This window comes from Rhodanobacter umsongensis (assembly GCF_042654965.1).
Taxonomy (GTDB): Bacteria; Pseudomonadota; Gammaproteobacteria; order Xanthomonadales; family Rhodanobacteraceae; genus Rhodanobacter; species Rhodanobacter umsongensis.
Genome location: NZ_JBHSMK010000002.1, coordinates 727,311 through 784,981, shown reverse-complemented (window position 1 = coordinate 784,981; position 57,671 = coordinate 727,311). Strand labels below are relative to the sequence as shown.

At 67.6% G+C, this 57,671-nt stretch carries 45 protein-coding genes (2 of these 45 cut by a window edge); 17 read left to right on the top strand and 28 right to left on the bottom strand.

Annotated elements, in window-relative coordinates; genetic code table 11:
• The 6 genes from rapA to ACFPME_RS03775 all read right to left on the bottom strand — a co-directional run.
• Positions 1-1,654: the 5' portion of an RNA polymerase-associated protein RapA gene (rapA, locus tag ACFPME_RS03800; RefSeq protein ID WP_377302178.1), read on the bottom strand. The gene continues 1,187 nt to the left of window position 1, outside the view; the window shows 1,654 of its 2,841 coding nt (coding positions 1-1,654); it begins with the start codon at positions 1,652-1,654; its stop codon lies beyond the left edge, outside the window.
• 123 nt (positions 1,655-1,777) lie between these two features.
• Positions 1,778-2,458, bottom strand: coding sequence for a Fe2+-dependent dioxygenase (locus tag ACFPME_RS03795; RefSeq protein ID WP_377302176.1), 681 nt, complete (start codon positions 2,456-2,458; stop codon positions 1,778-1,780).
• A 109-nt stretch (positions 2,459-2,567) separates the two neighbouring features.
• Positions 2,568-4,907, bottom strand: a complete 2,340-nt coding sequence (locus tag ACFPME_RS03790; protein ID WP_377302174.1) for a catecholate siderophore receptor Fiu — start codon at positions 4,905-4,907, stop codon at positions 2,568-2,570.
• Positions 4,908-5,242: 335 nt separating this feature from the next.
• Positions 5,243-7,375 carry a M13 family metallopeptidase gene (locus tag ACFPME_RS03785; protein WP_377302172.1) on the bottom strand — a complete coding sequence of 711 codons (2,133 nt, stop codon included), beginning with the start codon at positions 7,373-7,375 and terminating at the stop codon, positions 5,243-5,245.
• A 132-nt stretch (positions 7,376-7,507) separates the two neighbouring features.
• Complete coding sequence (locus ACFPME_RS03780) at positions 7,508-9,322, bottom strand: M14 family metallopeptidase (RefSeq protein WP_377302170.1); 1,815 nt, start codon at positions 9,320-9,322, stop codon at positions 7,508-7,510.
• Complete coding sequence (locus ACFPME_RS03775; protein ID WP_377302168.1) at positions 9,319-9,996, bottom strand: DUF502 domain-containing protein; 678 nt, start codon at positions 9,994-9,996, stop codon at positions 9,319-9,321. The genes ACFPME_RS03780 and ACFPME_RS03775 overlap by 4 nt, the downstream gene beginning before the upstream one ends.
• Before the next feature lie 327 nt (positions 9,997-10,323).
• Between ACFPME_RS03775 and ACFPME_RS03770 the strand changes: the two genes are divergently transcribed.
• From ACFPME_RS03770 to ACFPME_RS03760, 3 genes are all read left to right on the top strand, one after another.
• A complete protein-coding gene (locus tag ACFPME_RS03770; RefSeq protein WP_377302166.1) occupies positions 10,324-11,241 on the top strand; it encodes an NAD(P)/FAD-dependent oxidoreductase in 918 nt (305 codons plus the stop codon).
• Between the two features lie 268 nt (positions 11,242-11,509).
• Positions 11,510-12,037, top strand: coding sequence for an RNA polymerase sigma factor (locus ACFPME_RS03765; protein WP_377302164.1), 528 nt, complete (start codon positions 11,510-11,512; stop codon positions 12,035-12,037).
• Positions 12,034-12,705, top strand: coding sequence for a hypothetical protein (locus ACFPME_RS03760; RefSeq protein ID WP_377302162.1), 672 nt, complete (start codon positions 12,034-12,036; stop codon positions 12,703-12,705). The genes ACFPME_RS03765 and ACFPME_RS03760 overlap by 4 nt, the downstream gene beginning before the upstream one ends.
• 60 nt (positions 12,706-12,765) lie before the next feature.
• Here ACFPME_RS03760 and ACFPME_RS03755 read toward each other — a convergent pair whose 3' ends face one another.
• Both ACFPME_RS03755 and trxA read right to left on the bottom strand, forming a co-directional pair.
• The gene (locus ACFPME_RS03755) at positions 12,766-13,239 is read right to left on the bottom strand and encodes a DUF4442 domain-containing protein (protein ID WP_377302160.1); all 474 of its coding nucleotides are present in this window, start codon (positions 13,237-13,239) and stop codon (positions 12,766-12,768) included.
• A gap of 105 nt (positions 13,240-13,344) precedes the next feature.
• Positions 13,345-14,214 (bottom strand): thioredoxin, encoded by an 870-nt coding sequence (trxA, locus tag ACFPME_RS03750; RefSeq protein ID WP_377302158.1) that lies wholly within the window; start codon positions 14,212-14,214, stop codon positions 13,345-13,347.
• A gap of 147 nt (positions 14,215-14,361) precedes the next feature.
• On the opposite strand from trxA, the gene ACFPME_RS03745 reads away from it, so the two are divergent.
• From ACFPME_RS03745 to nadD, 8 genes are all read left to right on the top strand, one after another.
• On the top strand, positions 14,362-14,979 hold the full coding sequence (locus tag ACFPME_RS03745) for a paraquat-inducible protein A (RefSeq protein WP_377302156.1): 618 nt from the start codon (positions 14,362-14,364) through the stop codon (positions 14,977-14,979).
• Positions 14,976-15,623: a paraquat-inducible protein A gene (locus ACFPME_RS03740; RefSeq protein ID WP_377302154.1), complete on the top strand. Its 648-nt coding sequence runs from the start codon at positions 14,976-14,978 to the stop codon at positions 15,621-15,623. Before ACFPME_RS03745 ends, ACFPME_RS03740 begins: the two co-directional genes overlap by 4 nt.
• Positions 15,616-17,313 carry a PqiB family protein gene (locus ACFPME_RS03735; RefSeq protein WP_377302152.1) on the top strand — a complete coding sequence of 566 codons (1,698 nt, stop codon included), beginning with the start codon at positions 15,616-15,618 and terminating at the stop codon, positions 17,311-17,313. The genes ACFPME_RS03740 and ACFPME_RS03735 overlap by 8 nt, the downstream gene beginning before the upstream one ends.
• Entirely contained in the window at positions 17,310-17,933 is a 624-nt protein-coding gene (locus ACFPME_RS03730; RefSeq protein ID WP_377302150.1) for a PqiC family protein, read from the top strand. The genes ACFPME_RS03735 and ACFPME_RS03730 overlap by 4 nt, the downstream gene beginning before the upstream one ends.
• Positions 17,934-18,033: 100 nt before the next feature.
• A complete protein-coding gene (gene leuS, locus ACFPME_RS03725; RefSeq protein WP_377302148.1) occupies positions 18,034-20,790 on the top strand; it encodes a leucine--tRNA ligase in 2,757 nt (918 codons plus the stop codon).
• A gap of 5 nt (positions 20,791-20,795) precedes the next feature.
• Positions 20,796-21,344, top strand: coding sequence for an LPS-assembly lipoprotein LptE (locus ACFPME_RS03720; RefSeq protein ID WP_377302146.1), 549 nt, complete (start codon positions 20,796-20,798; stop codon positions 21,342-21,344).
• A complete protein-coding gene (gene holA / locus ACFPME_RS03715; protein WP_377302144.1) occupies positions 21,344-22,354 on the top strand; it encodes a DNA polymerase III subunit delta in 1,011 nt (336 codons plus the stop codon). Before ACFPME_RS03720 ends, holA begins: the two co-directional genes overlap by 1 nt.
• 189 nt (positions 22,355-22,543) lie before the next feature.
• Positions 22,544-23,176, top strand: coding sequence for a nicotinate-nucleotide adenylyltransferase (gene nadD / locus ACFPME_RS03710; RefSeq protein ID WP_377302142.1), 633 nt, complete (start codon positions 22,544-22,546; stop codon positions 23,174-23,176).
• Positions 23,177-23,223: 47 nt separating this feature from the next.
• Here nadD and msrB read toward each other — a convergent pair whose 3' ends face one another.
• Positions 23,224-23,697, bottom strand: a complete 474-nt coding sequence (gene msrB, locus ACFPME_RS03705) for a peptide-methionine (R)-S-oxide reductase MsrB (protein ID WP_377302140.1) — start codon at positions 23,695-23,697, stop codon at positions 23,224-23,226.
• A 620-nt stretch (positions 23,698-24,317) separates the two neighbouring features.
• Between msrB and ACFPME_RS03700 the strand changes: the two genes are divergently transcribed.
• The 3 genes from ACFPME_RS03700 to ACFPME_RS03690 all read left to right on the top strand — a co-directional run bounded on the left by ACFPME_RS03700 (position 24,318) and on the right by ACFPME_RS03690 (position 36,976).
• A complete protein-coding gene (locus ACFPME_RS03700) occupies positions 24,318-25,907 on the top strand; it encodes a ShlB/FhaC/HecB family hemolysin secretion/activation protein (RefSeq protein ID WP_377302847.1) in 1,590 nt (529 codons plus the stop codon).
• Positions 25,908-25,919: 12 nt separating this feature from the next.
• Complete coding sequence (locus tag ACFPME_RS03695; RefSeq protein WP_377302138.1) at positions 25,920-35,855, top strand: filamentous hemagglutinin N-terminal domain-containing protein; 9,936 nt, start codon at positions 25,920-25,922, stop codon at positions 35,853-35,855.
• Between the two features lie 65 nt (positions 35,856-35,920).
• A complete protein-coding gene (locus ACFPME_RS03690; protein WP_377302135.1) occupies positions 35,921-36,976 on the top strand; it encodes a hypothetical protein in 1,056 nt (351 codons plus the stop codon).
• Between the two features lie 33 nt (positions 36,977-37,009).
• Here the strand turns inward: ACFPME_RS03690 and tssA are convergent, their stop codons facing one another.
• The 4 genes from tssA to ACFPME_RS03670 form a co-directional block, all read right to left on the bottom strand.
• Positions 37,010-38,038 (bottom strand): type VI secretion system protein TssA, encoded by a 1,029-nt coding sequence (gene tssA, locus ACFPME_RS03685; RefSeq protein WP_377302133.1) that lies wholly within the window; start codon positions 38,036-38,038, stop codon positions 37,010-37,012.
• Positions 38,039-38,231: 193 nt separating this feature from the next.
• Positions 38,232-38,561, bottom strand: a complete 330-nt coding sequence (locus ACFPME_RS03680; RefSeq protein ID WP_377302131.1) for a hypothetical protein — start codon at positions 38,559-38,561, stop codon at positions 38,232-38,234.
• Positions 38,562-38,645: 84 nt separating this feature from the next.
• Positions 38,646-38,933 carry a hypothetical protein gene (locus tag ACFPME_RS03675; protein WP_377302129.1) on the bottom strand — a complete coding sequence of 96 codons (288 nt, stop codon included), beginning with the start codon at positions 38,931-38,933 and terminating at the stop codon, positions 38,646-38,648.
• Between the two features lie 43 nt (positions 38,934-38,976).
• On the bottom strand, positions 38,977-39,531 hold the full coding sequence (locus tag ACFPME_RS03670) for an NADPH-dependent FMN reductase (protein ID WP_377302127.1): 555 nt from the start codon (positions 39,529-39,531) through the stop codon (positions 38,977-38,979).
• Between the two features lie 170 nt (positions 39,532-39,701).
• Between ACFPME_RS03670 and dapD the strand changes: the two genes are divergently transcribed.
• The 3 genes from dapD to dapE all read left to right on the top strand — a co-directional run bounded on the left by dapD (position 39,702) and on the right by dapE (position 42,142).
• Positions 39,702-40,529, top strand: a complete 828-nt coding sequence (gene dapD / locus ACFPME_RS03665; protein ID WP_377302125.1) for a 2,3,4,5-tetrahydropyridine-2,6-dicarboxylate N-succinyltransferase — start codon at positions 39,702-39,704, stop codon at positions 40,527-40,529.
• Positions 40,526-40,882 (top strand): Spx/MgsR family RNA polymerase-binding regulatory protein, encoded by a 357-nt coding sequence (locus tag ACFPME_RS03660; protein WP_377302123.1) that lies wholly within the window; start codon positions 40,526-40,528, stop codon positions 40,880-40,882. Before dapD ends, ACFPME_RS03660 begins: the two co-directional genes overlap by 4 nt.
• A 120-nt stretch (positions 40,883-41,002) precedes the next feature.
• Positions 41,003-42,142 (top strand): succinyl-diaminopimelate desuccinylase, encoded by a 1,140-nt coding sequence (gene dapE, locus ACFPME_RS03655; protein WP_377302121.1) that lies wholly within the window; start codon positions 41,003-41,005, stop codon positions 42,140-42,142.
• Between the two features lie 103 nt (positions 42,143-42,245).
• Here the strand turns inward: dapE and tatA are convergent, their stop codons facing one another.
• The 15 genes from tatA to ACFPME_RS03580 all read right to left on the bottom strand — a co-directional run.
• Positions 42,246-42,449 (bottom strand): twin-arginine translocase TatA/TatE family subunit, encoded by a 204-nt coding sequence (tatA, locus tag ACFPME_RS03650; RefSeq protein WP_377302119.1) that lies wholly within the window; start codon positions 42,447-42,449, stop codon positions 42,246-42,248.
• A gap of 15 nt (positions 42,450-42,464) precedes the next feature.
• Entirely contained in the window at positions 42,465-43,121 is a 657-nt protein-coding gene (locus ACFPME_RS03645; RefSeq protein WP_377302117.1) for a nitrous oxide reductase accessory protein NosL, read from the bottom strand.
• 10 nt (positions 43,122-43,131) lie between these two features.
• Positions 43,132-43,965, bottom strand: a complete 834-nt coding sequence (locus ACFPME_RS03640; RefSeq protein ID WP_377302115.1) for an ABC transporter permease — start codon at positions 43,963-43,965, stop codon at positions 43,132-43,134.
• Positions 43,962-44,891: an ABC transporter ATP-binding protein gene (locus tag ACFPME_RS03635; RefSeq protein ID WP_377302113.1), complete on the bottom strand. Its 930-nt coding sequence runs from the start codon at positions 44,889-44,891 to the stop codon at positions 43,962-43,964. The genes ACFPME_RS03640 and ACFPME_RS03635 overlap by 4 nt, the downstream gene beginning before the upstream one ends.
• On the bottom strand, positions 44,875-46,155 hold the full coding sequence (locus tag ACFPME_RS03630) for a nitrous oxide reductase family maturation protein NosD (RefSeq protein ID WP_377302111.1): 1,281 nt from the start codon (positions 46,153-46,155) through the stop codon (positions 44,875-44,877). The genes ACFPME_RS03635 and ACFPME_RS03630 overlap by 17 nt, the downstream gene beginning before the upstream one ends.
• Positions 46,156-46,216: 61 nt before the next feature.
• Complete coding sequence (nosZ, locus tag ACFPME_RS03625) at positions 46,217-48,148, bottom strand: TAT-dependent nitrous-oxide reductase (protein ID WP_377302109.1); 1,932 nt, start codon at positions 48,146-48,148, stop codon at positions 46,217-46,219.
• A 31-nt stretch (positions 48,149-48,179) separates the two neighbouring features.
• Positions 48,180-50,375, bottom strand: a complete 2,196-nt coding sequence (locus tag ACFPME_RS03620) for a 4Fe-4S binding protein (RefSeq protein ID WP_377302107.1) — start codon at positions 50,373-50,375, stop codon at positions 48,180-48,182.
• Positions 50,375-51,442, bottom strand: coding sequence for an FAD:protein FMN transferase (locus tag ACFPME_RS03615; protein ID WP_377302105.1), 1,068 nt, complete (start codon positions 51,440-51,442; stop codon positions 50,375-50,377). Before ACFPME_RS03615 ends, ACFPME_RS03620 begins: the two co-directional genes overlap by 1 nt.
• Before the next feature lie 54 nt (positions 51,443-51,496).
• Entirely contained in the window at positions 51,497-52,576 is a 1,080-nt protein-coding gene (locus tag ACFPME_RS03610; protein WP_377302103.1) for an NAD(P)/FAD-dependent oxidoreductase, read from the bottom strand.
• Positions 52,577-52,922: 346 nt separating this feature from the next.
• Entirely contained in the window at positions 52,923-54,467 is a 1,545-nt protein-coding gene (locus tag ACFPME_RS03605) for a PDZ domain-containing protein (RefSeq protein WP_377302101.1), read from the bottom strand.
• Between the two features lie 163 nt (positions 54,468-54,630).
• Entirely contained in the window at positions 54,631-55,179 is a 549-nt protein-coding gene (locus tag ACFPME_RS03600) for a lipocalin family protein (RefSeq protein WP_377302098.1), read from the bottom strand.
• A gap of 39 nt (positions 55,180-55,218) precedes the next feature.
• Positions 55,219-56,283: an SAM-dependent methyltransferase gene (locus tag ACFPME_RS03595; RefSeq protein ID WP_377302845.1), complete on the bottom strand. Its 1,065-nt coding sequence runs from the start codon at positions 56,281-56,283 to the stop codon at positions 55,219-55,221.
• A gap of 14 nt (positions 56,284-56,297) precedes the next feature.
• Positions 56,298-57,077, bottom strand: coding sequence for a DUF1295 domain-containing protein (locus ACFPME_RS03590; RefSeq protein WP_377302096.1), 780 nt, complete (start codon positions 57,075-57,077; stop codon positions 56,298-56,300).
• The gene (locus ACFPME_RS03585; RefSeq protein ID WP_377302094.1) at positions 57,074-57,628 is read right to left on the bottom strand and encodes a DUF2878 domain-containing protein; all 555 of its coding nucleotides are present in this window, start codon (positions 57,626-57,628) and stop codon (positions 57,074-57,076) included. The genes ACFPME_RS03590 and ACFPME_RS03585 overlap by 4 nt, the downstream gene beginning before the upstream one ends.
• Positions 57,625-57,671 carry the 3' end of a class I SAM-dependent methyltransferase gene (locus tag ACFPME_RS03580; RefSeq protein ID WP_377302092.1) on the bottom strand. 1,309 nt of this gene lie beyond the right edge of the window, so only the last 47 of its 1,356 coding nucleotides appear in the window; its start codon lies off the right edge, out of view — the gene reads right to left on this strand; the stop codon is at positions 57,625-57,627. Before ACFPME_RS03580 ends, ACFPME_RS03585 begins: the two co-directional genes overlap by 4 nt.

Sequence of the window (57,671 nt, the reverse complement as noted above, 5' to 3'; positions counted from 1 at the left end):
TCAGCCGATGAGCGAACTGGAAGTTGCGGCCTTCCGAGCCGATCTCGGAGCACAACAGCAAGCGCGCACCGTCGGGCTGGGCGAAGTACGCCGCATTGCGATCGCGCTGCACGATGCCGAGCCCTTCATGGAAGCGTGCCACCCCCACGCCGCTGCGCGTGCGCAGCACCTCTTCCAGCGCCAGCACCTTGGCCTGGCTGCGGCAGATCAGCAGGAATTTGTCCTGCGGATACTGTTCCAGCAAGGTGATGAGCGTGTCGATACGCGGGTCGGCGCTGTAATCCACTTCGATCAACGCCGGCGGATGCTGGATGTCGGCGTGGAATTCGGCCAGCAGCGCCTGGCGCGCGCTTTCCGCGATGGCGTCCGCATCCTGCACATGCCACACGGGCAGACGTTTCGGGAAGCCGCCGACGCCGGCGCGGTTGTTGCGGAACATTGCCCGTCCGGTGCCGTGGCGGTCGATCAGCGCGGCGAGCAGCTCGCGCGCATGCGCCGGCTGGGTCGAATCGGCCAGCTGCGCGGTGAGCGCCTCGTCGCCGTGGAAAGCCTCGGCGAGCATCGCGCGCTGCGTGTCGTCGAGTGCTTCACCGTCGAGCAGTCGGTCGGCGATTTTCGACAGTGCCTGAAAGGTGTCCGACTCCGCGAGATAGCTGTCCAGGTCGTGGTAGCGCTGCGGGTCGAGCAGGCGCAGGCGGGCAAAGTGGCCGCTGCGGCCGAGCTGCTCCGGCGTGGCGGTGAGCAGGATCACTCCCGGAATCACGGCAGCCAGCTGCTCGACCATCGTGTAGCGCGGGCTGGCCGCTTCCGGCGACCATGCCAGATGGTGCGCCTCGTCGACCACGAGCAGGTCCCAGGGCGCATTGAGCAATTGCTGCGCGTACTTCGGCGAGCTCTCGAGAAAGCCGAAATCGGCGATCACCAGTTGCTCGTCCTCGAACGGATTGCCCGCCTCGCCGGATTGTTCGAGCGCCTCGCAACGCTCCTCGTCGTAGATCGCGAAGCTGAGGTTGAAGCGACGCAGCAGCTCGACGAACCACTGGTAGACCAGCGTGTCGGGCAATAGCAGCAGCACGCGCGAAGCGCGCCCGGTGGCGAGCTGGCGGGCGATGATCATGCCCGCCTCGATGGTCTTGCCCAGCCCCACTTCGTCGGCGAGCAGGACGCGCGGCGGCCGTCGCGCGGAAGCGATGCCGGCCACGCGCAGTTGGTGCGGCACCAGCCCGATGCGTGCCGCGCCGAGCCCCCACATCGGCGAACGGCGTGCCTCGGCACGCCGCTTGAGGCCTTCCAGGCGCAGCTCGAAGTGCGCTACCGCATCGGTGCGGCCACCGATCAGGCGATCGTCGGCCTGGCTCACACTTTGCTCGTCGTCGAGCTGGCCTTCTTCCAGCTCGCGCCCTTCGCCGCGGTAGATCAGCAGCTCGTCGCGGATCTCCACGCGTTCCACCAGAAACGCGATGCCCTTGCCGGCGACGCGTTGGCCGGCGCGGAATTCGGCACGGATCAGCGGGGCCGAGTCGATCGCATACGGGCGCAGCACGCCGGCCTTGGCGAACAGCACCTGCACGCCGCGCCCCTCGATGCGCAACACGGTGCCGAGGCCAAGCTCGGGTTCGGCGGAAGAGATCCAGCGTTGACCAGGTACGAACATTGTTCAGCCATGTTGCTTCAAGGGCCGACGATTATCCGCCCCGCAGCACGCGGTGGGAACAGCTGGCCCGGGAGCGGCATCGCCGCACGTCGATCGACGGCCGGCGCGGCCTGAGCCACGCGCTCAGGTTTCGGCCCACTGGCGCAGCAGGTTGTGATAGACGCCGGCAAGTCGCAGCAGCGCATCGGCGTCGGCGCCGGTTCGGGTCAGTGTCTGGATCGATGTGTCCAGCTCGAACAGCAGCTGGCGCCGGCTGTCGTCACGAATCAGGCTCTGCACCCAGAAGAACGAACCCACGCGTATTCCCCGCGTGACCGCTGCGACGCGGTGCAGGCTGCTGGACGGATAGATGATCATGTCGCCTGCTGGCAGCTTCACCTCATGCTCGCCGAAGGTGTCGCTGACGATGAGTTCGCCACCCTCGTATTCGTCAGGTTCGCTGAGAAACAGCGTGCAGGAGACATCGCTGCGCAACTGGCCGATGCCGGCCGGCAAGGCCATCACTGCACCGTCGACATGCATCCCGTAGTGGCCGCCGCCAGCATAACGATTGAAGCGTGGCGGCAAGGTACGCAGCGGCAAAGCCGCCGCGTGGTAGACCGGATGTTTCGCCAATGCCGACAACACCCATTGACCCAGTTGCTGCCGCAACGGCGAGGCATCCGGCAGCTGCTGGTTGCGTTTAACCCTGGCCCCCTGCGCGCCGACGGTTTCGCGGCCGTCGGTCCAGTCGGCTGCGTCGAGCGCGGCACGCATCTGAATGACCTGTTCGCGGCTGAGAATGTCGGGAATGTGCAGCAGCATGGTCGGTTTCTCCGCGAGCGGATGAAAGGTCGGGCCGGGTCTTTCGACTCGGCGCCGACGCGAGTGCGATCAGGACGAACCGTATCGAGGCTCGTTGCCGATCCGGCGCTCAGAAGCGGAAGTTGGCAGTGAGCATCGCCGAACGCGGCGCCCCCGGGCTGTAGCGGTAGCCGCTCTTGTTGATGGCGGCGACGTGGTTCCTGTCGAACAGGTTGTATACGTTCAACTGCAAGTCGACGTTCTCGTGCACCGGATAGCTGGCCATCGCGTCGAACACCCAGTAGGCCCCGGTGAAAGCCGGCGTGCCGACCGCGCCATCGGTACCTCGCTTCATCTGGCCGGCATAGCGTGCGCCGCCACCGATGGTGAGGTTGAACGGCTGGTGCCAGGTGGTCCATGCGGTGAAGGCGCTCTTCGGCGTATAGGCCAGGTCGGCGGAGCCATCGTCGGCCACGGCACTGCCGTTGATCACCTTGGCATCCATCGTCGTATAGCCAGCGCTGACCGCCCAGTTGTCGGAGATTTTGCCGACCGCACTCAGCTCGATGCCCTCCACGCGCTTCTTGCCAACCTGGTAGTACTGCAGATCGACCGGATCCTGCGCCAGCTCGTTGCTGACCGTGGTGCGGTAGAGCGCGCCGGTCAGCAGCAGCTTTTCGTCAAGCAGGTCCCACTTGGTGCCGAGCTCGATCGTGCGGGCCTTCTGCGGGTCGAGGTTCGGATTGTCGGCACTGTTGGCCGATGCACTGAGGGTGAGCGTGTTCCCGCCCGGCGGCTCCTGCGACACGGCGAAGTTTGCGTAGACGCTGCCGTTGGCGGCCGGCTTGTACAGCACGCCGAGCTTGTAGTTGGGCAGGTTGCCGGATTTGCCGCTGTCCACGCCCGGCAGCACGCTGCCGGCCGGCAGCGCGCCGCACGCCGGACTGTTGCGGGCGCCGCAGATGACCATGCTGCTGAAGTCGGTGGTGTAGTGGTCCAGCCGCATGCCGGCGTTGACCTGCCATTGCTCGTTGAACTTCAGCGTATCGAACAGGTAGCCGGCCGCGGTATCGGTCCGGCCTTCGCTGTGCGCCCCGGTCCGGCCATGGACCAGGCCGCCGACGTCGGCGTTCGGGTGGTACAGGTTCGCCGCCGGCCACGCGCTGCCGTTGAGTGCGGCCAGGCCGACCGTGCCGGCTTTTTCCCGGGTCAGCTCGATGCCGGCGCTCAGGTTGTGCGTGATGCCGCCGGTGTCGACATTCGCGGTGACATGGGTCTGGTTGGTGAGGATGCGGTTGGTCTGGTCCTTGAAGGTCGGCAGGCTGCGCGCGATGGTCCAGGTCGAGGGATCGGCGGCGTCCGGGGTGAGCAGGTTGGTTGCATCGCCGCGGAACGAGGTCAGCAGGTAGTCTTGGTGCGTGCGGCCCCAGCGCGTGGTGTTGTGCAGGACCACGTCGGGCGAGACGTCGTGTTCGACGATGGCGGTGACCAGGTCCGCCTCGACGTCGTCATGGTCAGCCTGCGTGCCGTAGAAGTTCGCCGGATCGACCCTGGCGGCATTGCCGATGAACGGGCGCGCCGGGTCGGGGCTGCCGTATCCGGGCAGGCCGAGGGTCGGCACGCCGCCGTCGGGCAGGTTGTTCTGCTTTACATGCAGGAAATCCAGATAGACGCGCGTCGGCGTCTTCAGGCCGAACGCCAGCGAAGGGGCGACGCCCCAGCGCCTGTTCTCGACCTTGTCGCGCCCCGGCATGCCACTGTCCTGGCCCATCACGTTGAGGCGGAAGGCGGACTGCTCGCCCAGCGCCTGGTTCCAGTCGGCGGTAGCGCGCTGGCGCTGGCCGCTGCCGTAACCGATCGAGCCGGAGATCCCGTTGCCCGACTGCGGCTGTTTGCTGACCAGGTTCACCGCGCCGCTGGGCGACGTGCGGCCGTTGTCGGTGCCGGCCGGACCTTTGGTGACTTCGACTTGTTCAATGTTGAACACGTCGCGCGAGATTGATCCGAGGTCGCGCACGCCATCGACGAAGATGCTGCCGGACGTGTCGAAGCCGCGCATGTAGATGCTGTCACCGGTCGTGGTGCTGCCGTTCTCGCCGACATAGAACGTACCCACGCCTGGGCTGTTGCGCAGCGCCTCGGTCAGCGTGGCGGCACCTTGCTGCTGCAGCAGCTCCTTGGTGATCACGCTGATGGTCTGCGTGGTATCCAGCAGTGGCTGGGTGAATTTCGGCGAGGACAGCCTGTCGACGCGGTAATCGTTGGTGGTCGCCTCCACCTTCACGCCCGGCAGGCTTCTGGCGTTCGCTACCTGCGGTCCCGACCCTGCGGTGAACGGCGCCAGATCCGCCGCCATGGCCGGGAGCGCCAGCGCCAGCCCGGTGAACAGCGTGGCCGCCGTGAACAGGCCGCTGCCCGGCTGTGGCTGGTGCGGGGTGACGGGGTGCTTGCGCGATGTAATGAAAGCCATGGAGACTCCTGTGGGAATGCAGCAGTACATGGGGCGAAGTGCTTCGGCCTGCTCATCCCCCCGCGCGGGCTTTTTTGCGGGCCGGCCGGGAGCGCGCCGCCAGTTGGCTGCGTGGATCGGGATGGATCAGTGATGGTTCGCCGGGCGGGCCCGGCTCGTGGTGGTCTTCCACCGGGAACTAGCGCCTACGATATTTTTAATGCGAATGATTTGCAATACCAAAATGAGCGTGTTGCGCTCATCGGTGCGATGCCTCATGAAAAAGGCCCCGCACTTGCGTGCGAGGCCTCGTTCTCTCTCATGCGCCGCGGGCGCGGCGCTTCAGCGTCGGCGGCTTACCAGATCTTCACCTGCTTGCCGTCCGGACGGACCATCGCATCGCCCGGCTTGCACTGGAACGCCGTGGCGAACACGGCCATGTTCGACGGTGCGCCGATGGCTCGCAGCGACGCTGGCGCGTGCGGGTCGGTGTTGAGGTACAGCAGCGCCTGCTTCTCGCGCACGTGGCCGCGCCACACGCGCGCCCAGTTCAGGAAGAAACGCTGGTCCTGGGTGTAACCCTCGATCTGCTTGCCGGATTCCTCCGGGTGGGCCTTCATGGCAGCCTGCAGGGCGTCGTAGGCCACGTTCAGGCCGCCCAGATCGGCGATGTTCTCGCCCAGGGTCAGCTTGCCGTTGACGTGAGCATCCGGCTTGTCCTTGATCGGCATGTAATCGTTGAATTGCGCCACCAGCTTGTCGGTACGCGCATCGAACTTGGCCCGGTCGTCCTTGGTCCACCAGTTGACGTTGTTGCCGGCACCGTCGAACTGGCTGCCTTCGTCGTCGAAGCCGTGGCTGGCTTCATGGCCGATCACCGCGCCGATGCCGCCGTAGTTGATCGCGTCGTCGGCCTTGGCGTCGAAGAACGGCGGCTGCAGGATCGCTGCCGGGAAGTTGATCGTGTTGTCGGTCGGGTTGTAGTAGGCGTTGACCGTCTGCGGGCTCATGCCCCATTCCTTGCGGTCGGTCGGCTTGCCGATCTTGGCGATGTCGTAGTCGTAGTTGAACTTGGCGGCCGCCATCACGTTCGCGTAGTAGTTGTCGCCGGTGATGTTCAGGCCGGACCAGTCGCGCCACTTGTCCGGGTAGCCGATCTTCGGCATGAACGTATCCCACTTCGCGATCGCCTTGGCCTTGGTCTCGTCGCTCATCCAGTCGAGGTTCTGGATGCGCGCCTTCAGCGCATTGCGCACGTTGTCGACCAGCTCCTGCGCGCGCGCCTTGGCTTCGGGCTTGAACATCTCCGCCACGTACAGCTGGCCCAGTGCCTCGCCCATCGACCCGTTCACTGCGCCCAGCACGCGCTTCCAGCGCGGCTTCTGTTCCGGCTGGCCGGCGAGGGTCTTGCCGTAGAAGTCGAACTTGTTGTCCTGGAAACCCTTGCCCAGGTAGTTCGAGGCGTCATCGATGGTGTGGAAGCGCAGGTAGGCCTGCCACTGGCTGATCGGCGCCTTGGCCAGCAGCTTGTCGAACTCGGCGAAGAACTTCGGCTGCGACAGCGAGAAGCCCTTGTCGACGGTCACGCCCTGGGCGGCAAAGAACTTGTCCCAGCTGAAATTCGGGGTGGCCTGGTCGGCGTCCTTGACGCTGACGAAGTGATACTGGTTCTTCGGGTCGCGTTCTTCGACCGGAGCCAGCGACGCGGCGGCGAGCTGGGTTTCGAAGGCCAGCACGTCGGCCGCCTGCTTCTTGGCATCGGCCTCGGTCGCGCCGGTCAGCTGCAGCGCCTTGGCGATGTAGGCCACGTAGGCGTCGCGGAGGTCCTTGTACTTGGCGTCGCTGTAGTAGTCCTTGGTCGGCAGACCCAGCCCGGCTTCGTTCGCGTACGCGATCTGCATGTCGGCGTGGTGGAAATCGGCGCCGGCGCCGAAGGAGAACACCTGGCCATCACCCCCGACGTAGCTCTTGGTGATGTAGTCGGCCACGTCGCTGCCGTTCTTCAGGGCGGCGATCGCGTCGAGCTTGGGCTTGATCGGGCTGAAGCCGGCTTTCTCGATGGCGGCCTCGTCCATGCCGGACTGGTACAGGTAGCCGATCTTCTGTTCGATCGAACCGGCCTTGGCGGCGGCGGCGCCCTTGGCGGCCTTGTCGGCCAGGTCATGCTGGGTGTTCAGGCTGGCCTCGGCCAGCTGGTCGAACGCGCCCCAACGGGTGCGGTCGGCCGGAATCGGGTTGGCGGCGACCCATTTGGCGTTGACGAAGCCGTTGAAGTCCTGGCAGGCGTTGATGCTCGGGTCCAGTTCGCTGACGTCGAAGATGCTCTTGCCGAGGTCGGCGGCAGCGACGGTGCTGGCGGGCGCCGGCGCGGTGCTGTTGGCAGCCGGCGAGGGGGCGCTGGAGGAGTCCTGCTTGCCGCAGGCGCTCAACGACAGCGCGAGGCTTACGGCCATCGCCAGTGCCACGGGCTTCAGGTGTTGCTTGGTCATGGATTTCCCTCTGTAAGTGATCGCCCCATGGGCGGATACGGTGATGGGTGGCTGGCCGCCGCCGGAGCCCTCAAGGCGCGGCCATACCTTTTCACGCTAGGTCAAACGTCACGGGTCAGACAGTGTCAAAGGTCAGGGGGTGGACGTGACCGGCAACCGGCGCAGCTGTGCCGCGTCCAGCCGCATGACCGGATAGGCGCCGACGCGCTGGGCGGCATACCAGGGTGAGCGTTCGAAGAAGAACTGCAACCGGGCACCGGGATCGGCGGCGAAGGCCGGGTCGTCGCGCAGCTTGCGTTCGAACTCCGCCTTCAGGGCCGGGTCCTTCGCCAGCATCGCGCGCGCAAGCTTCTCCACCACGCGCGGCTCGCCGTACTCCTTGGCCTCGAAGATCGCACCCAGATAGCCCCACTGCAGCAGCGAGTCGGGCGCCTGCGGTTCGAGCAATTCGATCGCCACGTTGGCGCCGCGCTGGTCCAGCGGCACGATCACCGTGCCGGCGGGCAGGGTCAGCTCGCGCGACGCCGCGTGCAGGCTGAAGCTGCGCAGCATCAGGTGGCCTTCGAACGGTTTGCTCGCCCACGCGGGGGCGTCGAGCTGGTACGCCTCGGCGCGGGTCGCCACCGCTCGATCGAGCCGCGTATAGCGGATGCCGTGCGCATCCAGCCTGGCGATGATCACGGTCCACTGCGGTGGCACCGCGTAGGCTGCCGGCGGCGTGATCGACAGCGCCGGCCGCAGCCCGTTCCAGTTCGCGATGTCGTAGGTCCGTGGCTCGCCCGGGTCGTACCGGATCCACGGGCTGCTGGAAATGTCACTGCGGCTGAGCGTGAACGCGTAGCCCTTGAGCCGGTACGGCGTCGACCGCGGATCGGCCTCGAACGTCAGCGGCACGCGCGCCCGTGGGTCGTTTGCGCGCGCCACGGTATCGGCGTCGGCGCGGGCGGTGGCCGTCGACAGCGCGGCCGGGTGCCGGTCGATCTGCTCCAGCATGAGTTCGACCAGGTCGTACGTGGCGCGCACGCGGTTCGCGTAGGGCTTCAGCATGTGCGTTTCGATCAGCAGCGCCGGCCGGTCCTGCAGCGCCGCGTAGCCGGTGGAGAAGCGCGGGCCGGAACCAAAATTGACGATGCCCTTGCGCGGATCGCGGCCGTCCTTGAACTCAAGGTAGATCGAGGCGAGGTGGCCGCGCTTCTCGTATGCCGGGATGGCTTCGTCGATGATTGCGTGGTGTTGCCAAGCCTCGATGACCGGGTCGAGCTTGTGCGGATCCTCGGTGTACCAGGTCAGGTCGTACTGGTAGTCGGCGCCGTCGGTGGTGTGCACGTCGATCAGGAAATCCGGCAGCCAGTGCTGCCACAGCGCCAGCCACGCCAGCATCTCCGGCGCGTCGGCCTTGACGTAGTCGCGGTTGAGGTTGAGGTACTGCGACTGGGCGCGGAAGCCCATGCTGGCCGGGCCGTTCTGGTTGATGCGGTGATACGGCGAGGCATTCTCGTGGCCATCCACGTTGAATACCGGGATGTACACCAGCACCAGATGATCGAGCAGGTGCGGGTACTTGCCGGTGACCGCGATATCGCGCAGCAGCATCAGGCCGGCGTCCTTGCCCTCGATCTCGCCCGGATGGATGCCGGCCTGCACCAGCACCACCGGTTTGCCTGCGGCCCGCGCGGCGCCCGGGTCAAACGTGCCGTCGCCGCTGGCAATCACCACCGTCATCGGCCGGCCTTCGGGCGTGCTGCCGAAGGTGGCCAGATGGATCAGCCCCGGCGCCGCGCGCTGCAGCCGCTGCAGGTAGGCCATGGTGTCGGCGTAGCTCGGCGTGGTGCGGAAGTGCGCGGCCTCGGCCGGGGTAGTCCAGTCGACGCCGTTCGCCGCCGTGGCCTGCGCGCCGAGGGCGGCCAGGCCGAGCAGCGCGGCAGCAAACGCCTGGCGCAGGCTCACGCGCGGTGCTCCGGTGCGTCGCGACGCAGCTGAGCGGGCGCCGCCGGCAGCGTATCGGGCGCCACCGCGCCGCCGGAAATGATGAAGGCCATCGCCTGGTCCATCGTCCAGTCGGTCGGCGTGAGCTCGTCCAGCGGCACCACTTCCAGGTAACCGCCGGTGGGGTTCGGCGTGGTCGGGATGTACACCGCCGCCATCTCGCGGCCGCTGCCTTCCTCGATCATCACGCGGGTCACGAAACCGACCACCTTCATGCCGCGGCGTGGAAACTCCACCAGCACCACGCGCTGCACGCCCGACGGCTTGTTCTGCAATACCGCCATCAGCTTCTTGGTGCCGCCGTAAATCGTCTGCACCAGCGGGATGCGCGCCAGCAGGGCGTCGAACGCATTGAGGAAGCGCTGGCCGATCACCCGGTTCGCCACGAAGCCGAGCAGGTACAGCGCCACCAGCGTGGTCACCAGCGCAACGATGAAGGTCAGCCATTCCATCTTCAGCGATTCGGCCGTGCGCGGCGCCACCAGCGCCAGCGCATTCAGCAGCGCTGCCACCATCGGCGCGCCGATGCCGGCCAGCAGCCCCAGCACGAACTTGAACACCAGCCAGGTCACCCACAGCGGGATGAACGTGAGCAGGCCGGTGAGAAGGTAGCGTTTGAGGCGCAGCGGGGGCATGGAGTGATCCGGGGCGTGGGGGTTCGCACATTGTAGGCGAGGGTCTCGGCGCGTCAGCGAAGTTTCAACGGCGGCAGGGCGTGCACGATCTTCATGGTTTCCAGGCTGACGGCGGCCACGCGCAGGAACAGCTCCAGCAGGTAGGGCGGGCTGTGCATCGTCGCTGGCCCGGTCCCGTGGCCCGCGCAGTCGCGCAGAACCCATGCCGCAGGCGAGGCTTTCGCGACGGCGGACGGCACAGGCAACGCCAGATCCCCGTTCCCCCACGCCCGCTTCACGGCCAACGCGTGCAAGCTCGCCCATCTCTAAGATTTTGGTCTGCCTGCCGTGTCCACCTCCGCACCCCGCGATGATGTGCTCGACTGCCTGGTGATCGGTGCGGGGCCGGCCGGGCTGACTGCGGCGACGTATCTGGCGCGCTATCGGCGCAAGGTCGTGGTGATCGATGGCGGCCGCAGCCGGGCGCGCTGGATTCCGGCCAGCCACAACTGTCCGGGGTTTCCGTTTGGCGTGGCGGGCGACGAGCTGCTGCAGCGTTTCCGCGCACAGGCGGACGAGTTCGCGGTGCCGATCGTGCCGACCCGGATCGACACGCTGACGCGTGAGGGCGGGGACTTTGTCGCCGGCGATGGCCAGCGCAGCTGGCGCGCGCGGCAGGTGATCCTGGCCACCGGCGTGGTCGACCGGCTGCCCGAGATCGACGACGCGGAACAGGCGATCGCCAGCGGCGTGCTGCGCCTGTGCGCGGTATGCGATGGCTACGAGGCGCGCGACGAGGCGATCGGGGTGCTCGGGCCCGGTGAGGTGGCGCTGGGCCATGCGGAATTCCTGCGCACGTTTTCGCGCCGGGTGACCGCCCTGGACAGCCAGGCCGGGGACGCCCCCGACGCGACGCTGCGGCAACGGGCCGCCGCCGGCGGCATCGCGCTGCGCGGCGCGCCGGTGCGGCTGGCGTGGCGCGAGGGCGCCTGCCTCGCGACGTTTGCGGACGGCTCCAGCGAACGGTTCGATACGCTGTACCCGGTGCTGGGCGCCGACGCGCAATCCGCGCTGGCGCAGGCGCTGCATGCCGCCGTGGACGAGGGCGGCGAGCTGCGCGTGGATTCGTCCATGCAGACCAGCGTGCCGGGCCTGTACGCGATCGGCGATGTGGTCAGCGGGCTCAACCAGATCAGCGTGGCGGTGGGCCAGGCGGCGCTGGCGGCGACGGCGGTGCATCGCCAGCTGCCGCCGAACCCTCGCTGAGCGCAGGCGGCGATCAGGTTGTCCGGCGTTGCGAGCGGCCTCCGTGGCCATGATCTGGCCGGTGAGTTGCGGGGTGGCGTGGCCTTCGATTTCCTCGCTTCTCCCGGGCAGCGGCGCTCCCTGGCCGCTCCCCGCGTACGCTGCGCTACGCTCGGGGTGATCGGTGAGGGGTGATCGGTGAGGGGTGATCCGCGGGCGGGAACGCAGGTGCCGTGATTTTTCCCGGCGACCTGCGAATCATGGGTTGAACCGAGCGGAATCGACGTCCATGAGCGCCAGACATCCACAGCAAAGTTTCGCATCGCTGCTGCACGAGCACCGCCGGATCGTGTTCAAGGTGGCGGGCCTGTACAGCCGCAGCGCGGCGGACCGCGACGATCTGGCGCAGGAGATCAGCACGCAACTGTGGCGATCGTTCGACCGCTACGACCCGGCGCGCGCGAAGTTCTCCACCTGGATGTACCGCATCGCGCTGAACGTGGCGATCTCGCAGGCGCGGCGCTGGCGCGATGCCGACCGCTTCGAGCCGCTGGCGGCGCATCACCTGGAAACCGTCGGCGGCGGCGAGCCGATCGCCGAACAGGACGACCGCCTGACCGCGCTGTACGCCTTCATCGGCCAGCTCGATCCACTCAACCGCGCCCTGATCCTGCTGTACCTGGAAGACAAGGGCTACCCCGAGATCGCCGAGATCCTCGGCATCAGTGAAACCAACGTGGCGACCAAGATCAGCCGCATCAAGCAGAAGCTGCGCGGCCAGATGGTTGCTGCCGAAACCACCGCAGCGAGGGCATGAAGATGGAGCTGGATGAGATGAAGCAGGCGTGGGCGCGCATGGAGCTGCGCCAGGACGGTATGGAGGCGCTGCTGCGCCAGGACGTGCGCGACAGGCGGATGGACAAGGCGCGTTCGACGATGCGCTGGAGCCTGGCGTGGCAGGTGGCCGAGATCGCCTGCTGGCTGGCTTTCGTGGTGGCAGTCGCCTCGTTCTGGGTCGAACACCGGCACGTCACGCATCTGCTGGCAATCGGCCTGCTGTTGCATGCCTATGGCATCGCCGGCATCTGGTCGAGCGTCACGCAGCTGTTTCTGCTCAGCCGCATCTACCTGTTCGATGCGCCGGTGCTGGTGCTGCAACGGCGCCTGGCGCAGCTGCGCCGCTTCCGCATGGTCAGCACGCTGGCGCTGGGTCTGCCGTGGTGGTTCCTGTGGTGGGTGGTGCCGCTGGTGGTGCTGACCTGGTCATCGGGCGTGGACTGGTTTGCCGGCGCAGCGGGATGGATCGGGGCGAACCTGGCGGTGGGTGCTGCCGGCACCGGTTTCAGCCTCTGGCTGGCGCGGCGCCTGGCCGGTCGCCCGATCAAGTCGGCGTGGCTGCAACGCCTGGTGGATGACCTGTCCGGCGCCACCTTGGCGCGTGTCGCCCGCCAGCTGGACGAGATCGGCCGCTTCGAGCACGAGTAAGAGCGGCTCCAGCCGCGATGCTTCCGCCATGGGACCGACGCGTCGCGGCTGAAGATGCTGCTACCGGTCGTGGTCGAGCGGCCCGCGCATTCGCGGCTTCAGCCGCACATAGAGCTGCTTGCGCACGATGGCGATGACCTTGCCGGACGCGGTCGTCACTTCGGTCTCGAACCAGCGCAGCACTTTCCCGCCACCGGCCGCTGCCGCACGCAGCTCGTCGACCACGGTCGGCTCCAGCCTGAAGTGGGTGTAGACGTCCTCATAGCCTGGCGCCACGAAGTCGATCGCGCCGGCCTTGTCCCAGACGTAGTAATCGCCGCCGAGCTGGTGCATCGCCAGCAGCATCCAGAACGGGTCGACCATCGCGAACAGGTTGCCGCCGAACTGGCTCTTCACGTAGTTGCGGTTCCACGGACGCAGCCGCAACACCACGCGGGCTTCGCTGTAATCGTCGCTGAGCGATTGCACGCGGATGGCGTTGATCAGGAACGGCGGCCACAGGTTGAGCAGGCGGCGGAAGGTCGATGCGCGCATGGTTCCGTGGAATCCGAATGTCGGGTGGGAGCGACTTCCGCCGCGATGCTTTTCGATGCTGCAAGAGCGTCGCGGCTGAACGCGGCCTCGCCGGGCCTAGGCGGCTCAGAACAGCAGCGACGCCATCCGGCGGCGGTAGCGGCTGACCAGTTCGCCGTCGTCGAGCGTGGCGAACGCGGCGAGCAGGCGCTTCTTGCCCTGGCCTTCGTTCCAGTCGCGCGCGTTCTGCAGGATCGCCAGGAACTGGTCGAGGCCGGCGGCAGGCTCGCCTCCCAGCAGCAGGCGCACGCCGAGCTGGTCGCGTGCCTCCCAGTCGTTGCCGTCGGCGTCCACGCGTCGCTGCAACTCGACCAGCGCGGGGGCGTCCTGCAGGGCGTGCGCCAGGTCCAGCTCGCTCCGCAAGCGCACGGCGCGCGCATCGGTGGCGAGGTTGATCGGCAGTGCAGCCAACGCCGCCTCGGCGGCGCTGGTCTGCCCCGCGTGCATCAGCGCCAGCGCCAGGTCCAGCTTCAGCTCGGCCCGGGCCGGTTCGGCGGCGATCGCCTGCTGGCACCGCTGCACCGCCTGTTCCGGCGTTTCCGCATCGGCTTCGGCGATCGCGTCATCGGCGGGCGCCGCCTCCAGCGGTTGCACGTGGCGCGACAGAAATTCGCGCAGCTGGCCTTCCGGCAGCGCGCCGGAAAAACCATCGAGCACCTGGCCGTCTTTCACCAGCACCACGGTGGGCACGCTGCGGATGCCGAACATGCCGGCCAGCTCCTGCTGCGTGTCCACGTCGACCTTGCCCAGCCGGAAGGCGCCGTTGTATTCGACCGCCAGTTTTTCCAGCATCGGGCCGAGCGTCTTGCACGGCTCGCACCAGGTGGCCCAGAAATCCACCAGCACCGGGGTGGACAGCGAGGCTTGCAGGACATCGCTCTCGAACGTCTGCTGGTCGACGTCGAAAACAGGGGAAACGGTGGTGGCATCAGTCACGGAACAACTCCAACCCGGCGGGATGCCGGTACAGATCGGGTCTTTGTCCAGCATATCAAGCGGGCGCCCGCATGCCTGCGGTTCAGCGCGGTTACCGCAGATTTGCGAGAATCCCCTTTTGTCACGCCACGAGTCGGCATTCAGTGCATGGGCACAACCGCATCAGCAGGGCTGTTGATCTGCGAACACTGCGACACGGTTTATCGCCGGCGTGCGCTGGTGCGCGGGGAGGTGGCGCGTTGTGCGCGCTGCGACGCCGAGCTGGAGCGCCATCACGTGCTGAGCGTGAATGCGATGCTGGCGCTGGTGGTCACGGCGATGATCGTGTTCGTGCAGGCGAACGTGTGGCCGATCGTGACCCTTGAACTCAACGGCCAGCGCAGCAGCACCACCTTGTGGGGCATGATCATCGCCATGTGGCGCGAGCAGGCGCAGGTGGTGTCGGTGCTGGTGGCGTTCACGCTGTTCTTTTTTCCGCTGGCCAAGATGCTGAGCCTGGGCTGGCTGCTCGGGTTTGCCCGGCGCGGCCGCCGTGCACCCGGGTTCGCGCGGCTGATGGTGGGGCTGCATCACTTCGGCCCGTGGACGATGAGCGAGGTGTTCGTGCTGGGTGCGCTGGTGGCGATCGTCAAGGCGCATACGTACTTCGACGTGGTGGCCGATCCGGGCATTTACGCGTACGCGGCGCTGACCCTGCTGATCACCGTCTTCGCCGGCGTCGATCTGCGCCAGTTGTGGGACGCGCCGCTGGAAGGCACGGCGTGAGCGTCTTGCGGCGCGCCGGCGAGCTTGGCCTGATCGCGTGCACGGTGTGCGGCCTGGTATGCCGCGTCGCACCGGGCGGCGATCGGCACGACGGCGCGGCCGCGGTGATGGCGTGCCCGCGCTGCGGCAGCGGCCTGCACCGGCGCAAGCCGAACAGTTATGCGCGGACGTGGGCGCTGCTGATTGCCGCCTTCATCATGTACATACCGGCGAACGTGCTGCCGATCATGCGCACCGCGAGCCTCAACGACGTGGACGACAACACCATCATCAGCGGTGTGGTCGAACTGTGGCGTGTCGGTTCGCCAAACCTGGCGGTCATCGTGTTCACCGCCAGCATCGTGGTGCCGATGCTCAAGTTCCTCGTGCTGGGTGCGTTGCTGCTGAGCAGCCAGCTCGGCAGCGGCTGGGCGCGGGTGCAGCGCGCGAAGCTGTATCGGCTGGTCGAGCTGGTCGGCTACTGGTCGATGCTGGACGTCTTCGTGGTGGCATTGCTGACGGCGCTGGTGCGCTTCAGTGTGTTGAGCCTGGTGGAACCGCTGCCGGGCGTGATCTTTTTCGGCCTGACCGTGGTATTGACCATGCTGGCCTCGATGAGTTTTGACCCCCGGTTGATCTGGGACGGCAGGGATAGTGATGACTGAGGACAACCCCATCGGACGCGACCCGTCAGCCGGCGACGAACTACCGCAGCCGGTGGTCAGGCGGCACCGGGTCAATGCCTCGCTGATCTGGCTGATTCCGGTGCTGGCCGCGCTGGTCGGCCTCTCGCTGGTGGTCAGCAACTGGCTGCAGGCGGGCCCGCAGATCACCATCAGTTTCCAGAGCGCCGAAGGCCTGGATGCCGGCAAGACGCCGGTGAAGTACAAGAACGTGGTGATCGGCCGCGTGAAGACCATCCACCTCAGCGCCGACCGCAATCGCGTGCTGGTCACCGTGGCGCTGGAGAAGAGCGCCGAGGGTTTCGCGACCCAGGACACGCGTTTCTGGGTGGTGCGGCCGCGGATCGGACTGGGCGGCGTGTCGGGCATCGACACCTTGCTGTCGGGCGCGTTCATCGGCGCCGACGTCGGCGACTCGAAGGCGCCGCGGGAGGAATTCAACGGGCTGGAGGTTCCGCCGGCGGTCAACCATGACGCGCCGGGGCGCAGCTTCATCCTGCACAGCGACGACCTGGGCTCGCTCGACATCGGCTCGCCGGTGTACTACCGGCGCATCCAGGTCGGGCGCGTCGCGTCGTACGAGCTGGACAAGGATGGCAAGGGCGTTACGCTGCATATCTTCGTGGACGGCCCCAACGACAAGTTCGTCACCCGCTCCGCGCGTTTCTGGAACGCCAGCGGCGTGGACGTTTCCATCGGCGCCAACGGGCTGAAGCTCAACACGCAGTCGCTGGCGACCGTGCTGGCCGGCGGCGTGGCGTTCCAGGACCCCAGCGGCCCGCACGACAGCACGCCGGCGGCGGAGGATGCCGGCTACACCCTGTTCAACGATCAGGCGACCGCGATGGCGCCGCCGGACGGCGAGCCGCGCTACATCCGCATGCGCTTCGAGCAGTCGGTGCGCGGGCTGGCGGTGGATGCACCGGTGGAGTTCCTCGGCATCAACATCGGCAGGGTGGTGTCGGTGCGGCTCGACTACGACGAACAGCGGCAGCGCTTCCCGGTGCTGGTCGGCGCACTGGTCTATCCGCAGCGGCTGGGCGTGGCCTACGACAAGCTGGCCGCCATGGCGCGCGCGCGCGGACAGACCGGCGACCTCGCCCAACTGATGGGCGGGCTGATCGATCACGGCCTGCGTGCGCAGGCGCGCACCGGCAACCTGCTGACCGGTCAGCTGTACGTGGCGCTGGACTTCATGCCGCATGCGCCGAAGGTGGCGTTCGATCCCGCCGCCAAACCGCTCACGATCCCGACCGTGGCGGGCAGTTTCGACAAGCTGCAGGAGCAGATGGCCGGGATCGTCGACAAGCTCGGCAAGGTGCCGTTCGACAGCATCGGCCGGAACCTCGACCAGACCCTGGCCGGTCTCGATGCCACGCTGAAGCAGGTCAACGGCGAGACCCTGCCGGCGTTCAAGGACACCCTGCAGGGCGTACAGAAGACGATGGGCACGGCCAACGAGGCGCTGGCCGGCGACTCGCCGCTGCAGCAGAACCTGGGCGCCACGATGGAGCAGGTGCAGCGCATGGCGCGTTCGCTGCGCGTGCTCACCGATTATCTGGGTGGACATCCGGAAGCGTTGCTGCGGGGACGCCGACCCGATGCGAAACTGCCTGCCGCCGCGCCAGCCACCACGTCACCCACCACGTCACCCAAAAGGAGCCAGCCATGATCCGCCTTGCCGTGCGCCTGCTGGGCGCGGGGGGCCTGCTGGCCCTGGCCGCCTGTGCCTCGGCGCCGCTGCATTACTACACCTTGATGGCGCCGGCGGACGCACCGGCGGGCAGTTCGGTGCCGGATGGCGCAGCCGCATCGCCACCGTTCGAGTTGCTGCCGGTGAGCGTGCCGACGCAGGTCGACCAGCCGCAGCTGGTGGTGCGCGAAGGCGGGCAGGGGGTGGCCCTGCTCGGCGGCGAGCGCTGGATCGCGCCGCTCGGCGATGAGGTGCGCGGGGCGCTGTCCGCCGACCTGGCGCGCGAGCTGCGCAGCCAGGACATCAGCGGCCTGCCCGCGCATGACACGCCGCTGCTGCGGATCAAGCTGGACTTGCGCCGGTTCGATTCGCAGCCGGGCAGCTATGCGCTGATCGAGGGCACGTGGAGCGTGCGCCTGCTGCACGGCGCCCATCCCGGTGCACTGGCCTGCTCAAGCCGCATCAGCGTCCCGGTGGGTCCGGGTTATCCCGCGCTGGTGCAGGGACATCAACAGGCGATCGCCCGGCTGGCGGGCCAGATCGCTGCGGCGGCGCGTTTGCTCGGCCACGGCGGGACGCCGGCCTGCCCGGCCGGCTGAGCGCGCCGTGCTTGGCGCCCGGCGCATGCTCGGCTAGTCTGCCCAGTTCACTGCTGCCGCTTCGTCTGGCGCGCACCCATCGCACAATGGCCCCGGAATCATGCAGGACATTCAAGCCCCGACCACTCCCGATCACGACGAGGCGGCCTATCGCCCCCAGGCCGTGGAAGCCGCCGCGCAGCAGTACTGGAATGCGCAGCACGCGTACGAGGTGACCGAGGACGACTCCCGCCCGAAGTTCTACTGCCTGTCGATGCTGCCGTACCCGTCCGGCGCGCTGCACATGGGCCACGTGCGCAACTACACCATCGGCGACGTGATCAGCCGCTACCAGCGCATGAACGGCAAGAACGTGCTGCAGCCGATGGGCTGGGACGCGTTCGGCCTGCCGGCCGAGAATGCCGCGATCAAGAACCATACCGCGCCGGCGAAGTGGACCTACGCCAACATCGATCACATGCGCAGCCAGCTGAAATCGCTCGGCTACGCGATCGACTGGAGCCGCGAGTTCGCCACCTGCCGCCCTGACTACTACCGCTGGGAACAGCTGATGTTCACCCGCCTGCTGAAGAACGGCATGGCCTACCGCAAGAACGCGGTGGTGAACTGGGACCCGGTCGACCAGACCGTGCTGGCCAACGAGCAGGTGGTCGATGGCCGCGGCTGGCGCTCCGGCGCGGTGGTCGAGAAACGCGAGATCCCGCAGTGGTTCCTGAAGATCACCGACTACGCGCAGGAATTGCTGGACGGGCTGGACACGCTGCCGGGCTGGCCCGACGCGGTGAAGACCATGCAGCGCAACTGGCTCGGCCGCAGCGAAGGGCTGGAGATCCACTTCAAGCTCGAGGGCCACGGCGAAACGCTCAGCGTGTTCACCACCCGCCCGGACACGCTGATGGGGGTGACCTTCCTGTCGATCGCGGCGGAGCATCCGCTGGCGTTGCAGGCGGCGCAGGACAATCCACGCCTGGCCGACTTCATCGCCGAGATGAAACACGGCGGCGTTTCCGAAGCGGAACTGGAGACTCAGGAAAAGCGCGGCATGGATACCGGCCTGCGCGCGATCCATCCGGTCAGCGGCGAGCCGGTGCCGATCTGGGTCGCCAACTTCGTGCTGATGGGCTACGGCACGGGCGCGGTGATGGCAGTGCCGGCGCACGACCAGCGCGACTGGGAATTCGCGCAGAAGTACAGCCTGCCGATCCGCATGGTGATCGTCGACCCGTCGGTGATCCAGGCATTGAACGATATCGATCACGACCTGTCGCGCGGCGTCGGCGTCGATCCGATGCGAGCTGCCTTGCAGGGACGCGACACCAATGCGCAGGACATCTCGGCGCCCGTACGCGTGGTGGAGGCATTCGAACGGCGCATCCTCGAAGAGGCGGCCTGGACGCCGCGCGGCATCCTGGTCAACTCCGGCGACTATGACGGCATGGATTTCGACCAGGCGCTGGCCGCGCTGGCCGCGCGTTTCGAACGCGACGGCAGCGGATCGCGCCGGGTCAACTGGCGGCTGCGCGACTGGGGCGTCAGCCGCCAGCGCTACTGGGGTTGCCCGATCCCGGTGATCTACTGCCCGACGTGCGAAGCGGTGCCGGTGCCGGAGGATCAATTGCCGGTGGTGTTGCCCGAGGACGTCGCGTTCAGTGGCATGCAGTCGCCGATCAAGGCCGACCCCGAGTGGCGCAAGACCACCTGCCCGCAATGCGGTGGCCCGGCCGAGCGCGAAACCGATACTTTCGACACCTTCATGGAGTCGAGCTGGTACTACGCGCGCTACACCAGCCCCGGCGCGAATGCCCAGATCGACGCGCGCGCGAACTACTGGCTGCCGGTGGACCAGTACGTCGGCGGCATCGAGCACGCGATCATGCACCTGCTGTATTTCCGCCTGTATCACAAGCTGATGCGCGACGCTGGCATGGTGGGCAGCGACGAGCCGGCCAGGAATCTGCTGTGCCAGGGCATGGTGATCGCCGAGACGTTCTACCGCGAAAATGCCGATGGCTCGAAAGACTGGATCAACCCGTCCGAGGTCGAGATCCAGCGCGACGAGAGGGCACGGGTGATCGGGGCGTTGCTGAAAGCTGACGGTGAGCCGGTGCAGATCGGCGGCACCGAGAAGATGTCCAAGTCGAAGAACAACGGCATCGATCCGCAGACCATGGTGGACAAGTACGGGGCCGACACCGTGCGGTTGTTCTCGATGTTCGCCGCGCCGCCGGAGCAGTCGCTGGAGTGGAGCGAGGCGGGTGTGGAGGGCATGTCGCGCTTCCTGAAGCGGCTGTGGCGCGAAGTCGCCGCGCATGCGGCGGGTCCGGATCATGCGGTGGTGGATCCGGCGGCGCTGGATGCGGGTCAGAAGACGCTGCGCCGCCAGCTGCACGAAACGATCCAGAAGGTCGGCGACGATTTCGGCCGTCGCCATGCCTTCAACACTGCGATCGCCGCACTGATGGAGCTGCTCAACGCGCTGGGCAGGTTCAACGATGCCAGTGAGCAGGGGCGCGCCGTGCGCCATGAAGCGCTGGAGGCGATGGTGCTGCTGCTCAATCCGGTGGTGCCGCACGTCAGCCACGCGTTGTGGCAGGTGCTTGGCCACCCGCAGAGCGTGCTGGAGGATCACCCATGGCCGCTGGCCGATCCTGCCGCGCTGGTGCGCGACACGCTCACGCTGGCGGTGCAGATCAACGGCAAGTTGCGCGCTACCATCGAGCTGGCCGCCAACGCCTCGAAGGAAGAGGCCGAGGCGCTCGCCCGCGCGCAGCCGCAGGTAGTGCACTTCCTGGAAGGGCTGGCCGTGCGCAAGGTCATCGTGGTGCCCGGCAAGATCGTCAACATCGTCGCAGGATGAAATCCATGAGCTTCATGAAAGCGCGCCGCCTGTTCCACACCTCACTGCTGCTGGTCGCGACGCTGGCGCTGGGCGCATGCGGGTTCCACCTGCGCACGAACGCCGTGCTGCCGCCGCAGATGCAACGGGTGCACCTCACCGTCAACGGTGGCGGCGATCTGGAACGACGGCTGACCCGTGCGCTGGAAACTTCCGGCGTCACCGTCGAGGACGAAAGCGGCCCCGGCATCGCCGAGCTGCGCGTGCCGTCGGCGGCCTTCGGCACCGATACGCTCAGCGCCGGCGGCTACGTGCGCATCACCGAGTACGCGGTGCGCTACCACGTGCAGTTCGACGTGACCGATGCCGCCGGCAACACGCTGGTGCCGCAGCAGCGCATCGACATGTCGCGCGAATACAGCTACGACGCCAGCAATACGGTGGGCAACGCATCGCAGGTGGAAGAGATCCAGCGCAGCCTCAACGACGACATGGTGCAGGCGATCCTGTTCCGCCTGCAGGCCGCCGGCAAGCACGGGCTGGCGGTGCCCGCGGCGGCTTCCAGCACGCACTGATGCCGCTCAGTCCCGGCCAGTGGCAGAAGGCGTTGGCGGCTGACCACCTGCAGCCGGTGTACCTGTTGGCGGGCGAGCAGTTGCTGGTAATCGAGGCCGCCGACGCGTTGCGCGCACACGCGCGCAAGCTCGGTTACAGCGAACGCGAGGTGCTCGACGTCGGCCAGCATTTCGACTGGAACGATCTGGCCCGCTCCGCTGCCGGTATGTCGCTGTTCGCCACCCGCCGGTTGATCGACCTGCGCCTGCCCACCGGCCGGCCCGGCACCGAGGGCGCCAAGGCGATCAATGCGTTCTGCGCCGATCCGCCGCCGGACGTCACCTTGCTGATCACGGCGATGGAGTGGAGCAACAAGCACGACGGCGCCTGGAGCAAGAAGCTCGACGCCAGCGGCACCATGGTGGTGTTCAACTCGCCGCGCCCGGACCAATGGGGCGCCTGGATCAGTGCGCGGCTCGGCTCGCGCGGCTTGTCCGCCACGCCCGATGCGGTGGCGTTGCTGGCCGAGCGGGTCGAAGGCAACCTGCTCGCCGCCGCGCAGGAGGTCGACAAGCTCGCCGTGCTGCACGGGCAGGGACGCGTCGACGCCGCCGAGATGGAAAACCTGGTTGCCGACAGCGCGCGCTACGACGTGTTCAAGCTCACCGATGCCGCCTTCGTCGGCGACGGCGCGCGGGCGCTGCGCATCCTCGCCGGGCTGCGTTCGGAAGGCGACGAACTGCTGGCGCTGATGGGCTGGCTGATCAATCAATTGCAGCTGGCGCTGCGGCTGGCCAACGCGCACGACCTTGGCGCGCAGATCCGCGCCGAACACCTGTGGCAGGCGCGCGAGCAACTGTTCCGCCAGGCGCTGCGCCGTGCGCCGCGCGAGCACTGGCTGCAATGCCTGGCCCGCGCCTCGCGCGTCGACCGCATGGTGAAGGGCCGCGAGACCGGCAATCCCTGGCAGGAAGCCGAGCGCCTGATTGCGGCGATCGCCGAACCGCGCGCATCGAAGGCATTGGCGTGAAGCTGCCTTGTGGCGAGTGGCTGCTCCTTCTCCCCGTCGCGGAGAGGGTGGACGACAAGGCGGGTGGCTCGCGATGACGCCGCTCGGAGCACCGGACGCGCCCTCGAGGCAGCGGCCCCCCTCGGCCCGGGCCTGTCATCCCCTAGAGGAATTCCTGGCGGTCGCCCGCGGCGAAGAGGGCGTCAGGACATGAAGCTCCTCGCCATCTTCGGCGGCACCTTCGACCCCGTGCACCTGGGCCACCTCAGCGTGGCGTGGGAAGCGGCCGAGCTGCTCGATGCCGAGGTGCGCCTGTTGCCGGCCGGCATGCCTCCGCATCGTGACGCGCCGGTTGCTTCGGCGGCGCAGCGTGTGGCAATTCTGCGCGTCGCCCTGCGCGGCCAGTCGAGGCTCACGCTGGATACGCGCGAGCTGGATCGGGCAGGCCCCTCCTTTACCATCGACACCTTGCACGAGCTGCGCGCGGAGCAGGGTGAGCGCCCACTGGTGTTGCTGATCGGCGCCGATGCGTTTGCGAACCTCGCGACCTGGCATCGCTGGCGCGAATTGTTTCAGGCGGCGCATATCGGCGTACTGAGCCGGCCAGGGGCTTGCGTCGCTCTGCCGGACGAGCTGGAACGCGAAGTGGCCGGTCGACGCGTCGCCGATACGGCGAGCCTGCGCGCGCTGCCTTCGGGCAAGGTCATCGAGCTGGCCGTGACACCCCTGGAGATCTCAGCCACCCGCATCCGCGAACTGCTCGCCGCCGGACGTGATCCGCGCTACCTGCTGCCGGGCGGGCTGTTCGACGATCCCGGCTTGCTGGCTCCGTACCGCCATTGAATCGAGTTCGCGGAAGATTGGCGGCGCAGTCCTGCGGACAGACGCTGTCAGGCGGCGGCAAGTGGCTCCCCTTCCGGTGTGCCGCGGCCGAGTAAGTCTGGCAGGGGCGCGCCGTTCTCGACGAACCCGAGCGACACCGAGTTGAGGCAGTGCCGATCGCCGGTGGGTGGCGGGCCATCGGGGAAGATGTGGCCGAGATGACTGCCGCAGCGCGCGCAGACCTCTTCGACGCGGATCATGCCGTGGCTGGTATCGCGAATGCTGCGGATATGTGCCTCGTCATACGGCTGAAAAAAACTGGGCCAGCCGGTGCCCGAATCGAACTTTGCGCTGGAGCGGAACAGCGGCAGCCCGCAGAAGCGGCAGGTATAGACGCCCTTCTTGTGATTGTCCAGGAAGGCTCCGCAGAACGCCGCCTCGGTGCCGTGTTCCAGCAGCACGCGTTTCTCGTCGGCGGCAAGTCCGGCGGTGATGTCGCGGCGCTGTTCGCCGCTGGGCGGGGTGAGGTCGAACGCGGTCATGGGCGGTTCCTGGGCGGACGGGTGGGGCGCCGCTGCGTTATGGCTGGCAAGTCACGCGGGCTACCCCTTGATGGGTATTCGCAGCGCCGCTTGCAAGCGTTACCTGCCGCGTCAAGCACGGGCCTGCGGTGGCAAGTGCCGTTCCAGTCCGGCCGCGCAGCGATGGGCGGTCGTGCGAGGCGGGCTGAACCGGCCTGATCGGGGCAAGCCGGCGGCTGCCGCTGCGGTGATCCGAGGGGGACGGATCCCGGTGGGCAGTCGGGGAGCTCGGCGGTTGTTCCCCCGAATGCCGGCGGTGTATTCTGCGCGGATCAGATGTACTGGCATGGCAGCAATTGCCTTGCTTGGGGGTTGGAAGTTGTCCCGGCGTGACCCTGGATATCCCAGGTGCGCCGTCCATGGAAGATGAAGCAGGCCCGGGGGAATATATCGTGCGTATTGTTTGCTTCGCGGCAGCGTTGGCATTGGCTTTGACTGGCGGAATGGTCCGTGCGCAAGCCGCCGGCGCCGTGTCATCGGCGTCCGGCCACTCTGGAACCACCGTGGAACGCGCGTCGACGCCTCCATCGGCTGATCCCCCGACGACTGCCGCCCCACCGCCCCAAACCGCCGACAGCGTGGTGCCGCCGGTGAAAGACCGCGATGCCGAGGACGCGCAGAAGATCGCGGTGCGAGGCTTTCGGGTCACCGGTGTGGCCGACCATGCGCGATTGGGCGTGACCCCGGCGAGCATCCAGGCGCTGGCCGATGCGCAATACCAGGAGCTGGCGGGCAAGTCGGGCCAGCCGGTGAAGCTCGGCTTCGCGCAGATGCAGGGCGTGGCCGACAAGATCGTCGAGCGCTACCGCTCGGCCGGGTTCATCGTATCCAACGCGTTTCTGCCGGCGCAGACGGTGGGTAGCGACCAGATCGTCGAGATCCAGGTGCTCGAGGGCAAGATCGGCAAGATCATCGTCAAGGGCACCCGGCACTACCGGCCCGGCGTCATCTCGGCGGCATCGGAAAAGCTCAGGGGCAAGCCGCTGCTGAAAAGCGACGTGGACACGGCACTGCTGTATGCGCGCGATCTGCCCGGCGTCACCGTGTCTTCGACGTTCCAGCCCGGCGAGCACACCGGCGACACCGATCTGGTCATGGTCGCCAACGAGGCCAGGCGGCCGTACAAGTTCATGCTGGGCGGCAACAACTATGGCACCGACCTCACCGGCCAGTACCGTGCGCAGGCCGGTCTCGAATGGGACAACCCGCTGCGTATCGGCGATACCTTCAACGTCAACGTCGACTACGCGCTCGACCCGAACAACAACGTGTACGGCGCGCTGGCCTATCGCGCGCCGGTCGGCATCACCCCCGGTCTGAGCGCGGTCGTCGGCGCGTCGCGCAGCGAATTGCAGGTCAATACCGGCAGCTTCTCCGCGCTCCACGTCAAAGGCCCCAGCTCGCTCTATTACGCAGGCGCGGACTGGAAGTTCATCAACCAGGCCGACCTCAAGGCGACCGGCACGCTGCATGTGCTCAAGGAGGAGTCCAAGCTCGACAGCCTGGGCATCAGCCTGTCCGACGAGAAGTTCGACGTCGCCGAGCTGACCTACGGCATGGTCCACACCGATCGCCATTTCCAGGGCGTCGACATTCTGCAGGTCGGCGTACGCAAGTCGATCAACGACAATTCCGGCGAGCCCGACCTGATCAGCCCGCAGCACGCAAGCAATTTCCTTGTCACCAAACTCTCGTATACGCGGTTGCAGTTTCTGGGCAAGTCGCAGCGCCTCAACTTCAAGTTCATCGGCCAGTACACACGCGACGCACTGGTTCCACTCGAGCAGTTCGTGCTCGGCGGACCCGACAGCACCCGCGCCTATCCGATTGCCGACGCCTTGCGCGACAAGGGCTACTACGCCTCGCTCGAATACCATGTCGATGCGCCCGGCTTCGGAGACGTGGTGTCGCCGTTCTACGGCCGGCCGTGGCGCGAGTTGCTCGAGTTCGAAGTATTCGTCGACTACGCCAAGGGCTATTCGGCAGGCGCGAACCGGCTCATCACGCCGGATACGGCCACGCTGAGCGGCGCGGGCGCGGGCCTGATTTTCCGCCTGCCGCGATTCAACCAGTTCGCGTTCCACCTCGACGGCGCGGTGCCGCTGAGCTCGCAAGATGCGTCTGATGGCAAAGGCTTCCACATCTATTGTGGGTTCAGCTTCACGTATTGACGGATGATGACCATGAGCAAGAACGCCCGCATCAATCGCCGCAACCTGCGCCAGTCGTCGCGTACGCATGCGGAGCCTGCAATGGTCGCCTCCCTGCCGCTGCGCAAGACCTGGCCGATCAGCCTGTGCGTGGGCCTGGTCGTCGGCTCGATCGTCGTCAGCGGCGATGCGTTGGCCGGTGGACCGACCGGAGGCGTCGTGGTCGGCGGCTCGGGCACGATCACGCAAACCGGAAACAACACGGTCATCAACCAGGCATCGAGCCGGCTGGCGTTGAACTGGCAGACGTTCAACGTGGGCACCAACGAGTCGGTGCTGTTCAACCAGCCATCGCGCTCGGCGGTGGCGCTGAACCGCATCCTCGATCAGAGCCCCAGCCAGATCTTCGGCCGCATCAACTCGAACGGCCAGGTCTTCCTGATCAACACGCACGGCATCATTTTCGGCGCCACCGCGCAGATGAATGTCGGTGGCCTGCTGGCCAGCACCCTGGACCTGACGCCGAACGACTTTCTCGCCGGTCACTACAACCTCAATGCGGTCGGTCCGGCCGCCGGCATCGTCAACCACGGGCTTATCCAGGCCAGCGGCGGATCGGTCAGCCTGGTCGGTGGCAGCGTGCTCAACGAGGGGCTGATCTTCGCCAACTACGGCAAGATCAATCTCGACGGCGCCGATCACGCGACGCTCGATTTCGATGGCGACGGCCTGATCAATATCCAGATCACCGGCGAGCTCAAGCAGCGCCTGGATGCGAAGGAAGCCGCCGTCACCAACAAGGGCACCCTGCGCGCCGAGGACGGTACGGTGGTGCTGCAGGCCTCGGCGACGAAGGACCTGTTCACCAGCCTGGTCAACAACACCGGCATCGTCGACGCCAGCGGCATCAGCACCGACGGCGGCGTCGTGCGGCTGGTCGGCAACGGCGGCAATGTCGAGAACGGCGGCAGCATCAACGTATCCGGTGTGCACGGCGGCAGCGCGCTGCTGCTGTCCGATCGGAATGTTGGCGTGACCGGCGGCAGCATCGACGCATCCGGCATCCTCGGCGGCGGCAGCATCCGCGTGGGCGGCGGCTGGCAGGGTGGCGAAGGCCTGCAGACCGCTGCAGCGGCCTATGTGGCACCGGACGCCGTGCTCCGGGCCGACGCCACCCAGAAGGGGAATGGCGGTTCGGTGGTGGTGTGGGGCAACGACGCCAACAACTTCCATGGCAGCATCAGCGCGCGCGGCGGCGCACTGGGCGGCAATGGCGGACGGGTCGAGACCTCGTCGCATTACGGATTGAACGTCCATGGCGGAGTCGATGCGTCGGCGCCGCTGGGCAAGTCTGGCATCTGGCTGCTCGATCCCTACGACGTGACGATCAGCACCGGTGCGGACACCAATACCGGTACCGCACCAAACTACACGGCAAGTGGTACCGGCTCGATAGTCAATGCGGGCGGAATAGGCACGGCGTTGACCGGCGGCACCAACGTGTTCGTGTTCACCAACACGGCCGCCAACGGTTCCGAAACGGGCAACATCACGCTGAGCGCACCGATCAGCGCCACCGGTGCGGGCTCGCTCTATCTGGAAGCGGCCGGCAGCATCCTGCTCGACAGCACCATCACTGGCAAGAATACCGGAAGCCCGCTCAACGTCTTCCTGTGGGCGAACTATGGCGGCGCCGCTGCCGGCACCAGCTACACGAGCAACGCAGCCTGTGCGACTTGCCAGGTAGTCGTCGGCAACACCACCAGCGCCGGCATCACCACATTTGGCGGCAATGTCGATATCCGTACCGGCGACGGCACCCATGCCGGTGGCGGGCTGCAACTGGGCAGCAGCGGCACGATCACGGGCAGCATCAACGCGGGCACCGGCAGCCTGAGCGTGACCAGCACGGGCATCAACCAGCAAGCCACCGGGGCCAGCACCATTCTGGCCGGCGCGGCGAACCTCGATGGCGGCGCAGGTGCGATATCGCTGGCCAACACGGGCAACAATTTCAGCGGCGTGGTGAGCCTCCACAACAGCGGCAGCAACGCCGTGACGCTGGACAACGGCAGCAACGCGCTGCAGTTGGGCACGTCGTCGGTGGGCAGCGGCACGTTGACGGTGAATGCCGGCAGCATCACGCAGAACGGTGCGATCAGCCAGGCGTCGGCTGCGGCTGCGGCCAGCTTCAACGCAGCGAATGCAGTCGCGCTGAACGATGCCGGCAATGCCTTCACCGGCGCGGTGGGCCTGACCGGCAGCAACCTGAGCCTGGTGAACAACACGGCGACCGTGCTGGGGCCCACGACGGCAACCGGCACGCTGAGCGTGACCAGCAACGGCGCCCTGAGCCAGACCGGTGCGTTGAGCGCGACCGGCCTCGCCACGTTCACCCAGAACAGCACCACGGCGGGTGCCACGCAGGACATCGACCTCGGCAGCCAGAACAACAGCTTGCAGAATGGCGTGACGTTTGCCGCGGGCACCGGAGCAGCGATCAACAACCTGTCGCTGAAGAACACCGACGCGTCCCCCGGTACCCTGACCCTGCCGGCGAGCGTCGCGGGCAACCTGACACTGAACTACACCGCGGCGTCGTTGACGGCGCCGGTAGCGGGCGTGGGCGGCGCGCTGGACCTGACCGCCGCTGGTGGCATCAGGATCAGCAGCAACGTCACCACGACGGGAGCACAGGCCTATCACAGCGCGGTGACGCTGGGCGCCAACGCCACGCTGGCCACGACCAACGGCAACGTCAGTTTCGACAGCACGGTGGACAACGCCACCACCACGGCGCGCAATCTCACGGTGAGCACCGGCAGCGGCGCGGTGACGTTCGGCGGCGCGGTAGGCGGCAACGCCACCAACGGCGCGCTGGGAGCGCTCGCGGTCAACAGCACCGGCACCACCAGCTTCAACGCGGCGGTGAAGGCGGCGAGCCTGGCCACGAATGCCGGCGGCAGCACCGTGCTGGGCGGCAACGTCACCACCAGCGGCGCGCAAGCCTACAACGACGCGGTGGCACTCGGCAGCGATGTCACGCTGGCCACGACCAACAGCAGCGTGAGCTTCGGCGGCACGGTGGACAACGCCACCACCACGGCGCGCAATCTCACGGTGAGCACCGGCAGCGGCGCGGTGACGTTCGGCGGCGCGGCAGGCGGCAACGCCACCAACGGCGCGCTGGGAGCGCTCGCGGTCAACAGCACCGGCATCACCAGCTTCAACGCGGCGGTGAAGGCGGCAAGCGTGGCCACGGATGCCGGCGGTGGCACCACGCTGGGCGCCAATGTCACCACCAGCGGTGCGCAAACCTACAGCGATGCGGTGACGTTAAGCTCCAATGCGACGCTGGCTGGAACGACGGTCGGCCTGGCGGCCGTGACGGGGACCGGCAACAACCTGACAGTGACCGGCAATGCTGTGCTGTCCGGGGTAGTGTCGGGCGTGAACACCCTGCAGATCAGCGGGTCGACGAACCTCAACACCGCCAGCGTGAGCACCAGTGGTGGCCAGACCTACAACGGCGCGGTCACGCTGGGCATCGACTCGACGCTGGCAAGCAGCGGCAGCGGCGCCATCGACTTCGGTTCCACGGTCGATGGGGCCTACGCACTGACGGTAAACACTGGCGGCGCCACCGGTTTCGGCGGCGCGGTCGGCGGCACGACGGCGATGACGAGCCTGACCACGGACGCCGGCGGCAGCACCACGCTGGGCGGCAACGTCACCACCAGCGGTGCACAGGCCTACAACGACGCGGTGAAGCTGGGCGGCGATGTCACGCTGGCCACGACGAACAGCAACGTCAGCTTCGGCAGCACGGTGGACAACGCCAGCGCCACGGCACGGAAGCTGACGGTCAACGCCGGCACCGGCGCGGTGACGTTCGGCGGTGCGCTGGGCGGTGGCGCCAACGGTGCGCTGTCCGGCCTGACCACGAGCAGCGGCACGTTTACCGCGGGCGCGCTGGGTATCGGCGGTGGTCTGTCCGTGACGACGACGGCCGGTGGCATCACGCAAGGTGGCGCGTTCACGGTCGCCGGCACATCGAGCTTCAATGCGGGAGCGAACGCGATCACTCTGGCCAACGCCGGCAATGCCTTTACCGGCGCGGTGGGCCTGACCGGCAGCAACGTGAACCTGGTGAACGGTACCGCGACGGTCCTGGGTACGACGACGGCCGGCACGCTGGACGTAGGCAGCAACGGCGCCCTCAGCCAGACCGGAGCATTGACGGTGACGGGCGTGGCCACGTTCACCCAGAACAGCATCACGCCAGGAACCACGCAGGACATCAACCTGGGCAGCCAGAACAACAGCCTCCAGGGGGGAGTGACGTTTGCCGCAGGCGTCGGCGCGGGAGTCAACAACCTGTCGCTGAAGAACACGGTCGCCAGCCCCGGCACCCTGACCTTGCCGACCAACGTGGCCGGCGTCCTCACGCTGAACTACACCGATGCCGCGGCCACCCTGGCGGTGCCGCTGGCGGGTACGACATTGGGCGGGCTGGATCTGACTGCCGGCGGCGGCATCGCGATCAACGGCGACGTGAGCACCAGTGGTGCGCAGGCCTATCACAGCGCGGTGACGCTGGGTGCCGACGCGATTCTTGCCAGCTCCGGCAACGGCAACATCGCTTTCGACTCGACCGTCAACGGCGCGCACGCGCTGACAGTGAACACCGGCGGCGCCACCAGCTTCGGCGGCGCGGTCGGCGGCACGACGGCGCTGAACAGCCTGACCACGAATGCCGGCGGCAGCACCATGCTGGGTGGCAACATCACGACCAGCGGCGCGCAGATCTACAGCGACGCGGTAATGCTGGGCAACAGCGTCACGCTGACTACGGCCAACAGCAACGTCAGCTTCGGTGCCACGGTAGACAACGCCAGCGTTACGGCGAGGAGCCTTGCCGTCGATGCCGGCAATGGGGCGGTGACGTTCACTGGTGCGCTCGGCAATGGTGCCAACGGCGCGCTGAGCAGTCTGGTAACCCAGAGCGGAAGCTTCAATGCCAATGCGCTGAATATCGGCAGCGGCGGGCTTGCCGTGACCACCACGACGGGCGCCATCGCCCAGGGCGGCGCGTTCACCGTAGCGGGAACTTCCAGCTTCGACGCCGGCAACAACGCAATCACGCTGGTCGATGCGGGCAACGACTTCACCGGCGCGGTGAGCCTGAGCAACAGCGGCGCGAACGACGTGTCGATCAGGGACCTCAACGGGCTGATCCTGGGCAACGTCAATGTCGGCACCGGGGCGTTGGGCCTGCAGGCGGCGGGCATCACCCAGGCAGCCGGCACGGCCATCGTGCAGTCGATCGGTGGCGGCGCGGTAACGCTCAATGCCGGCGCGGGAGACCTGACCCTGACCAACACGGGCAACGACTTCACCGGGCCGGTCACGGCCAGCGGCCAGGCGGTACGGATCTACGATGCCACGGCGCTGGACATGGTCGGATTCACGAGCGCGTCGAACAAGGACGTGTCGCTGGTGGCCGGTGGCCAGCTTACGCTGGCACCGACGATCACCGCCATCGATACCGGCAGCGGGAATCTCACGCTGTCCTCGGGCACGAGCCTGATGACCCAGGGCAACCTCAGCGGCAACAACGTCTCGCTGACCGGCGCCAGCGGCTTGACGTTGAACAACGACATCACCGCCACGGGCACCTTGACCCTGGCAAGCACCACGGGCGGCATTTCGCAGGGAGCCGGCAACATTCTCGCCGGCGGCACCAGCAGCATCGCTGGCGGTACCGGTGCGGTAAGCCTGACTTCGGTCGGCAATGATTTCACCGGCACGGTGACGGCCAGCGGCGGCAGCATCACGCTGACCGACACGAATGCCTTGACGGCGGCGTTGACGACGGGCGGCAACGCCATCCTCACGGCGGGCGGCAATCTCGCGGTCAGCGGATCGAGCAACAACCTGACCACGAATGCCGCCGGTGCGACCAGTTTCGGCACGACGGCGGTGGGCGGCAGCCTGTCGACGACGGCCGCGGGCGCCATCAGTCAGACCGGTGCCCTCAGCGTAACGGGGACCAGCAGTCTTGCCGCGGGTGCCAACGCGATCACGCTGGCCAACGCGGGCAACGACTTCACCGGCGCGGTGGGTCTGAGCAACAGCGGCGCGAACAACGTGTCGCTCCGGGATACCAACGGACTGATCCTGGGCAACGTCAATGTCGGTACCGGGACGCTGGGCGTGCAGGCGGTGGGCATCACGCAGGCGGCGGGCACGGCCATCGTGCAGTCGGCGGCGGCAGGTGCGGCGAACTTCAACAGCGGTAGTGGCGTTCTCACGCTGGCGAACACCGGCAACGACTTCACCGGCGCGGTGAACCTGACCGGTGGCACCACGCAGATCACCGACACGAACGCGTTGACCCTGGGCACACTGGCTACGGGTGCCCTGACGGCGACCAGCACAGGCGCACTGAACCTGGGCGGCGGCACGGTTGGCGGCAACCTGGCGGCGACGGCCGCGGGCGCCATCAGTCAGACCGGTGCCCTCAGCGTGACGGGGACCAGCAGTTTTGCCGCGGGTGCCAACGCGATCACGCTGGCCAACGCGGGCAACGACTTCACCGGCGCGGTGGGTCTGAGCAACAGCGGCGCGAACAACGTGTCGCTCCGGGACGCCAATGGCCTGATCCTGGGCAACGTCAATGTCGGCACGGGGACGCTGGGCGTGCAGGCGGTGGGCATCACGCAGGCGGCGGGCACGGCCATCGTGCAGTCGGCGGCGGCAGGTGCGGCGAACTTCAACAGCGGTAGTGGCGCTCTCACGCTGGCGAACACCGGCAACGACTTCACCGCTGCAGTGAACCTGACCGGTGGCACCACGCAGATCACCGATGCGAACGCGCTGACCCTGGGCACACTGGGCACCGGCGCCCTGACGGCGGTGAGCCACGGCGCACTGAACCTGGGCGGCGGCGCGGTTGGCGGCAACCTGGCGGCGACCAGCAACAACGGCGCGATCAGCCAGACCGGTGCGCTGGCCGTGACCGGCAGCAGCACGATCAACGCCGGCAGCGGCACGATCACGTTGACGAACGCCGGCAACAACTTCGTCGGTACGGTGAACCTGGCCGGTGGCACCACGCAGGTCACCGATGCGAACGCGCTGACCCTGGGCACACTGGGCACCGGCGCCCTGACGGCGGTCAGCCACGGCGCACTGAGCCTGGGTAGCGGCACGGTCACCGGCAACCTGATTGCCACCAGCAACAACGGCACGATTGGCCAGGCCGGTGCCTTGCACGTGACCGGCAGCAGCACGATCAACGCGGGCAGCGCGGCGATCGCGCTGACCAACGCCAATAACGACTTCGGCAGCGCGGTGACGGCCACCGGCTCCGGCGTGCAGATCACCGACGCCAACAATCTTGCCATTGCCGGGTTGGCCAATGGCGCCAATGGCACGGTGAGCCTGATTGCCGGCGGAGTACTGACTTTGCCGGCTGGTGCCATCGATACCGGTACCGCGAATCTGACGCTGGTATCCAACGGCGGGTCGTTGACCACGCCGGGTACATTGAGCGGCGCCAACGTGTCCCTGACCGGGCACGGCGGCGTGACGTTGAACAGCAATGTGACTGCCGCAGGGACGCTGAACCTGGTGAGCGGCGCAGCCATCAGTCAGGGTGCAGGCATCATCACGGCCGGCACGTTGACGGGCAGTTCGGTGGGCAACACGACGCTCAACCGGGCCAACAAGATCGGTACGCTGGGCAGCTTCAGTGCGGCAAACTTCAGCCTGACCAACGCGCAGGCATTGACGGTGAACGGTCCGTTGACGACGACCGGCAACGCGGGGGATATCGACCTGGAGACGACCGGCGGCGCGTTGGTCGTCAACGCGGACCTTGCCGGCGATACCGTTGCGCTGACTTCGGCCGGCAATCTGGCGTTGTCGAAGAATCTCCGGGGCTCCACGGTGGCGCTGGTTTCCGCGGGCAGCATCAGCCAGGGCGGAGGCGTCGTCACGGCGGGTACGCTGAGCGGCAGTGCCGTGGGCAGTACGACGCTGAACCAGGCGAACAAGGTGGCGGCGCTGGGCGCGTTCAGCAGCACGGGCTTCAGCTTCACCAACGGCCAGGCATTGACGGTGAACGGCCCGCTCAACGGCGGCGGCAGCACCGCGCTGACGACGACCGCGGGCAACCTGGCCATCAATGGCGCGGTCAGCGGCACCACGACGACGCTGACATCCGCCGGCGCCATCAGTGAAGGCGCAACGGGCAGCATCACCGCCGCCACGCTGACCGGTCAGTCGAACGGTGCGACCGTGCTGAACGGAGCCAACCATATTGGTGCGCTGGGCAGCTTCAACGCAGCGAACTTCGCCTTGACCAATGCACAGGCATTGACGGTAAGCGGTCCGCTCAACGGCGGCGCCAGCACCGCGCTGACGACGACCGCGGGCAACCTGGCCGTCAATGGCACGGTCAGTGGCGCCACGACGACACTGAAGTCGGCCGGCACGATCAGTGAGGGCGCGGGTGGCAGCATTGTCGCCGGCACCCTGGCCGGCCAGTCGAGCGGTGCGACGACGCTGAACGGGACGAACCATGTCGGCGCGCTGGGCAATTTCAGCGCGGCGAACTTCGCCCTGACCAATGCGCAGGCGTTGACGGTAAGCGGCCCGGTCAACGGCGGCGCCAGCACCACGCTGACGACGACTGCGGGCGATCTGGCGATCAACGGCGCGGTAAGCGGCACGACCACCACGCTCCATTCCGCAGCCGCCATCACCGAAGGCGCCGGCGGCAGCATCACGGCGAATCTGCTGACCGGCCATTCGATCGGCAACGCCACGCTGGATGGCAACAACCACATCGACACGCTGGGCAGCTTCACTTCCGACTTCAGCCTGACCAACGCCCAGACATTGACGGTGGTGGGGCCGCTCGATGGCGGTCCCAGCGTGGCGCTGACCACGACCGCCGGTGACCTGGTGGTCAATGGCACGATCAGCGGCGCCACGACGACGTTGAAGTCGGCCGGTACGATCAGTCAGGGCGCAGCCGGCAGCATCACCGCAAGCACCCTTACTGGCCAATCGGGTGGTGCAACCACGCTGAACGGGTCCAACCATATCGGTACGCTGGGCAACTTCACGGCGGCGGGCTTCGCCCTGACCAATGCCCAGGCATTGACGGTGGACGGTCCGGTCGCTGGCGGATCGAGCACCATGCTCGCAACGACCGCCGGCAACCTGGCAATCAATGGCGCAGTAAGTGGCGCGCAGACCACGCTGAACTCGGCCGGTGCGATCAGCGAGGGTTCCGGCGGCGTGATCACCGCGGCCACGTTGAGCGGAAGCGCAGCGGGTGGAACCACGCTGGGCAGCGCAACCCATCGCGTCAGCAACATGGTCGATACCCTCGGCAACTTCTCGTCGCCGGCCGGCTTCAGCATGACCAACAGCAAGACGCTGACGCTGGCGTCGGTGGCCGGCAGCGCGTTCACGGTGAATGCCGGCACTTCGGCCTTCTACCTTTCCGTCACCAATGGCGACCTGTTCCAGCTGGGCACCACGCCGGTCTACGACGGGATGGGCGTGTGGGGTTCCACTGGCCGCATAGGCTCCGCGTCCGCGCCGATCTATGTGGTGGGCACCGGCCTGCAGACGATTGCCAACGTCGGCATGCCACCTGCGTACTTCTATGCGATCGACAGCAGTGGCAACCTGCTGCCGCTGGGCGGCGGCCTGGCGGTGAACGTGCCGACCGCGTCGGGCGCTGGCGGTGCCCAGAACGGCAATCACGGCGACTCCTACATCGATCCCAGCGTGATCACGGCCAACTATCGTTCGTACGGCATCGTGCCTTCGGGCGTGCGCCTGCCGGCGGATCAGCAGAGTGGTTGCGATCCCGACCAGCCCGACCAGACCGGTTGCCAGGAGGGCACCGTGGGCATGGTGGGCATGATGTTGAACATGCGCCGATGAAGGGCCTCCGGTGCGGCGCCGGCGTTTTGTTCTGGCTGCTGATGCCGGGCGCCGCGGGGCCGGCCATGGCGCAGATTGCCCCGCGGCTGACCGGCTCGGTGATCATCGACCAGCTGCAGGCCGCCCAGCACGAACTCGCCGCCCGCGCCGTCACCTTGCCGGGTTCGAGTCTCGGCGCGACCAGCCGGCGGCTGGCCGGCGTCACTGACGCCTTGCGTACGGTCCTGGGTGGTGATGCCGGCAAGCCGATCGACCTGATCGCCGTCGAGGCCCGGGCCAACGCCTATCGTGCCTACGCGGTAGCCCAGCGCACGCAGGCTTATCTGCAGGCAAGCAAGGGCTGCCTCGATGCGGACGCGAACGCGATGGCCGACGCGCTGGCCACAACGGTGGATCTCGTCGTCGGCGGCACCGGCTCGGCCAAGCTGCAGCCGGTCATCAATGGTGTGGAAACACTGGATCACCGGCCGCTGTTCGTCTTGCGCGGGGAGGGCAAGGACACCGCCTTCGCGCTGGTCGGCGCCAACCTGTTCGACGCGCAATGCGAGGACCCCGCGATCGTCGCGACCGACGCCCAGGGCAAACCGCAGAATGTGCAGCCCCGCATTACCGGCGTGCTGCCCAACCGGATCGAGCTGGCCGTGGCCGACGCCAGCCAGCTCCAGCCCGGCAGCTATGTGCTGCACGTCGTGCCACGGCGCAAGGCCTTCCTGGTCGGTTGTGCGGCGCAACCCGAAGCCATCGCAACGATGCAGGTCGCCGCGCCCGCGAAGATGTCAGTGAGCTATGCATTGAGCGCGACCTGCAGGGGAGACCGCCATGGCGGCCAGGCGAATGAGCAGATCCTGCCGGCGATCACAGGCACGATGCCGCAGATCAGCGGAGCCGGCGCGGTCGCCCAGCGGATCGAGCTGGGCGGTTGCGCCGAGCCGGTCAGCTATGCGATCAGCGCGACGGTCAGCTTCGGCGACGGCCGCAGCGCCTCGGTCGGACCGATCAGCCAGATCGCTTCGGCGGGCATCACCGCCGGCTTGCCGGGTGGTTTGGCGTTGAGCTGGGACCCGTCGGTACGCGAACTCTACGTGCGCCCGGCAGCCAGCAGCTGCAAGGGCGTCTACTGATCCAGGGGCGCGCCGGGAATCCGGCGCCAGATCCTATTCGTCGTCGGTATTGCCGGAAACGACGCGCAATTCCGAGATGCCGCCGGGCGCCAGGTCCTTCAGCAGATCCATGAAATCCATGCCGACCAGGCGTTGCGCACGGCGCAGCAGCAGCGGCACCGGGCTCGATGGTTCGTTGCGGGTGTAGTAGTCGCACAACTCGTCCAGTCGCCGCATGACGTCCTGCGGGCCGGCAATCGCGCCGGTGGATGCGCGGGTGCCGCCGCCCGCACCGTCTGCGCCGACCGCGCCCTCCTCACCCGAACCTTCCTGCGGCAGGCGGCGAGCGAGCTGCGGTTCCAGGAACTTCTTCAGTTCGTAGATATCGCTGAGCAGGTTCTTGAGATCCGGCCCGGCCGTACCGACGCGGTCATTGAAAATGGCGTCGATGGCCTTGGCATGTTCCAGCGATTCCCGGATCGCGGTGGTGGCGGCAACCAGCTCATCCTCGGCGCAATCCATGCAGCAGGCTTCGATTTCCGTCAGCGACGGTTCGGCGCCTTCCGACGCGGAAACCTTCAAGGTGCCGTTGGCGATGCGCAGAGCGCGCAGATCAAACCGCCCCAGCCGCGGGGATTGCACGAATGGCGTGGTGCGGAAATAGCGCAGCACCCCCTGCAGATCGCCCAGTGGCACCACTGAATTGACCCGCATGGTGGGGTCGTTGTCGTCTTCGGCATCCAGTTGCGGATGCACCGTTTCCCAGAAGTGTTCCAGCAGTCCGCGGATCAGGCCGAGGCCCGCGTTCCAGCCCGGCATGCCCGACGTGCGCAGCCAGCCCGTGGTGAGGTGCACTGCCGCGCGCACGTCCTTGGAACGTGCCAGCACGGTCTCGGCCAGTTCGACGACCTTGTCCCAATCCGGTTCTTCGGCGGCCTTGACGTTGTCGCCCACCGCGCGCTCGGCTTTCGGTGCGGCGGCGCGCTCGAGCGCGAGGTACTCCGGATCGTATTCCAGGTCATCCCCCGCCGGGGAGTCGTCTCCAATCGGTGCCAGCAAAGCCTCGAGGTTATATGCCGTCATGGAATCGCACCGCCTGCAGGGAGTGATTTCGCATTATCACAAATTATTGACACAAAACCAGTCGTCGCGACCGATTCGAATGTGCCGCATACGGGCGCTGTCGATTTGTCCGGCAACAGGCGACGCGGTCAGGCGACAGGGCCCGGATAATGGCTTGCCAGGAATGAACCCGGCTTGGGCGATGCCGACCGATCTATCGGCGCGCATGCATCCGGCGGCGCCGACGCAAGCGCTTCCAGCCCACCCATCGTCGCTCTGCCCACAGCAAACCGCGCCGGGTCGGGCGTTGCAGGAAAGGCAGATCCTGGGCGAGCAGCAGCAAGCCCAGCGGCAGCATCCACAATCCGAGCACGGGCAGGAAGCTGAAAACCCCGCTCACGATCAGGAGCAGCCCCACGGGAAAGCGCACCCAGCGTGAGGCGGGCTCACGCAACCAGCGAATGCCGTGACCGAGCCTGGCTGGAAGCAACCGTTCGATGCGGTCGAGCTGGCGATTCAGGTGTTCCCCGTCTCTTTCGGCCATGCTTCTCTTCGACTCGGTGCCGGTGTCCGTTTCGGTCAAACGGCGATTTCGGCGGTTCATGGCGGAACACGATTCAATGCCGCTCTATTCTCCGGATTCGTCGGTTGAATCGGGCGAGACATAGTATGGGTCTTCCGAGTCGCGTGCGTGACGGATCGCATCGCGCACCTCGGCATCCAGCCGATCGAGGTTCAGCACGACCTTGTCCGAATGCACCGCCCTGACGGCCGAAACGGGCACCACGAAATCGCCGCCGTTCTCGACATAGATGACCAGTTCGGAAGACCCCGGGCGGAGCTCCCGCACGGCCCCGATGCCTTCCTCCCCATCGGAGGCGAAAACCATGGAACCTTCGCGAATGTGTTCGAGCATGAGGGCGACTCCTGCGAGGCATGAGCGGGACGCGGAGCGGGGGTCACCCCGCGAAGCGTGTTATCCAGGCGACGTACCTGTCCACGAATCCCTGCAGGAATTTTCGGGTGCCATCGTTGCCGATGGTGCCGTCGTCGGCGATCAGGTCGTCCTTGAAATGGATGAACACCTCCGGCTGGGCCAGCACCGGCATGTCCAGATAGGCCAGGATGTTGCGCAGGTGTTGCTGGGCCATGGCAGTACCGGTCGCTCCGATCGAAGCGCCGATCACGGCGGCCGGCTTGCCGGCGAATGAATTGGTGCCCCAGGGGCGCGACGCGATGTCGATCGCGTTCTTCAGCACGCCGGGAACCGAGCGGTTGTACTCGGGCGTGACGAACAGCAGCGCATCGGCCGACGCCACGTCGTTCTTCAGGCGGCTGGCCACCGTCGGGTACGCGGCATCGAAGTCCTGCGAATACAACGGCAGGTCGTCGATCCGCACATGTTCGAACACCAGTTCGGCGGGGGCGAGTTTTTCCACCGCGCGGGCGAGCTGACGGTTGAACGAACCTTTGCGCAGGCTGCCGACAAAAACGGCGATCTTCAACGGCGTCATGGTTGTTCCCTGATAACGGGCGTGCCAAACCCTGTGCGCCAATGTATCGCCGAGGCGCGTCAAAAACGGATGAACCCATCACCCCGGATGAGGCTCGGACTGCTGCAACGTGTACTCTCTGCAACCGCCCTGCCTCATTCTCCGACCGTCCCGAACTTGTGAACGAGCCCATGCAAGCCATCGAAACCCAGATCGACGACGCCTTCGAGCGTCGCAACACGCTGACCCGGAGCGAGATCGAAGCCGATCTGCGGCCAGCCATCGACATGGTCATCGGGTTGCTCGAGTCCGGTGAGCGCCGTGTGGCTGAACCGGATGGTCATGGTGGCTGGACCGTGAACCAGTGGATCAAGAAAGCGGTGTTGCTGTACTTCCGCATCAACGACAACCGGGTGGTCGACGGTGGCCCGGCGCAGGCCTTCGACAAGGTGCCGTTGCGCTTCGCCCGCGGCGACGACGAGGAGTTGCAGCAGCTCGGCGCACGGGTGGTTCCGGGAGCGCTGGTGCGTCGCGGTGCGCACATCGCGAAAGACGCCGTGCTGATGCCCAGCTACGTCAACATCGGCGCGTACGTCGGTACCGGCAGCATGATCGACACCTGGGCCACGGTCGGGTCATGCGCGCAGATCGGAGCGGGCGTGCACCTGTCCGGCGGCGTCGGCATCGGTGGAGTGCTGGAGCCGTTGCAGGCCAATCCCACCATCATCGAAGACAACTGCTTCATCGGCGCCCGCTCCGAGGTGGTCGAGGGCGTGGTGGTGGAGCGCGGCAGCGTCATCGGCATGGGCGTGTTCCTCGGCCAGTCGACCCGCATCTACAACCGCGCCACCGGCGAGGTCAGCTATGGCCGCGTGCCTGCCGGCAGCGTGGTCGTGGCCGGCAGCCTGCCGGCGAAAGATGGCAGCCACAGCCTGTATGCCGCCATCATCGTCAAGCAGGTGGACGAGAAGACGCGCGGCAAGACCAGCATCAACGCACTGCTGCGGAGTGGCGAATGAACCCGGTCTTGTATGGGCTGCCGAACTGCGACACCTGCAGGAAGGCGCGCAACTGGCTGGCCCGATTCGGGGTGGCGCATGACTTCGTCGATTACCGCGCCAACCCGGTGCCCGCCCCGACGCTGAAGGACTGGGCGCGTCAGCTCGGCGGCTGGGACAAGCTGGTCAACAAATCGTCGACGACCTGGCGCAACCTGCTGCCGCAGCGCAAGAACCCCGGCAGCGATCCGGAATGGACCCTGCTGCTCAAGGAATATCCCGCACTGATCCGCCGCCCGGTGGTGATGCAAGCCGACGGAACGATCACCGTCGGCTTCACCGACAACGGCTTCAAGAAACTGTTCGCACGCTGAGATGGCGATGCGGCTATCGGGGCCGGCGCGAAGACGGACACGGTGAGTTCGGATCCACTCCATCCGCGCACAGATTCCCTTGCTACGCTTGCATCCCTTGCCGCCTCGTGGTCATCCACCATGTCCGATGTGCTCGAACTCGCCTGTGAGCTGATCCGCCGCCGTTCGGTGACGCCGGACGATGCCGGATGCCTGCCCCTCATCGGCGAGCGGCTGGCGCGCACGGGTTTTCGCATCACGCACCTGCGCTATGGCGAGGTCGACAACCTGTGGGCGACCCACGGCAGCGCCGGGCGCACTCTCGTCTTTCTCGGCCATACCGATGTGGTGCCGAGCGGGCCGGAAGCGGCTTGGCGGAGCCCGCCGTTCGAGCCGACGCTGCGAGATGGCCGTCTATACGGCCGTGGCGCCGCCGACATGAAGGGCTCGGTGGCTGCAATGGTGGTGGCGCTGGAACGATTCGTGGCGGAGCATCCCGGTCACCCCGGCCGCATCGGCCTGCTGCTCACCAGCGACGAGGAAGGCCCGACCAACCTGGATGGCGTGCGCCGGGTGGTGGAACACTTCGGCGCGATTGGCGAGCGCATCGACTGGTGCGTGGTGGGCGAGCCGTCGGCGAGGGAGCGGTTGGGCGACCTGATCCGCGTGGGCCGGCGCGGCTCGCTGTCCGGCACGCTGGCGGTGCGCGGCGTGCAGGGCCACGTGGCGTATCCGGAGAAGGCGCTGAACCCGATCCACGCCTTCGCCCCCGCACTGGCCGAACTCGCCGCCGAGCGTTGGGATGAAGGCAACGCCGATTTCCCGCCCACCTCGTTCCAGGTCTCCAACCTCAACGCCGGCACCGGCGCCAACAACGTGATCCCCGGCGAGCTCACCGCGCTGATCAACTTCCGTTACTGCACCGCCAGTCGCGCGGAAGACCTGCGCGCACGCACCGAGGCGATCCTGCAGCGCCACGGCCTGCGCTATGCGCTGGACTGGAACCTCTCCGGCGAACCGTTCCTCACCCCGCCCGGCGGCGCGCTGCGCGAGGCGGTGGTGGCGGTGTGCCGCGAGCTGTGCGGCATCGACCCCGAACAGAGCACCGGCGGCGGCACCTCCGACGGCCGCTTCATCGCGCCGATGGGCGCCGAGGTGGTGGAGGTCGGCCCGGTCAACGCAACCATCCACAAGGTCGACGAATGCGTCACGCTGGCGGAGCTTGAGCAGTTGCCGCAGCTGTACCGCGCCATCTGCGAACGGCTGCTGGCCGGAGCCTGATCTTCACGGTCGAGGCGGCCGGCTACCTCCGGTGCCACGCGCAGCCTCCTGCACGCATCGCGGCGCGGTATCCGGCGGGCCGGACGGCGGGAGCATCGTCGTGTCAGGGCCGCCGTTCGTTGCCGGCATCCGGCAGGATCGCCGGCGGCGCCGCCTCGTCCGATGGAGCACCGCGGAGCCCCTTGCGGAAATCGGCGATGGCGCCACCCAGGTCGCGGCCGGCGCTGCGCAGCTTGCCGGTGCCGAAGATCAGCAGAACCAATACAAGCAATACGATCCAGTGCGAGAGACTATTCAATCCGGGCATGGTTGGATTTTCCTGTCACGGGTGCGTGGGAGTGCGGGCCGACGATGCCGGCGGGAATGGCTGATGCGGGCTCGCTGGCGGACGCGTGGATGCCGCAGGTCCGGCAAGGCATTGCGAAGGGCGGCCGCTGGCGGCGGCGATCCGGGCGGGGCAGCGATAGTCCAGCGTGGCCACCAGTGCCGGCGTGATGTCGTCGAAACCCAGCACGGCGCCGCCATGCTCGTGGACGAACGCCGCTGCTGCCGTGCGGGTGGCGAACGGCGCCAGGGTCGGTCCCATCGAGCCGGGCAGCGGCTGCCAGGCCACGTAGTAGGCGCGGTGCGCGTCGATGAAGCTGACCGCGGCGTGGCTGGGTTGCTGCCAGTCGATGCGGGCGCTGTCCTGCACGAACAGTTCCTGCAGCGTGGCCTGGTTCTCCGGCTGCAGCACGTAGGCGAAGAAGTCGCGGGTGGAGTCGAATACCAGCGGCTTGGCGCGGCCGGCCACCCAGGCTTCCGCACGCGGGCCGGGCGAGCCATCCAGGTACATGCCGCAGACGGCGCAGGCGTCGTCCGGATGGGTATCGACCGCGCGCTGCGCGGGAACTTGGCCGCCGCCACAGCCGGCGAGCAGGGCCAGTGTGAGGGCCAGTGCGGCCAGTCGGCCGGAGCGGGGTGCGGAACGGGGTCGCATGCGATTCTCCTCAGACTTCCTTGCGCCGGAACGCGAGCATCGCCCATGCGAACGGCGCCGCCGCCCAAGCCAGCATCACCAGGCACAGCAGCAGCGGCGAATAGGCGTGGTGGGCGGTCATGCCGGTGAGCAGGTCGTTGCCGGCGCCGTCGCCCAGCGCGGTGAGGTTGACCAGCCGGAATACGTCGACCGGATTGAGCAGCAGCAGGTAGGGATACACCGCGCGCTCGACCGGGTTGCCGCCGCTGACCACCAGCAGCGCCAGCAGCGCGAGGTCGAACAGCACCACGCTGGCCAGCCAGCCGATCAGCGCCAGGCCGGCGGCGCGGGACTTGTCGGCGGTCTGCACGCTGATCAGGCAGGCCAGCCCGACGAAGCAGGCGCCCAGCAGCGAGGCGCTGAGGATGAAGCGGCCGATGTGCAGCCACGCCTGCAGCGTCTGCGCGGGCGGCTGCATCAGCTGCATGATCGCCACCGCCAGGCCGAAACCCGCCAGCGTGGCGGCGGCCAGCGCGCCGCAGTGGCCGAGGAACTTGCCGGCGACCAGCTGGCCGCGCGCCAGCGGGTAGCTGAGCATCAGCAGCAAGGTGCCGTCGTCGCGCTCGCCGACGATGGTGTCGTAGGCGATCAGCAGGCCGATCAGCGGGATCACGAAGGCGCCCAGCGTGGTCAGGCTGGCCAGCGTGGCGTCGAACGACGTGAAGCCGACCCGGCCGGCGGCGGCACTGCCGAACCAGGCGATGCCCAGCGCCAGCAGCGCGAACAATATCGTGAGCGCCACCGTCCAGCGGTTGCGGAAGTCGTCGCGGAACTCCTTCCAGGCGACGATGAAAATGCTGTTCATGCGCGGGCCTCCGCGGCGGGCTGCGGGCCGGCGCCGAGCCAGTCGTACAACTGCGCCAGCGTCGGCTCGCGTACGTCGAGGTCGGCGATGGCAGGGTTGGCGAGGAGTTCGCGCAGCGTACGCAGCTTGGCTTCGCGCGGCACCTGCAGCTCCAGTCGGCCATCGGGCCGCGACTGCGCGGCCAGGCCGCGCGCAGCCAGCTGGGTCATCAGTTCGGCGCCGGCGTTCTCGTGCGGACGCAGCAGCATGTGGGCGGGCAGTGCCGCCTGTTCGCCGAGTGCGGCCAGGCTGCCGGCGGCGAGCAACTTGCCCTGGCGCAGGATCAGCGCGCCGTCGATGTGCGGTTCCAGTTCGGCCAGCAGGTGCGAGGAGACCAGCACGCAGCGGCCGTCCGCGCGCAGCTCGCCGACGATCCGGTAAAGCTCGCGGGTGGCCTGCGGGTCGAGACCGGTGGTCGGTTCATCCAGCAGCACCAGTTCCGGCGAGCCGAGCAAGGCCTGCGCGAGGCCGAGGCGCTGGCGCATGCCCTTGGAGTAGGTGCCGATGCGCCGGTCGGCGGCGTGCGCCAGGCCGACGCGTTCCAGCAGCGCCTGCGCCTGGGCGCGCGGCGCCTGCTTCAGCCGGGCCAGGTAGTCGAGCAGCTCGCGGCCGCTGAGGTTGGCGTAGAAGGTGGCGCTCTCGGGCAGGTAGCCGATGCGCCGGCGCAAGGCGTGCGCGCGCCACGGTGACTGGCCGAGCACGGCGAGGCGGCCGCCGCTGGGCGCGATCAGGCCGAGGATCAGCTTGATCAGGGTCGACTTGCCGGCGCCGTTGTGGCCGAGCAGGCCGATCACCTGGCCGCGCGGCACGCAGGCGCTGACGCCGTCGAGCGCAGCGAGCGTGCCGTAGTGCTTGGCCAGCGCCTCGAATTCAATCGCGTGGTTCATGGTCGGGCCGGAAGGAGGCGGGGGCTTGCATGAGCGGGTGGCTGTCCTGCACCGATGGCGGCGTGAACACCGGGAACGCGCGTTGCACGTAGCGCAGCAGCAGCACCGCGGGGCTGGACATCAGGTTGCGTGCGGAGGGGTATTTCCACAGCAGTACGTCGACGCCGTCGTTGGGGCGGAACGGCACGTCGCCGATGCCGTCGGCGTCCAGGTCCCAGCCGAGGTAGTCGCTCCAGAAATTGCCGCGGCGGTTCGCCGACCATTCCTGGGCGAGGTTCTGCACGTACTTCACCTGGATGCGGTTGTCCACGAAGCGGTTGCCCCACAGGCGGTTGTTCTCCGAGCCGGCGGTCATGTGGATGCCGATCTGCGAGTCGGCGGCGAGGTTGTCGTGGATGGTGTTGAACTGCGACAGGTAGACGAACAGCCCCTTGCCCTCGGTGCCGTCGATCAGCCCGCCCCGGGTGTCGCGCTGGCCGTTGATGCGGCGTACCTGGTTGCCGGCGATCTCGCTGTGCGAGATGTAGTTGAGCAGGAAGCCGTAGGAATCATCGTCCTCGGCGGTATTGCCGATCACCTGGAGGTGATCGGAGGACATCAGTGCATAGCCGGCGAGGTTGCCGCGGCTGACGTTGTCCTGCAGCAGGTTGTGCTGCGAATACATGTAGTGGATGCCGTAGCGCACGCCATGCACCACGTTGCGCGCGATCGTGTTGTGTGGGCTGACGTAGACGTAGATGCCGTCGCGCGAGTCGGCCACGTCGTTGCCCTCGATGGTGCAGCCGGTGTCGTTCCACATGTGGATGCCGTCGCCGCGGTCGGCCACGCGCAGCGAGCGCATGCCGCGGATCACGTTGCGCGCAACCCGCACGTTGGCCGCGCCGTCGAGGTAGACGCCGAACAGGCTCTCCTCGATGCGGTTGCCCTCGAGCGTGACGTCGCGTGCCTGGCGCTCGACGAAGATGCCGGCGTTCATCGCGGTGAGATCGGTGCCGCTATGACGGATGGTCAACCCGCGTACGGCGACCTGCGCGGCGCCGATGCGCACCACGTCGCCTACGTCGCCGCCGTCGAGGATCGCGCCGGATTCGCCGACCAGGGTGATGGGTTTGTCCAGCCGCAGGTGCACCACGTGCACGCCGGCCGGCACGCGGACGGTGGCGCCCGGCGTTGCCGCGGCCACGATCTGCTCCAGTGAGTCTTGCGCATGCACCGATGCCGCCAGCAGTAGCGCCAGCGCCAGGGCGGCAAGGAAACGAAACATAGGCATGGGACCGGAAAGGCCAGGCCGTGCCGCCGCGCGCTGCGCGACGGCACGGCGCGGCTCACGCCTCCACCAGCATCCGCCCGCTCATCTCCATGTGCATCGCATGGCAGAAGAACGTGCAGTAGTACCAGAACACCCCCGCCTTGTCGGCGGTGAAGGTGGCCGAGGCGGTGGCGCCCGGGCTGATCTCCATGTTGATGCCGTAGTTGACGATGCAGAAGCCGTGGCTCACGTCCTCCACCGCATCGATGTTGGTCACCACCACGGTGACTTCGTCGCCTTTCTTCACCGTGAAGCTGCCCATGCCGAAGATCGGCGCGGCCGAGGTCATGTACACGAACACCTTGCGGCCTTCGCGGATGACCTTGCTGTCGGACAGCACGTTGATGCCGTGGCGCTTGGCCATGGCCACCGTCTCGGCGAAGAACGGATCGTCGCGATCCCAGCTCTTCTTGACCTTGTCGATCAGCAGCCGGCGGTGCAGCAGGATCACGTCGTGCGGCTCGGCGTAGACCGGGCCGTCGGCGACCAGCTTCATGGTCTCGCCGGAGATGTCGATCAGCTGGTCGTTGTCCGGATGCAGCGGGCCGGTGGGCAGGAAGCGGTCCTTGGAGAACTTGTTCAGCGACACCAGCCAGCGTCCGTCGGCGTCGCGTGTCTCGCCCATCGAGGTGTGGCAGTGGCCGGGCTGGTAGGCCACGTCGATCTTCTGGCGCAGGTAGTTGACCTTCTTGCCGGCGTGGGCGGCGATCGCGTCGGCGATGTTCCACTTGGCGATCTGGCTGTCGATGAACAGCGTGGTGTAGGCGTTGCCGCGACCATCGTAGGCGGTGTGCAATGGGCCCAGGCCCAGCTCGGGCTCGGCCACCACCGTATCGCGCGGGTCCTTGAGCTTGCCGGCGAAGCAGTCGTCGATGCGGCTCCACTCCATCACGGTGACGGTGGGCGAGAGCTTGCCGTTGGCGACCACGTACTTGCCGTCGGGGCTGGCGTTGATCCCGTGCGGGTTCTTCGGGATCGGGATGTACAAGGTGAACGACGAGCCGTGGCGGCCGTCCAGCACCGGTACCTTGGAGCTGCCGATGGTCTTGAAGTCGCCCTTCTTCACCGCCGCCTCGATCCGCGCGATGTTGAACACCACCGCCCAGTCGCGCTCGGCCTGCATCGTGCCGGGCAGGTCCATGCCGCCCTCGCTGTTGTAGCAGGTGGAGATGGCGTACTTGCCGGCGTAGTCGGCCTCGGTGTTGTCCAGGTTGCCGTCCACCAGCACCTGCCAGACGACTTCCATGGTGTCGCCGTCGAGCGCGCTGAACATGGTCTGGTATTTCTTCGTGTCCTCCAGGTCGCGCCCGTCGTTCGGCGCCGGGATCAGGAACTCGCCGTTGGCGAACACGTAGCCGGTACGCGGTGCCCGCTGCACGCGCAGGCCGTGGATCGCCTGCACGTTGGGCACGTCGGTGATGCGGTCGCAACGCATCACGTCGCAGCGGATGCGCGCCACGCGGGTATGCGCCTTGTCGTTGATGAAGATGTAGCGGCCGTCGTAGTGGCCGTCGGTCTGGCTCATGTGCGGGTGGTGGCAGTCGCCGCCGGGCGGGAAGTTCGGCCCGAGCACGCGCTTGCTCTCGTTGGTGACGCCCCAGCCGATGGTGAAGTCGGGGTTGAACACCGGGATGCGCATCAGCTCGCGCATCGAGGGCACGCCGACGATGCGCACCTCGCCGGACTGGCCGCCGCTCCAGAAGCCGTAGTACTCGTCGAGCTGGCCGGGCGGCACGTGGTCGGAGAGTTCGCCGGCGGCCGAGGCCGCCTTGGCCGGTCCGGCGGCACCGGCCTGGTCACCCTTGCGGCCACAGCCCGCCAGCGCCAGCCCCGCCGCACCGGCAAGGCTGGCCAGTGCGCTGGTCTTCATGAAGTTGCGGCGTGCGGGGTTGCCCGGTTCCGCAGCCGGTCCGGACTGGCCGGGTTTGTTGCTCGATTCGTCGTGCATGGCGCTCCATCCCTCTGGATAGGTGGGTGGGTCAGTCGGCGGCCTTCGCCGGCTCGTGGGTTGCCGGCGTCGCCGCCGGGATGATCGTCAGCACCGGCGTGGGCAGCGGCCGCGCGGCGCGTTCGCGCTTCTTGCGGCGCTCCACCAGCGGCGGGCACTTTTTGTCGTTGGCATAGGTGACCTGGCAATCCAGGCAGTAGTGGCATTCGTTGAAGTTGATCTGGCCGATCGCGTTGATCGCCTTCACTTCGCATTCGTTGGCGCAGATCTGGCAGGGGCGGCCGCATTCCTTGCGCCGGCGCAGCCACTCGAACAGGTGGAAGCGGCCGGACACCGCCAGTCCGGCGCCCAGCGGGCACACGTAGCGGCAGTAGAACTTGTTGTTGAACGCCGACACCGCCACCAGCGCCACCGCGTAGAGCACGTAGCTCCACGAGCGGGCGAAGTGCAGGTTGATCGCGGTCTTGAACGGCTCGACCTCGGCGTAGCGCTCGGCCATGTTGAGCGACTGCAGCGACATCCCGAACAGCACCAGCAGAATGATGTACTTGATCGCCCACAGCCGTTCGTGCACGTATTGGGGCACTTCGAACTGCGGCACGTGCAGCCGGCGCGCCAGCTTGTTCACCAGCACCTGCAGCGCGCCGAACGGGCACAGCCAGCCGCAGTAGATGCCTCGCCCGAGCAGCAGCAGGGTGGCGGCCACGAACACCCACAGGATGAACACCAGCGGATCCATCAGGAACGTGGACCAGCGGAAGCCGTGCAGCACCGACTGGATGAAGGTGAGGATGTTCACCACCGACAGCTGCGCCAGCCCGTACCAGCCGATGAACACCAGCGTGTAGATCAGGAAGCCCACGCGCAGGCGTTCGAGCAGGTGCGGGCGCGCCACGATCCAGTCCTGGAACATCAGGATCAGCGTGAGCACGGTGAGCCCGGCCAGCAGCAGCGCGATGTCGATGCGGCGCCCGTACCAGACCTTCTGCCACAGCGGCGCGTTGGCCGGCAGCGCGTCGGCGGGCGCTTCGGCGGCGGCGTCCGGCCGGGTCGTGTAGACCGCCGGCATGCGGTAGTCGCTGGTGAAGGTGTGGTAGATGCTCTGCAGCGGGCCGACCTGGCGGTTCACCATCAGCTGCAGCGTCCACGGCCGGGTCGCATCGAAGCCGCTGCCGCTGTTGCGCACGATGAAGATCGCCTGCTCGGCGAAGGCGGGCTTGCCGCGCAGCGGGGTGTCGTTCATCGACACCAGGTCGGTGTCCTTGAACAGCACCAGCTTGCCGTCCTGCAGCAGGTGCACGCGGTCGAAGATGCCGCCGCGCACGTAGCCCAGTCCCTTGAACGAGTAGATGCCGTTGGCCATCACCGCGATCGCGGTATCGCCGGGCTTGAGCTGTTTCATCAGCTCGGCGTGGGCCGCGGTGCCCAGCAGGTTTCTCCCTACCGTGGGCGGGGTGACGTCGGCGAAGTACAGGTCGATGAAGGTGTCCGTGCCATGGCCGGCGGCCGGCGCGGTGGGGTCGTCGACCAGGCCGCTCTCCGGCTGGCCCTTGAACGCGTCGACGACCGCCCGCCGCGCCAGCTGCAGGTGGCCGATCGCGCCATTGCCGGTCAGCGCCTGCCAGTCGGCGGCCACGAAGTAGCCGGAGCGGACCTGCGCGGCGGCCGCGCCGGTGTCGGCCGCGCCGGCGATCAGCTTGCGCGAGGCAGCCACCTTCAGCGCCGAGTTCATGATCGTCTCGTTGGCCACCATCGAGGTCACCGTGGCGCTGCTGATCGCGTCGATGCGCACGCTGCCGCTGGCGCCGCCACCGACCACGATGCGGTCGTCCACGCGGTGGCCGATGTAGCGGGCCACGAAGTCGTACAGCTTCTGCACCGGGATGCCGACCAGCAGGATCGGCTCGTGCTGTTCCAGCACGCGGGCGTCGCGGATGCTGCCGTCGGTGCCGATCGAGACCAGGATGTTGATCGGCGCGCCCGAGTAGGCCGGCACCGGCGCCACCATCACCGTCTCGAACGCGTAGCCGATGACCTTGTCGCCGCGGTACACCGCCGCGGCGGGCGGAGTGCCCTCGATATCGCCGAAGCGGGTGGCGTCGGGGAACACCTGGTGCAGCTGCGGGTGCTTCGCGTCGATGCCGGCCAGCGCGACGGGCGCCGGCACAAGCAGCAACAGCGCGAGCAGCCACTGCGCCACGAAAGAGCGGGAGCGGCAGACGCGCATCACGCCAGCTCCGCCGTGCCGGCGATCAGCGGCAGATCGCGCGAGCGCCAGCGCTGCTCGCCGGTGCGCGAGAACGCCAGCCACTGGTGATCCTGCGCCGCCATCAACGCCGACAGCTGCGGCAGCTCCAGCGAGAACGCCGCCGTGCTCATGCCGTCGGCCAGCACCGATCGCTGCGCCACCACGGTCACGCTGGAATAGCTCTGCGGCGAATAGCCGGTGCGCGGGTTGACGATGTGGAACAGGCGCCGGTCGGTGGAGAAGAACACGCGGTAGTTGCCCGAGGTCGACAGTGCCGCGTTGCGCACCTGCACCACCGCCGCCACCCGGCTCACGTCGCGCGGGTCGACGATGCCGACGTTCCAGTGCCGCTCGGGATCGTTGCCGCAGATCGCCTGGATGTCGCCGCCGGCGTCGATCAGGCCGTACTCGATGCCCGCCGCGCGCAGCGCCGCGATGCCCTGGTCGACCACATGGCCCTTGGCGATGCCGTCCAGAGTGATCGCCATGCCCGGCCGCAGCAGTCGCACGCCGCGCGCGTCCAGCGTGAGGTCGCGCCAGCCCACCTGTTGCTCGCGGCGGTCGATCGCGTCGCGTTCGCGCGCGTCGATGCCGGACACGCCACGCAAGGTTTCGAAATAGCGCAGCACCGGCAGCACGGTGACGTCGAACGCGCCTCCGGTCAGCGCCGACAGCGACAGCGCCTCGCGCAGCACCGTGTGCAGGTTCGCCGGCACCAGCGCCAGCCGGCCGTCGCGATTCAGCCGCGACAGCGCGCTGGCCGGGTCGAAACGGGTCAGCTCGGCAGCCGTCGCGGCCATGCGTGCGAAGGCCGCCTCGATCGCCGCGCCCGCCGCCTGCACGTCGTCGGACAGGCAGGTGACCGCCACCGAGGTCTGCATCAGCGTGCGCTCGCGCCGAACCTGCCACAGGTTCTGCCTGCGCTTGAGCACTGCCCAGCCGCCGCCAGCCAGCAGGCCGCCGGCCAGCGCGAGTTGCCCGGTCTGTTTCAGCCAGCGCCGGCGTTCGGGCGAGCGCAGGTCGCTGGGGTCGGGGGAACGATGCATGGGATGCCTCCCGTGGCGGTGAGCGTGTGCATGCGTGACGCGATGTGCGAGGGTTCAGGCCGCGCTGGCGGCCACTCGTGGCGGAGGTTGCGCGACGGCATCGCCGCGCTCGACCTCGCGCACGCCCAGGCGCCGCTGCAGCGCCGGGCTGGTGGTCGTGTACTGCAGGTTCACCTTGTCGCCGGGATGCAGGTGCGCATGTGCGGCGAAGGCGCACAGCGCCGCCTCGTGGAAGCCGGAAAGGATCAGCTTCTTCTTGCCCGGGTAGGTATTGATGTCGCCCACCGCGAAGACGCCGGGCGTGGAGGTCTGGAACGTCGACGGATCCACCACCAGCTGCTGGCGTTCCAGCGCCAGCCCCCACTCGGCGATCGGCCCCAGCGCCGGATGCAGGCCCCAGAACACCAGCAGGTGCGAAGCCTCGATGCGCTGGACCATGCCGCTGCGCGCGCGCACGCGCACCTGCGTCAGAGCCTCGTCGGCGGTCTCCAGCCCGACGATGTCGCCTTCGCACAGCTGCATGCGGCCCTCGTCGCACAGCGCCTGCATGCGCGCCACGCTGGCCGGTGCCGCGCGGAAGGTGGACGAACGGTGGACCAGCACCAGGCTGCGCACCCGGTCGACCAGGGCCAGCGCCCAGTCCAGCGCTGCATCGCCACCGCCGGCAATCACGATGTCCTGGCCGTCGAACAGCGCCGGCTGCGCCACCTTGTAATGCAGCGTGCGGTCCACCAGGCGTGCGGCTTCCGGCAGGTCGAGCGTGCGCGGCGCGAACGCGCCCAGTCCGCCGGCGATGATCACCACGCCGGCGTTGAAGGCCAGACCCGCGCTGGTGCGCAGGCTGAAGCGGCCGTCCGCCATGCGTTCGAGCGAGGTGACGGTGTGGCCCAGATGGAACTGCGGCGCGAACGGACGGATCTGCTGCTGCAGGCGCTCGATCAGCTCGCGCCCGCTGCACACCGGCACCGCCGGGATGTCGTAGATCGGCTTGTCCGGGTACAGCTCGATGCATTGCCCGCCGGCATGCGGCACGGCATCGACCACGTGTGCATCCAGCCCGAGCAGGCCCAGCTCGAAAACCTGGAACAGGCCGACCGGGCCCGCGCCGATGATGACGGTGTCGCAGTTGATCATTTGCCGATCCGCCTTGTGGACGGTGCGGATCATGCGCGCGAACGAAGGCGATGCCTTTGACCTCGGTCAGACGTGCCCGCGAGGCTCGTGCGGTCGAATGTCGCACGGCGCTCGGTGACCCGATCGGCGTGTTCCGCCGCGGCTGGCTGCCAGGCACGCTCATCGTGTCGTGAGCGGCGGCCACGCACCGGACCCGTTCCTCACCCGCCCGGCGGCGTGGCGCGCTAAACCGTGGTGGCGGTCCGCTGCGCGCTGGGCGGCGTCGATCCCGGGCAAGGCAACGGTGGTGACGGCACCGGCGGCGGCTTCATCGCGTCAGACTGCGCGGCAGCCGTCCCCGGGTCGTTCAGGACGCCACGGGCCACGCGACGATCTCCACCTCCGGGCTGCCCTGGGTCAGCCGCGCCCAATCGGCTTCGGCCTCCTCGCGGCTGCGTTTGCAGAACTGGCCGGCGATCTGCGAGGTACCGCCAAAGTGGCGAACAACGCTGGCGTGGCAGTAGCCAAGATTCATGTCGCACTTGGGGGAACGGCCGGCGAACTCATGCCATACCTTCGGCTGCTGCTGATGCATGTGCGCGGTGAAGGCGGCGAGGGTGGCCATCATGGCGGCTTCACTCCCGTCCGAGTCGCGATTCTCCCAGACCTTGCTGTGGACGCCGCCTGGCTTGCTGACGAACTGCATGAAGACGTGACAGTACTTGCTGATTCCTGCAGCCGGCGCAGCCGTTACGGCTGCCGTGGTGTCCGTGGATGGCGCGATGGCAGTACCGGTTTGCGCGGTGACTGCGGCGGGTCGTCCCGACAACCCCACCGACACCTCATGTTCGGAGCGCTCGCGCCACACTTGCAACGTGACGGGTGTGCCTGCGGGGAGACGACCGACCATCACCGGCAGGTCGGTGAACTGGTTCACCGCTTGCTGGTTGATGCCGAGCACGACATCCATCGGCTTGATCCCGGCCGCTTCCGCCGGGCGGCCTTTCAGCACTTCGACCACCAGTGCGCCGCGCGCGCGGTCCATGCCCAGCGCCAGCGCGAGAGTGGGGCTGACCTCGCCGACATGGATGCCGAGCGTGCCTTGTGCAGGGGCCGCGCCGGGCTCTGCTGCGGTGGGAGCCGAAGGAACTGCTGCGGCCGTTACTGTTGCTGCTGATTCCTGCGCGGGCCGCCACGCGACATCCGTGAATTTCAGATTGAATCCGCTGAACATCTTGCGGTAGTCGTGCAACGCCTTCTCGGCTTCCGCGCGCGTGTCCTTGAAGTAGCAGTCCGGCTGCCCCTGGGCCAGCCCGTTCGGTGCGGCCACGTCGCGCGCGAATTCCTTGCCGTAGGCCGCGGCCTGCGTATAGGCGGTGACGGGGCTCGATCCGTCCACGCTCATCTCGAACACCAGCGCGGCCACGGTCTTGCGCAGGTCCGCATCGGTTGCGACGCAGTAGAAATACCTGGTGACCGCGGCGGGCTTCGCCGCGACGGTGGCCGGACTCCACGGCGCGGGTGTCCAGGGCACATCCATCCACCGATGGGCACGCACCATGCCCATGAAGCGCTTGGTCATGATGGCGCGGATCTCATTGCGGTGCGCTTCGATCTCGGCCCGCCCTCCGTTGGCGAGCACGCAGGCCTTGTCGCCCGCGCCACCCATGCTGCCGACGAAGGCGTGGAATTCGCTGGCCATGTCCTGCGTGCGGGTGAACTGGTTCCTGCCATCGGGCAGGTATGCGTACTCGAAGACCGGCGAGGCCCAGACCTTGTGACTCGCCGTGTCGGTAACGGAGCAGTAGCTGAAGGCTTGTCGTGTCACCGGCGACGCGGGCGATTGCGCGCAGAGAGCGGGCGAGAGGCAAACGGCGAAAACGCATGCAACGACGGCGGCGAAACGCTGCATCGGAAAACTCCCGCAAGGTCGAATGCGCGAAAGCCGCACGCCGCTGCCTCGGCAGCACCGCCGGTTCCGCATGTCATGGCCCCAAGGCCCCCTGCGGCTACAGTACCTTACCGGCAGCTGGTCGCCATAGTCTCCTGTGGCGCAGCCTCGCGCCTGCCATCCTTCAGTTTCCGCTCTCGAGCCATGCCTGCGGCACCTTGCGGATATCCCTCATCGAATAGCCCAGTGTCTGGACGCGGGCGATCAGCGCGTCGTAGTCGGCCTGGGGAATGGTCGGCGTGCGCGCCATGATCCAGGTGTAGTCGCGGGCGTCGCGGGCGACGATGGTCTGGCTGTAGTCGTCATTCAGCCAGGCCACGACGTATTGCGCCTTGAGCGGCCAGAGCACCTGCACGCCCCATACCGCATTGCTGCTGCCGGCCGTGACGAAGCCGGTGGAGCGAATCGTTTTCAGCGGCTTGTCGAAGGCACCGTCGCGAAAGTGGAATCGGGTGTCGATGGTGCCGTCCGTTTGCAGCGTGTAGGTTTCGACTGCGTTGTAGGCATGCTTCTCGAAACGCGTCGGGATGCAGGCGATCACGTACCACCTGCCCATGAAGCGGGGCAGGTCGACGTGCGCGACGGGCTTGATCGGCGGCAGGTTGCCGGCATGGCAAGCCGTGCCGGCGACGGCCAGGACGCAGGCCAGGAGTAGCGCTTTGGGCGGGTGCATGCGGGATTTCCGTGTTGTGGGAAGAGATCAGCCAGATGATCAGGACCGCGCGAAACGGTAATGCGCCACCAGCCATTCCTGGCCATCGGCGTAGCCGAACAATTCCGCGCAGGACATCCAGAACATCCGCCAGCGCTGGAACCACAGCGGCGCCGCCTGGCGGCCATACGCTTCGGTCAGCACCGCCATCACCTGGTCCTTGCGCGCATCCTGGTTGGCCAGCCAGTGGTTGGCGCTGCGTTGGTAATGGGTGCCGTCGATGTGCCAGCGCTGTTCGATCTTCAGGTCGCGCTGAAACCACAGCAGGGTGTCGGACGCCGGCATCAGGCCGCCGGTGAAGAAATGCCGGCCCATCCAGTTGTCGTCACCGGCGGTCTCGAACGGATACATGAGAGTCCTGTGCGCGAAGATGTGCACGAACAGCTTGCCGCCCGGCCGCAACCAGCTGGCGATGCGGCCCAGCAGGGTTTCGTAATTGCGCATGTGCTCGAACATCTCCACCGAGACGCAACGATCGAACTGCGCCGCGCTCAGCTCCAGCCGGTTCACGTCCCGGGTAATCACCCGCACGTTGAGCACACCGCGCTGGCGGCAGGTCGCCTCGATGTGCTCGCGTTGCTGATTCGAGTTGGAGACGGCGACGATCTTCGCGTTCGGATAGCGTTCGGCCATCCACAGGGTGAGCGAGCCCCAGCCGCAGCCGAGTTCGAGGATGTGCTGGCCGTCGGCCAGTTCGGCGCGTTGGCCATACAGTTTCAGCATGGCGTCCTCGGCTTGCTCCAGCGATTCGTCGCCGCGCGGGTAATAGCAGCCGGAATATTTCAGGCGCCGGCCCAGGCACAGCGCGAAGAACGCCGGCGGCAGCTCGTAGTGCTGGGCATTGGCCGCGTCGGTGTGGATCGCCACCGGGCTGTGCCGCAACATCTCGATGCGTGCGGCGAAGCGCGCGGCCTGCTGGCCCAGCCCGCCGTCCGTTTCCTCACGCAGGCGTTGCGCGCACAGGCGGCGGATGCCTTGCCGCAGCAGGCCATCGGGGACTCTTCCCCGTTCGGCCAGGCCGAGCAGGCCCGGGGCAGGCCGCTCCGGGGGTAGCAGGGTGGGCATGGCGACAGGGATATTCATGGGTCACTCCTTTGCGGAAACCACGGAATCAGCATCGAGGTGCTGCGTTGATAGGCGCGGTAGTCGCCGCGGCTGCGCAGCGCCTGTGTTTCGGTGTACGGAATGCCGCTGATCCAGCGCAGGAACACGTACATCACCAGTGGCCCGGCCCACGCCAGCCTGGCGATCGGCGAGCCGATCGCCAGGCACACATAGGCGAACCAGTGGATCCATTCGAAGAAATAGTTGGGGTGGCGCGAATAGCGCCACAGGCCGTCGCGGCAGGTGTGGCCGCGATGGGCCGGGTCGGCGCGAAAGCAGGCCAGCTGGTGGTCGGCGATGGCTTCGCCGAGCACGCTGAGCAGCCAGATCGCGAGGCCACTCAGCGTCCACGCATCGGGCCCGCGCGGGTTGCTCGCCACGGCGAGGAACGGCAGCGAGAACAACACGATCAACACCGCCTGGAACTGGAAGAACAGGAAGAACCGGAGCTGGCTGCCGGACCAGTGCGCGCGCAGATGCCGGTAGCGGCCATCTTCCGGTTCGCCATGGACACGCCGCCAGAGATGCACCGCCAGCCGCGTGCCCCACAGCCCGCCGAGCATCGCCAGGATGACTCGGGGCGCGGTGGCGCCGCTGCCGAATGCGGCCAGCAGTACGGCGCCGCCGCCCACGCCGGCGGCCCACAGCACATCCACGATGCCGGCGTTGCTGCGCTGGCGTTGCCACTGCCAGCCGAGGCACATCGTCACGGCGGCAAGCAGCCACAGAACCAGCAGTTGAATCCACACGTTCATGGTGCGTGACCTTGCAGGTTGGGCGACAAAGGCACCGCGCCGGCCGACCAGCGCCCGGCCAGCCACGCCAGCGCGGATGTCGCCAGCGCCCAGCCGAGGCCGAGGCAAAGCAGGGCATGCCATGCGGGCTCGGTGAAGCTCACCACCTGCCAGCCGCGCGACGCACCGAGGTAGGCCAGCGGGCCGCCGATCAAGCCCAGCAGCGCGGCCAGCCACAGGCGCGTCTGCAACCAGGTCAGCGATTGGGTGAAGGTCAGCGCGAAGGCAATCCACAGCGCGAGGATCCAGGCCGGCGCGAGCGCTGCCGAGGGCCACGGCGCGGCATAGCTGGCCAGCTTCCCGTGGATCAATCCGCCATCGAGCAGCAGCCCGAACACGACTGCCGTCGCCAGCAGCGACAGATCGGTCTTCCAGTGGCGCGCGAGCGCGAGCTGGCAGGCGACATAAACCAGCATGCCGGCCACGCCTGGCCACGCCAGCCCGCGCCCGGCGCCGATCACCGCGGCAAACCAGACCAGCTGATAGCCGATGAGGCTGGCCCAGAACTTCATGCGGTTACCCCTTCAGTTCGGGCGATCCGCGGCAGCCGTTGTG

Coding starts and splice junctions, on each gene's coding strand:
- ACFPME_RS03795 (WP_377302176.1), bottom strand. CDS start 2,458: ATGCTGCTGCACATTCCCGACATTCTCAGCCGCGAACAGGTCATTCAG.
- ACFPME_RS03790 (WP_377302174.1), bottom strand. CDS start 4,907: ATGGCTTTCATTACATCGCGCAAGCACCCCGTCACCCCGCACCAGCCA.
- ACFPME_RS03785 (WP_377302172.1), bottom strand. CDS start 7,375: ATGACCAAGCAACACCTGAAGCCCGTGGCACTGGCGATGGCCGTAAGC.
- ACFPME_RS03775 (WP_377302168.1), bottom strand. CDS start 9,996: ATGCCCCCGCTGCGCCTCAAACGCTACCTTCTCACCGGCCTGCTCACG.
- ACFPME_RS03765 (WP_377302164.1), top strand. CDS start 11,510: ATGAGCGCCAGACATCCACAGCAAAGTTTCGCATCGCTGCTGCACGAG.
- ACFPME_RS03760 (WP_377302162.1), top strand. CDS start 12,034: ATGAAGATGGAGCTGGATGAGATGAAGCAGGCGTGGGCGCGCATGGAG.
- ACFPME_RS03755 (WP_377302160.1), bottom strand. CDS start 13,239: ATGCGCGCATCGACCTTCCGCCGCCTGCTCAACCTGTGGCCGCCGTTC.
- ACFPME_RS03745 (WP_377302156.1), top strand. CDS start 14,362: ATGGGCACAACCGCATCAGCAGGGCTGTTGATCTGCGAACACTGCGAC.
- ACFPME_RS03735 (WP_377302152.1), top strand. CDS start 15,616: ATGACTGAGGACAACCCCATCGGACGCGACCCGTCAGCCGGCGACGAA.
- ACFPME_RS03730 (WP_377302150.1), top strand. CDS start 17,310: ATGATCCGCCTTGCCGTGCGCCTGCTGGGCGCGGGGGGCCTGCTGGCC.
- leuS (WP_377302148.1), top strand. CDS start 18,034: ATGCAGGACATTCAAGCCCCGACCACTCCCGATCACGACGAGGCGGCC.
- ACFPME_RS03720 (WP_377302146.1), top strand. CDS start 20,796: ATGAGCTTCATGAAAGCGCGCCGCCTGTTCCACACCTCACTGCTGCTG.
- holA (WP_377302144.1), top strand. CDS start 21,344: ATGCCGCTCAGTCCCGGCCAGTGGCAGAAGGCGTTGGCGGCTGACCAC.
- nadD (WP_377302142.1), top strand. CDS start 22,544: ATGAAGCTCCTCGCCATCTTCGGCGGCACCTTCGACCCCGTGCACCTG.
- msrB (WP_377302140.1), bottom strand. CDS start 23,697: ATGACCGCGTTCGACCTCACCCCGCCCAGCGGCGAACAGCGCCGCGAC.
- ACFPME_RS03695 (WP_377302138.1), top strand. CDS start 25,920: ATGAGCAAGAACGCCCGCATCAATCGCCGCAACCTGCGCCAGTCGTCG.
- ACFPME_RS03690 (WP_377302135.1), top strand. CDS start 35,921: ATGGCGCAGATTGCCCCGCGGCTGACCGGCTCGGTGATCATCGACCAG.
- tssA (WP_377302133.1), bottom strand. CDS start 38,038: ATGACGGCATATAACCTCGAGGCTTTGCTGGCACCGATTGGAGACGAC.
- ACFPME_RS03680 (WP_377302131.1), bottom strand. CDS start 38,561: ATGGCCGAAAGAGACGGGGAACACCTGAATCGCCAGCTCGACCGCATC.
- ACFPME_RS03675 (WP_377302129.1), bottom strand. CDS start 38,933: ATGCTCGAACACATTCGCGAAGGTTCCATGGTTTTCGCCTCCGATGGG.
- ACFPME_RS03670 (WP_377302127.1), bottom strand. CDS start 39,531: ATGACGCCGTTGAAGATCGCCGTTTTTGTCGGCAGCCTGCGCAAAGGT.
- dapD (WP_377302125.1), top strand. CDS start 39,702: ATGCAAGCCATCGAAACCCAGATCGACGACGCCTTCGAGCGTCGCAAC.
- ACFPME_RS03660 (WP_377302123.1), top strand. CDS start 40,526: ATGAACCCGGTCTTGTATGGGCTGCCGAACTGCGACACCTGCAGGAAG.
- dapE (WP_377302121.1), top strand. CDS start 41,003: ATGTCCGATGTGCTCGAACTCGCCTGTGAGCTGATCCGCCGCCGTTCG.
- tatA (WP_377302119.1), bottom strand. CDS start 42,449: ATGCCCGGATTGAATAGTCTCTCGCACTGGATCGTATTGCTTGTATTG.
- ACFPME_RS03645 (WP_377302117.1), bottom strand. CDS start 43,121: ATGCGACCCCGTTCCGCACCCCGCTCCGGCCGACTGGCCGCACTGGCC.
- ACFPME_RS03640 (WP_377302115.1), bottom strand. CDS start 43,965: ATGAACAGCATTTTCATCGTCGCCTGGAAGGAGTTCCGCGACGACTTC.
- ACFPME_RS03635 (WP_377302113.1), bottom strand. CDS start 44,891: ATGAACCACGCGATTGAATTCGAGGCGCTGGCCAAGCACTACGGCACG.
- ACFPME_RS03630 (WP_377302111.1), bottom strand. CDS start 46,155: ATGTTTCGTTTCCTTGCCGCCCTGGCGCTGGCGCTACTGCTGGCGGCA.
- nosZ (WP_377302109.1), bottom strand. CDS start 48,148: ATGCACGACGAATCGAGCAACAAACCCGGCCAGTCCGGACCGGCTGCG.
- ACFPME_RS03620 (WP_377302107.1), bottom strand. CDS start 50,375: ATGCGCGTCTGCCGCTCCCGCTCTTTCGTGGCGCAGTGGCTGCTCGCG.
- ACFPME_RS03615 (WP_377302105.1), bottom strand. CDS start 51,442: ATGCATCGTTCCCCCGACCCCAGCGACCTGCGCTCGCCCGAACGCCGG.
- ACFPME_RS03610 (WP_377302103.1), bottom strand. CDS start 52,576: ATGATCAACTGCGACACCGTCATCATCGGCGCGGGCCCGGTCGGCCTG.
- ACFPME_RS03605 (WP_377302101.1), bottom strand. CDS start 54,467: ATGCAGCGTTTCGCCGCCGTCGTTGCATGCGTTTTCGCCGTTTGCCTC.
- ACFPME_RS03600 (WP_377302098.1), bottom strand. CDS start 55,179: ATGCACCCGCCCAAAGCGCTACTCCTGGCCTGCGTCCTGGCCGTCGCC.
- ACFPME_RS03595 (WP_377302845.1), bottom strand. CDS start 56,283: ATGCCCACCCTGCTACCCCCGGAGCGGCCTGCCCCGGGCCTGCTCGGC.
- ACFPME_RS03590 (WP_377302096.1), bottom strand. CDS start 57,077: ATGAACGTGTGGATTCAACTGCTGGTTCTGTGGCTGCTTGCCGCCGTG.
- ACFPME_RS03585 (WP_377302094.1), bottom strand. CDS start 57,628: ATGAAGTTCTGGGCCAGCCTCATCGGCTATCAGCTGGTCTGGTTTGCC.